The organism is Bacteroidota bacterium, from assembly GCA_035506275.1.
In the GTDB taxonomy this organism is placed as follows: domain Bacteria; phylum Bacteroidota; class Ignavibacteria; order UBA10030; family UBA8401; genus JAGVPT01.
In genome coordinates this window covers 57,672-115,342 of sequence record DATJPT010000002.1, presented here as the reverse complement: position 1 = coordinate 115,342, position 57,671 = coordinate 57,672, and the positions used below count along the sequence as shown (strand labels likewise).

Here is a 57,671-nt window from a genome sequence, read left to right as displayed (position 1 = left end):
AAGCTCGTCTTCAGGTCGTTGTACAGAAGCTCTTCGCGGAGCGATTCGACCGCGCCGAGCATTCGCGCTTTTGCCCAGTAATTGAATTCGATGAGAAGATGGATGTCTTTCAGCGTCATACGGTTCCTTTGAATTTTTCTAAACCCGAACTCCCTTGAAATATATGCAAAATCGGATCAGCAATCCCGACTTTGTTCCATCGCACGTACCTTCATCACCCCGCAGAATTCTCTTTCAGCTTCGCCAAGATCTTCAGCGCTTCAAGCGGTGTCAGGGAGTCGATCTCCAGTTTGTTGAGGGTGGCGCGCAGTTCGTCGTCTTTCATCTCGAACATCGTCAGCTGGAGCTTCTCCCCGCTGTTCTTCGACGCAATTCCTCTTCGCGACCGGGGCTTCTCGCCGGGTTGTTCGCCGTTCTCCTCGGTTCCATGAGGGCGGAGCTGGGTTTCTTCCAGATTGTCCAGGATTTTCTTCGCCCGTTCGGTCAATTCTTCGGGAAGGCCGGCCATTTTTGCTACCTGGATTCCGTAGGAGTGGTCTGCTGTACCCGGAGTGACGGTATGAAGGAAGATGACCTTGTCGCCGTATTCCCGCACATCCACCTTGTAATTTTTGATGCGCGGAAATAATTCAGCCAATTCGTTCAGCTCATGATAGTGCGTTGCGAAGAGCGTCCGCGCGCCGATATGCTCGTGCAGATATTCCGTCAGCGCCCAGGCGATGCTGATGCCGTCGAACGTGCTCGTCCCCCGTCCGACTTCGTCCAGAAGGATAAGGCTTCGCGACGTTGCCCGGTTGACGATGTTCGCGGCTTCGTGCATCTCCACAAGGAATGTGCTTTCGCCGGAAGCAATATTGTCGCTCGCGCCGACTCGGGTAAAGATGTTATCGACCAGCCCGATCGCCGCTTTCTTGGCGGGAACGAAGCTTCCAATCTGAGCGAGGAGAACGATCAGGCCGACCTGGCGGAGATAGGAAGATTTCCCGCTCATGTTCGGGCCGGTGATGATAAGGATCTGATTTTCGGCAGTGTCGAGGGAGACAGAGTTCGAGACGTATTTTTCTCCGACCGGGAGAAGGATCTCAATGACGGGGTGCCGTCCCTCCTCGATGTACAGCCGGGAAGAATCGTTGACCTCCGGCTGCACATAGTTGTTCGCTTCGGCTACCTGCGCGAGCGAGGCAAGGCAATCGGCCACTGCGATCTGCTGCGCATTCTGCTGGATGACCCCTGCGTGGGACGCGACGATCAGGCGGAGTTCGTTGAAGAGTCTCGTTTCCAGTGCGAGGATCTTTTCTTCTGCGTGAAGGATCTTTTCCTCGTACTCTTTTAACTCCGGAGTGATGAACCGTTCCGCATTCGTCATCGTCTGCTTGCGGATGTAATCGGCCGGGATCTTGTCCTTGTGCGTGTGGGTGATCTCGATGTAGTAGCCGAAGACATTGTTGAAGCCGATCTTCAACGAAGAAATTCCGGTCCGCTCCCGCTCCTTCTTCTGCATGTTGGCGACCCACTCTTTCGCGGAATGCGCCAGCGTTGTCAGCTCATCGAGCTCCGTATTGTATCCGCGGCGGATCACGCCGCCGTCGGCCAGACTCATCGGCGGATTATCGGCGATCGCCCGTTCGATAGTGTCGGCAACCGGGTCGAGCGTTTGAAGGGCCGCATTGATCCCGGCCACCGTCGGGGCGGTGATATCCGCGAGAATTTTTTTCAACACGGGGATCCGGCGGAGAATCTGTTTCATGGCGACCATGTCGCGCGGCGTCGCTCTCCCGGTGGCGATCTTTGCGATGAGCCGCTCGACGTCTCCGATCTCGGCAAGTTCTGCGGATAGGTTTTTCCGCGTCGAGCTCTGTTCCACCAGCGAAGAAATGCCGTTTGAACGCCATCGGATCTGTTCGAGGCTTTTCAGCGGATGCGAGATCCATTTTTTTAGAAGCCGGCCCCCCATCGGCGTCATACATCGGTCGAGGACTGAGAAAAGCGTTCCGTCGGAGGTTCCGCCGAAGGAAGACGTGATCTCGAGGTTCCGTTTCGTCGATCCATCGAGAACGATGGTATCCGAGATATCATGCGGGACGATCTTCTGAATGTGAGCGAGGTTCGCTTTCTGGGTCTCGTTCAGATAGTGCATCACCGATCCGGCTGCGGCGATGCCGACCGACATCGTATCGATGCCGAAGCCCTTCAGCGATTGCGTCTGAAAATGGCGGACGAGCGTCTCATAGCCGTAATCAAAATGAAATACCCAATCGTCCATCGTCGTAAAAAGACCGTTGTAGGAGGCCTTCAAGAGCGCTTGCAATGTCTCCTTATCTCTTTTCTGGACAAGGAGTTCAGACGGCATCACGGAGTTGATCTGCTGTTCGAGTTCGCGGAATGGGATCTCCGACGCGGCAAACTCACCGGTAGAAATGTCGACATAGGAAAATCCGATCGTGTCGTCGCCGGTGGCGACCGCAGAAGGAAGCGCGACCGCTGCCAGATAGTTATTCTGCTTCTGATCGAGCACTTTATCGGAGAAAGCAACGCCCGGCGAGACGACTTCGATGACATCCCGCTTCACGATTCCCTTGGCGAATTTCGGGTCCTCCATCTGCTCGCAGACCGCAACGCGGAGCCCGGCTTTGAGAAGCTTCGGGAGGTAGGTATCGAGTGCATGATGAGGGAAGCCGGCAAGCGGAGTTTCGCCGGCGGCGCCGTTGCCGCGGCGGGTAAGCGTGATGCCGAGGACGCGCGACGTGATCTTGGCATCCTCGTCGAACGTCTCAAAAAAATCTCCCATTCGGAAAAGAAGTATCGTCCCCGGATACTTCGCCTTCACTTCGGCGTATTGTTTCATCAGCGGCGTTGACATGGTGAAAAGGTAGGGAAAAAAGGAGGGGAAAACAAGAAGACAGAATGCAGGAGACAGAATACAGAAGTCAGGAGACAGAATACAGAAGACAGAATAAGGCAAGAAACAAAGAACAGGAAGGATGGAATTGGCTTTTGAATTCTGACTTCTGTATTCTGTCTTCTATCTTCTGCCTTCTCTCTTCCGCCTTGTTTCTTCTCCATTATCTCAGTACATTTTACAGCCACGAACATCAATCCCCAATCTGACTCTTATGAATCAACGATTATTACATAAAACAATCGAAAGTTTTGACAGCAGGAAGTTTGAGTCGAGCGAAGACCTTCTCAAACATGTGCTTCATCAGATCGTCCAGAACGACAGGATCGAAATTCAGGGGGGGCGTGTCTGGAAACTGAACGCCAACAAATTCGCGTACGAGTTGGTCGCTCAGGTCGGAGCGATGGAAAAGATCAAGCCGAATTTTCTCGTGAAGATCAACGAGTACCGGATGTTCAAGATGCTTCCGAAACACCGTACGATCGTCGCCAAGGAGACGAATGCATATCTGCGCAGCAAAGGAATCCTCCAGTACTCGGCGACGGGCGTTGGAGAGCTAGTCAAGGTCCGGGATACCGACCTCTACCGCTATGTCATGTCGTTCAACACGGCCCTCACGCACGACCAGGTCGCGCCGACGCTGAATATCATCGGCATCGCCGTCACGTCGATGCTTAAAAGCAGGCATATCGAGCGGAAGAGCGCGCAGCTTGAAAAAGACCTCGACAAGGCTCGCGAGATTCAACGGAGCATTCTTCCCGAGCACGAGCTTCGGTTCCACAATTTTGAGCTGTTCGGCATTTCAGTGGCGGACAGGGTCGTCGGAGGGGACTTTTTCGATTATATCGTCAGCGATGAAAACGACCGGATCGGCATCGTCATCGGCGACGCGGCGAGCAAAGGGATTTCGGCTGCGGTACAGGCCCTGTATGTCTCCGGTGCGCTCCGGATGGGGGCGTCCTATCAGACAAAAATCACTGCGCTGATCCGCAACCTCAACACGCTCGTGCACCGGGCATTCAGCGACGACCGGTTCCTGACCCTCTTCTATGCCGAGCTGATCAACGATAAACAGGGGCTGTGCGTCTACGTGAATGCCGGTCACCCCAACCCCATTCTCTACCGGGCAAAAACGAATTCGACGGAAACCCTCGAGTCGACCGGGAATGTTATCGGTCCCTTTCCCGATCAGGTGTTCAGAAGCGAAGGGGCGATGATCGGCAAAGGGGATGTGCTTCTCCTGTTCACGGACGGAGTGCCGGAAACCATGAACGCGGACGGAAATCAGTACTCCGAAAAACGTTTGACGGACAAGCTGATGGAATTGAAGCATGAAGCGGCAAAGGATATCGCCCGGTTGATCCTGGAGGATGTCCAAAAATTCTCCGCGAAAGGGAAATACTCGGACGACAGGACAATCGTTGTCGTGAAAAGAACCAAGTAGGATGTGGAGCAAATGAAAGATTAAATATTAAGAATTAAAAATGCGACCATGATTCCCCCTTTTTTTATTTTTAGCTATCAATTTCTGGAAGCTATCTCAAAAATTCATCATGACTTCATTCTGAAGGAGCATAGCCAGATCATCGTCATTCAGGACGACGAGAACGGAAGTCGGATCCATGTAATCCAACGTGATGCCTTCGGCTTTCGTCGCTGCGCTCCTCAGGAAATTTGCATGCACATTCTGCGTTGGAACTGTCTTTGAGGCGGCATCTCATGTTCCTTTGCTCTCCATTTTTCATCTTTGCACTTTAATTGTTAATCTTTTCTCTTGTTTCCCGTTGCAAAAATAATTCCCAAGATTGATGCCATTCACGGCGACGTTCGGGTGGATAACTATTTTTGGTTGAGAGATAAAACCAACCCGGACGTCATCGCTTATCTTGAATCGGAGAACCAGTACACCGAATCGGTGATGAAGCCAGCCGAGGGTTTGCACGGTGAACTCTACAAGGAAATTCTCCGCCGCATCAAGCAGACCGACCTGAGTGTACCGTATCAGTACGGCGATTATTGGTATTACACACGCACCGAAGAAGGAAAACAATACCCGATTCATTGCCGCAAACAGGGCACGCTTGAGGAACCGGAAGAGATCACGCTTGACCTGAACGAGCTCGCCCAAGGGCGCCAATTCCTCTCCCTTGGTTTGTACAGAATCAGTGATGACGGAAAGTTGCTGCTGTACTCCCTGGATACGACCGGTTTCCGAGAATACAAAGGATTCGTCAAGGACCTCCAGACGGGGACAAATTTGCCGGATGAACTCGGGCAGGTGAACAGTGCAGAATGGGCATCGGATAACAGAACGATTTTCTACGTGAAAGAGGACGCTGCAAAGCGTCCGTATAGACTGCAGCGGCATGTCCTTGGGAATTCCCGGGATGATGTGTTGTATGAAGAAACGGACGAGCTCTACAGAGCGTGGGTTGGCCGTTCGAACGACCGCAAGTATATTTTTCTCTCTTCAGAAAGTTCGGTCACAAGCGAGGTCCGTTACCTTCCGAGCGGCGAGGTCAACGGCAGGTTTACACTGGTGATGCCGAGAGAAGAGGGGCATGAGTATTCCGTCGAACACCGCGAAGGTCTCTTCTACATCCGGACGAACAAAAATGCAAAGAATTTCCGGCTTGTAGCAACCCCGGTTGAAAACCCCTCCCCGGAACGGTGGACGGAAATCCTTCCGCACCGGAAAGAGGTCAAGCTGGAGGATGCCGCATTGTTTAAGGACCATGCGGTTTTTTACGAACGGGCGAATGCTCTCAACGTCCTGCGCGTCCTGGATTTCCGGACGCATACGATCCGCCAGATCAATTTTCCCGAGCCGGTCTATTCGGCTTTCCCCGGAGCCAACCCCGAATTCAGCACCGCGAAATTCCGCTACAGTTACCAATCGTTCATTACGCCGAGTTCGGTGTTCGAATACAATATGGATTCGGGGGAGATCGTCTTACTGAAGCAGACTGAAGTCCTCGGCGGATACGACCCGTCCCAATTCGTCTCGGAACGGATCTGGGCAAAGGCGTCCGACCGGACGCTGGTGCCGATATCGCTCGTCTATAAAAGAGGAATAAAAAAGGACGGTTCGCATCCGCTGCTGCTCTACGGGTACGGTTCGTACGGCATTTCGATTCCCGTCGATTTCTCGATCCCCCGTCTGAGCCTGCTCGAACGGGGAGTTGTCTTCGCGCTCGCGCATGTCCGGGGGGGCGGAGATATGGGAGAAGAATGGCGCGACGACGGCAAGATGATGAAGAAGAAAAATACGTTCACGGATTTTATCGCGTGCGCCGAGCATGTGGTCGCCGCCGGCTACACATCGCACGACCGGCTTGCCATTCAGGGAGGGAGCGCCGGCGGACTGCTCATCGGCGCCGTGCTGAATATGCGCCCCGACCTTTGCAAAGCGGCTCACCTTGCCGTTCCGTTCGTTGACGTCGTGAACACGATGCTTGACGCGTCGTTGCCGCTGACCGTCGGCGAGTATCTCGAATGGGGGAACCCGAACGTGAAAGAAGAGTATGAGTACATGAAATCGTATTGCCCCTACACCAACATCGAAGCAAAAACGTATCCTGCCATGCTCATCACCTCCTCGCTGAACGACAGCCAGGTCATGTTTTGGGAGCCGGCGAAGTATACGGCCAAAATGCGGGCAATGAGAACAGATTCCAACACGCTCCTTCTAAAAATGAATATGGGAGCGGGGCACGGCGGCGCATCGGGACGCTACGATGCATACAAAGAACAGGCGTTTGTCAACGCTTTCTTGTTGAGGGAATTGGGGATTGCCGGGTGAGCTGCGTTTTAATGTCCAAAACCGTGGAAGCAGGAATCTTTGGGGCAAGATGAGCGGTCGCGGCGGAGTCGAAGAGCAGAGCGTGCCCCGTTCTCTTTACTCCGTTCATCCGTTCAAAGGACCCCGCTTCCGGCACTTTGATTGATTCTCTCTCGCGGAATTTCTATATTCACGCAGCAAAATTTCAAAGAACAATCTTACTCATCGACCATCCGGAGGTTCTATGAAATACAAGGCACTTTCTCTCATTGCGCTTTTCGCTGCATTTGCTTTATCTTCGGCGGGCGCTGATGCACAGCTCAAGAAAAGAATCGCAGTTTCTCGTTTTGACGACCGGTCCGGAAGCGGATACAGCCACGTCGGCATCGGGGTTGCGGATATGCTGACCACGGCCCTGGTAAAATCGGGGAAGTTCATCGTGATCGAGCGGGCGGAATTCGACAAGGTGCTTGAAGAACAAAAACTCGGACAGTCGGGCGTGGTGACGCCCGAGTCGGCCCCTAAAGTCGGAAAGGCGCTCGGCGTCGAACTCCTCGTCATCGGCAGCGTCAGCGAATTCGGGACGAAACAGAATACGGTCGGGGGGGGCGTTTCGATCTTCGGCGGCGGCATCACCAAAAAGACGGCCCATGCGGCAGTCGATATTCGCCTGGTGAATACGACCTCCGGCGAAGTGATCGCGGCGGAAAAAGAAGAGGGGTCGGAATCGACGACCGGCGTCAGCGTCCGGTACGACGATATGGACTTCAGCGATGTCAGCAACTGGAACGACACCGATATCGGCAAGGCGTGCCGCGAAGCGGTCGACAACTGCGTGAAGCTCATCACGGACAATATGGAGAAGGTCCCCTGGTCCGGCAAAGTTCTGAAGGTCAACACCGACGGGACGCTCCTTATGAAACCCGGCTCCGAAGGAAACGTCACGATCGGACAAGAATTCGACATCTATCGCGAGGGGGAAGAGTTGAAAGACCCCGATACCGGCGCATCGCTCGGCTCCGAAGAGACCAAAGTCGGCTCCATCAAAGTCATCGAAGATGCGCTGAAAGGAAAGGCGAGCAAAGCGACGATCACCGACGGGAAGGACATCAAGGCGGGGGATATCGTGAGGGTGAAGAAGTGATTTAGAAGCTAGAATTCAAAAAACAGAATACAGAAGGCAGAATTCAGAATACAGAGCTTAGTCTTCTGACTCCTGTCTTCTTTATTCTGCGTCCGACACACAGAAATGATATCTCGTAACATATGAACACATTCGAATGGACCCCCGAGCTCCGGTTTCTTGTTGCGCTGGCGCTCGGGTTCCTCGTTGGGCTCGAACGGGAAAGCACGAAGCTCGAAGAACAGAAAATGGTGTTTGGGGGAGTGCGGACGCATCCGATCATCAGCATGCTCGGTTTCGGCTGCGCATGGTTCTACAAGATCGGCGCACCACTCATGCTTCCGGTCGGCCTGATCTCCATCGCCGCGCTGACGTCGATCGCGTACATCGCAAAGATCAAAGTTGAACGCTTCGGGTCGACGAGCGAGATCTCAGCGCTGTTAACGTTCGTCACAGGAGCGCTCGCGCTTCTTGTGGACGTCTGGATCGCGATGGCGATCGGCGTCGTCAACACGATCCTTCTCTCCGAAAAAGCCGCGCTCGAATCGTACGTCGAACGGCTTAACAAGGTAGAATTTCTTGCGACGGTCAAGTTCCTCTTGGTCACCGTCATCATCCTCCCGGTGCTTCCGAACGAGGAATACACCAGCTTCAAGCTCAACCCTACCCGCATCTGGCAGATCGTCATTCTCGTCTCCTCGATCGGTTTTGTCGGCTACTTCCTGTCAAAAAAATTTGGACAGAAGGTCGGCATGTGGCTGTCGGGGGCTCTCGGAGGCGCAGTTTCGAGCACGGCGCTGACGATGGCGGTTGGACGCATCGCCCAGAAGAATCCTTCGCGCGCAAACGAAGCGCTTCAGGCGGCGGTCCTTGCGGGAAGTGTCATGTACCTGCGTATTCTGATCCTTATCTGGCTCATCAACGGGTCGATCATTCCGATCCTCGGATGGAGACTCGTCGTTCTTTTTTTTATCGGGGTTGCGTTGTCCGCGAGGATCGCATGGCAGAATTCCAAAGGCGGTGAGAATTCAATTCCGGCACCGCAAAACCCGTTCGAGATCCGGCCGGCAATGGCGTTCGCCGCCTTGTTCGTGATCCTTTCTGTCGTGACCGGGCTTGTCCAAAAGAACATCGGCAACGCGGGAGTCCTCGGGCTTGCGGGGATCGTCGGCGTGACCGATATCGATCCGTTCATTCTCTCGCTCGTCCACGACGCAACCGCCGTTTCGACGATCGTCGTTCCCGCCGTCATCATTGCGATGATGAGCAACACGATCGCGAAAGGGGCATACTTCGCAGTCCTCTCTCCATCAACCAGAAAACAAACGGCGTTGACATACGGGCTGTGGGCGCTCCTCCATGTGCCGCTGATCGTCATCGGTACATAGTGCCCCCTGGCAACATTCCACTTTTAATCCAATCCCCTGATGAGAAAAATTAACTTCGTCATATTCTTTTCCGTAGCGCTGTCGGTTTACGCGCTCATCAACTATTATATTTTCATCAGGGAGTGGGAAGCCGGCGGATTTCAATCAACATGGCGGACGGTCTACATTGCGGCATTTCTCATTCTCTCGGTCTCGTTCATCGCGGGAAGGATGCTCGAGCGGATATCGCTTTCGTGGCTGAGCAGCACGCTGGTCTTGCTCGGGTCGTTCTGGCTCGCCGCAATGGTCTACTTTCTTCTGTTCGCATTCGCGATCGACATCCTGCGGCTGTTGAATTTTATCGTTCCATTTTTTCCCGCGGCGATTACTGCGAACCCAGAGCGAACGAAGGAAGTTACCTCACTGGCCGTCGTCGCCGTCGTCGCCGTTATCGTGCTTGGCGGTTATATCAACGCCCGCTCGCCGCGCATCAAAACTCTGAAGCTCGATATCCCCAAGAACGGGTATGGGATGAAGTCGCTCAACATTGCCGTCGCCTCGGACATCCATCTCGGGACGATCGTCTGCAAATTCAAGCTCGAGAGAATTGTCGAGCGGATCAATTCACTCAAACCCGATCTCGTCCTTCTTCCCGGGGATGTCGTGGATGAGGATATCGGTCCGGTCATCAGAAATAATCTCGGCGAAACGCTCAGAAAGATCCGGTCGACATACGGCGTTATCGCGATCACCGGCAACCATGAGTATATCGGCGGAGTGGAGCCGGCATGCAAGTACCTCGTCGAACACGGCATCACCATGCTGCGGGATGCCTGGGTGAAGGTCGCCGACAGCGTGTATGTGGTCGGAAGGGAAGATATCAGCATCCGCGGTTTCACCGGAAAGACGCGCAAGCCGCTGGCGGAGTTGATGACGGGAGTCGATAAAACCTGCCCCGTCATCCTGATGGACCATCAGCCGTTTCGCCTTGCCGAAGCGGAAGAGAACGGCGCCGATCTGCAGCTTTCCGGGCATACGCATCACGGACAATTGTGGCCGTTCAATTTTATTACGAAGAAAGTCTATGAGCTCAGCTGGGGCTATAAGAAAAAAGGGAACACCCATTATTATGTTTCGTGCGGGGTCGGAACATGGGGACCGCCCATCCGGACGGGGAACAGGCCGGAGATCATCAACATCCAACTTCAGTTCGAGTAACACGCACCCGGGGATTCTCAAACTGCAACGCTGCCAGCCCGTCATCTCGGTAGTAGGTTCTTTTGAATAGATGGACGGATTGAAGGAAACAATCAAGCTGTAGCCCTTCGACTCCGCCGCGACGGCTCATCCTGTCCCTACAGGACCCCTTCGGGGAGCAAGCGGAGCGCGCCGCGGCTCCGCTCAGGGTGAACATTTTCTCTCGTTCCCAATCTCCGATCGGGAACAGAGAGATCTCCTCAGCCGAAAGACGAGTTACCGAAGCCGCTCCCAAACAGAGTTTGGGAGCGAGAGTGGGAATCCTCAATCTGCAACATCACCGGCCCGTCATCTCCCTTGACTTTCATCTCCCTTTCTCACACATTGTCCTGAATTTTTCCCCCCTCCGAAATAGCCGATTACTGTGACTTGAAATTTTCAGACCTCGGGCATCGTGTTCACCCGAGAATTGACCTCTTCATTTTTGTTGAAGGAACTGTCAATGAGGGAAAGCTCATCGACGATGAACCGCACGCCCATGGTTGATTCCCCGGCAACGGTGATCCCGCCGGCCAAACCGCGGCTCGATTCTATCGATTTTCTCCGCGGCCTTGTGATGGTGGTGATGGCGCTCGACCACACCCGCGATTTCTTTTCTTACTACCGGTTCGACCCCCTCGATCTTTCAAAAACTTCTTTATTGCTTTTCCTGACCCGATGGATCACTCACTACTGCGCGCCGGTCTTTGTTTTTCTTGCGGGAACGGGAGCGTTCCTCTCCGGGTCGCGCGGCAAAACAAAGCCGGAACTCTCGAAATTTTTGCTCACACGGGGACTGTGGCTGATCGTCCTCGAATTTACGGTGATCCGTTTCGGCTGGCTTTTTAACGTCGATTATATGCTCTCCTTCGGCCAGGTGATCTGGGTGATCGGTGTTTCGATGATCGTCCTGTCCGGGTTGATCTACCTCCCGACGACGGCGGTCGCTATCTTCGGCGTGGCGATGATCGCGCTCCATAATTTGCTCGACCCGGTCACGCCCGCGCAGATGGGGATCTTCGGCTGGCCGTGGCAGATCATCCACAGCGGCGGGTTTTTCTTCTACCGGCCGAATTACGTCTATATCGCGCTGTATCCCCTCATCCCATGGGTCGGCGTGATGGCGGCGGGATACGGTTTCGGGACGATGATGTTGAAAGAGGAACATCTTCGAAAGAAAATACTCCTGCGTCTCGGGCTTGGAATGATCCTCGCGTTCATCGTCATCCGCGCGACGAATCTTTACGGCGACCCGGTTCCCTGGTCCGCACAGAGGAATTTTGTCTTCACGGTCCTATCGTTCATCAAATGTGAAAAATATCCGCCGTCGCTCCTTTATCTCCTCATGACCCTCGGTCCGGCGATCGCGCTTCTTCCGGTGCTGGAAAAAATGAAAGGACGGCTTGCCGATTTCTTCGTGATCTTCGGCCGCGTTCCGATGTTCTATTATGTCCTTCATATTTATCTCATCCATTGTTTGGCGATCGTTGTCGCCGCGTTCACTGTTCACGATGTCGGCTTTCTTTTTTCAAACCAGCCCCCCGGTTCATGGGAGAACTCCTACGGGTTCGGCCTCGGATTCGTTTACCTCATCTGGGCCGCTGTCGTTGTGACCCTCTATCCTGCATGCCGCTGGTTCGCCGCGGTCAAGAAGCGGAGAAAAGATCCCTGGCTTAGCTATCTCTAGAGCCGGAATTCTCTCTCCGTTTCTTCAACACCTCATTGAATTCGCCGCATAAAAATCGTATTATGGTCATAATTCCGAAGCGTTTGCAATGTCTTCCCACTGCCACATATAAGGAAAATCATTAATGAAGTATACTTTAGTTCTCGCAGCCATCGTCCTCAGCTTCGTTTTCTCCTCATGTCAGAATGCCCAACAACACAGAACAGAATTAAAGACCCTGCAGGACAGTGTAAGCTACGGCATGGGAGTTGATTTTGAGAGGAATTTTTTGAAACCAAGGATGATGGAGCTGAACCCGGACGCGTTCGCCCAGGCGCTCAAAGACATGAACGGCGACGGCAAGTCGATCCTGACCGACGAACAATTCCGGTCGGCAATGATGGATTTTCAAACGGAAATGATGGCAACGCACGCCGAGAAAATGAAAGCGGCCGGAGAGAAAAATAAAAAGGAAGGGGAAGCTTTTCTTGCGGAAAATAAAAAGAAAGAAGGAGTGATAACGCTTCCAAGCGGCCTCCAATATAAAGTCATCACGATGGGAAACGGTGAGAAGCCGAAGTCGCAGGATCAGGTATCGGTCAACTACCGCGGGACGCTGGTCGACGGAACGGAGTTCGACAACTCGGCCAAGACTGGCAAGCCTGGGGTTTTTCCCGTGCACGGGATCATTAAAGGATTATCGGAGGCTTTGCAATTGATGCCGGTTGGGTCGAAATGGGAGGTCTATGTTCCGTCGGACCTGGCTTACGGACCGGATGGGCGCGGAATCCAGATCCTGCCGAACGCCGTGCTGATCTTTGATCTCGAGCTTCTGGGAATAGAAAAAGCTACCGCCGCGGGGCATTCACATTGATATGCCGAAAGAGCCAGGCAAGTATGAACGGATTTGGAGGACGATAAAACAGATTCCGAAAGGAAAAGTCGCGTCATATGCCGACGTCGCAGAGCTGACGGGGCTTCCCGGCCAGCAGCGGCTTGTCGGCTACGCGCTCCATCATCTTCCGCACGGCTCCGGCGTTCCATGGCAGCGGGTCATCAACGCACAGGGAAAAATTTCTTTCCCTCCTAAAACCGCACGACACAACAGGCAAAAAAAGCTGCTCGAAAAAGAGGGGGTGGTCTTTGTAAAGGGGAAAGTCGATCTTGAAAAATTCGGCGTCATGCACTGGCTTGAAAGGATGACAGCATGAAACGCAGCGAAAGCTCCGGCACCATCGAGGCTCTTCTCCAAACGATCGATGAATCGTACAACCAACACGCCTGGCATGGCGTGAATCTTCGCGGATCGATCAGGGGATTGACCGCTCCGCAGGCGGCATGGAGGCCGTCCCCCGCCAGGCACAACATTTGGGAAATTGTCGTTCATTGCGCTTACTGGAAATATGTTGTGCGGCGGAAATTGCTGGTGGAGAAAAAAGGAACGTTCCCCTTAAAAGGGAGCAATTGGTTCAAACGCCCCGTCGACGGCGCAGAAAAGGCATGGCGCACGGACATTGAGCTTCTTGAGCTCACTCATGAGCTTTTGCGTGAAGCGGTCGCCGGCCTCACAGCCTCCGACCTCAAACGACATCCCTCCGGAAGCAAATGGACAACCCTTCAAACGGTGTCCGGCATCGTTTCGCATGACGTGTACCACGCCGGCCAAATTCAATTGCTCAAGCGCCTTCAGAAAAAATAATCATCGCTGCAAAATTCTCATGTGAAAGGAAATTTCATGAAGATCCTCATCCCCCTCCTTGCGGCCGCCATCGTGTTTTCGCCCCCCCTCGCCGGCCAGGACCACTCGAACCTACTTGATAACACAACGCGTGACCTGCTGCATGAATCGCTCAGCGGCGAGCTGGCGAAAGAGCATGTCTACCAGATCACGCGGTGGCATCGGATTCAAGGATCGCGTCAATACAGAGATGCGGCGAACTATGTGCTCGGAAAGCTCCGGAGCTATGGTTTTTCGGAGAAGGACGCATACATTGAAACGTTCAAATCCGACGGCAAGACGACCTACCAAACATGGCAGTCGCCGTCCGGCTGGGATATTTCGTGGGCCGAGCTGCGCATGGTCGAGCCGTACGACGAACGGATCGTCGGCTATCCTGAAATTGCGATGAGCGTCATAACGTACTCGGATCCCGGCGACGTCACCGCCGAGCTTGTCTGGGTCGGCAGCGGCGAGAAGGATGAGGATTATACCGGCAAGGATGTGCGGGGAAAGATCGCGCTCGCGACAGGATACGGGGGCACCGTCCACCGTCTTGCAGTCCTGAAGTACGGCGCGAAGGCGGTCGTCTGTTTTCTTGATGACGACCGGGCAAAAGAACATCCCGACATGCTTCAATATACCGGCATGTGGCCGCGGACGGATGAATTGAGCCGCGTGACGTTCGGCTTCAACCTCACGAACAGGCAGGGGACGAAACTCCGCGACATGCTCCTGGCGGGGAAAAAGGTCGTCGTGCACGGGCAGGTGAAAGGGATAGGCCTCGAACCGTATTTCATGGATGTCGTCGTCGCGCACATTCGGGGGACGGAACATCCTGAAGAAGAAATGGTCTTCAGCGCACACCTCGACCACCCGAAGGAATCTTCCAACGACAACGCGAGCGGCTCGGGGGCGATTCTTGACATCGCGCGGACATTAAAAGAGTTGACCGACAACGGGCGGCTGGCGAAACCGAAGCGATCGTTCCGGTTCATTTGGGTCCCCGAATGGAACGGCACGATGCCGTACATCGACTCGCATCCCGAGCTTGTCGGCCCGGAGCTTGGAGGGAAATTCCTTGCCAATATGAATCTCGATATGGTCGGTGAGAACCTCGACCTTCTCCATTCGGAGATGGGTATAACAAGGACGCCGGATTCGAACCCGTCCGCTCTCAACGATGTCGTAGAGAATATGGCGCACATGGTGGACGGGATGGACATCCGGACGCCGCGCGGCAGCCTGTCGCAATTCAACTACCGCATCACACCGTACGAAGGGGGGAGCGACCACATGATGTTCATCGACAGAAAGATTCCGGGGGTCATGTTCAGCCACTCGGATTATACCCACCATACGTCGGAAGACACGCCGGACAAAGTCGACCCGGTCGAGTTGGAACGCACGGAGATCATTTCAACGAGCACGATGTTGTATCTCGCGAACCTCGGCGATGATCAGGCTGTTGACCTCGTTCACCTGACCTACGCAAACTCTGCAAAGCGCTTGGCGGACGCCGGAAGACGAGCGCTCCAATATATTGTGTCAGCATCGGCACAGAATGTGGGCACCGCATGGAATGATGCGCTCAATCTTGTTGGCCATCGGGCTGGATGGGAGATCCGGACCCTTGAATCGATCTTGACCTTCAACAAAAGCGGCAATGTTGGAAGCGAGATCTCTGCAGCCAGCAATGAGCTCAGGCATCAGGAGGAATATTTTGTCCAGGAGCTTCGGAAAGCCGCATTGCACCGCGGTGCGAACGGGAACTCTGCCGCCGAAAATCCCGACACGCGCATCCCCGTTCGCCTGACAAGAGGTCCACTCGATTTCGGCCTTCCTGCCAGCAAGTTGAAGGGAAGCGATTCGCTCTATTATTCTTCGCCCGACTTCACGCTTGGCGGCGATGAGCGGTTCGAACTCGTGAACTTTATCGACGGAAAGAACAATGTCTCGGAAATCAGGAATGCACTCAGCGCCGAGTACTCGCCGGTGCCGACGAGAGCGGTCGCTCATTATCTGGACGACCTTGTGAAGGTCGGGGTGGTCAAGTGGAAGTGAAAAAATAAGCTTGGTATACCGAATTCGGTATTTTGGCTGTTGAGCGTCCCCGGGATGCATTCATGAAAAAATATCTCGTTTTCTTTTTTCTCTTCTTCATCTCCGCTGCGCCCCCTGCTCATCGCGTGACCGGAATGTACCGGCTCCATGCCGGGATGAGGGAAGGCTTCAACGTATGGATCGTCGACGGCGCCGCCGTCCGGCGGGAAATATATCCCGAGTTTTTATACGGCGGAAATCCGCAGCGGTATCCGTTTATTCCTCAAAAAGAAATCTGGATCGATAATGCGATCAGTTGTGAGGAATACGAATACACCGTTGCTCACGAGCTGCTCGAACGGTCGCTGATGGCGAAGCGGGGGATCTCGTACGATAATGCGCACGGTCAAGCGCTTGAGCTTGAACGGAGCATGCGGCGAGCGGACGATTCGCTCTCCCGGGCACACGAGAAAGAAGTTCCCCGTGTTTCGCCGACCGATTGCGACGGCGTAAAGGAGATCGCATCCCTCCCCGATTCGATAAGCCTTCACAACATCTACAGGGTATTCCTGGGGGAGCGGGATGATATGTCGATCTGGATCGTCGACGGGGCAGCGGTCCGCCGCGACATTTATCCCGATTTTGGTTTGAGCGACAACGATCTGGCTTGCCGCTTCATCCCTCAAAATGAGATCTGGATCGACGGGCAAATATCGTGCGAAGAGACCGAATTTTCCGTCGCGACGGAACTTTACGAGCGAGCGTTGATGGCAAAAGGAGTTTCGTACGATAATGCGTATGAACAGGCTCTCCAAGCGATCGGTGAATCCCGGAAGAAGGCCGTTGACACTGCGCGGCAAAAGCCTCCGCTATCCGTCCCGCTGATCTTGGACCGGGAGAAAGGAACCGGGGATGAAAAATGAGTCCAGGCCGTTTCCCAACTCAAGCATCGGAAAAAGGTGATATCCTATTTTGGCCAGTGATTTTTTTAATTTGGATGGCAGGACTCACACTCCGTTTGTGTCAGAATGATATCCCTGAGGGATTTCACTCTCGCTCCCAAATTGAATTTGGAGGAGAGAATGGAAATTCTCAAACTGTATCACTACCGAAAATCCATTGAATAAATATGATATTTTTGTTACCTATGTACGGAAGTACATCAAAATAAATATTTTTTCTGTCTTGGTAAAAATATTGACCCTCCGAAGATATTTTTCGACATTTATACGTGTCCAACCGTTATGAAGATTGGGTGGAAAGAGATGGGAGGTTAATCATGTTCTCATTCTCATCAATCGTTCGTAACAGAATCCTATCTATGCGGCCCGGCGAACTAACCAATCTCGATCGCGTTACTGCAACGATAGTCAACCGAAAAAGTGGTATTGGACTTTATCACTACAATAAGTTGACCTATCTCGTAGAATTTCTTTTCATCAAGAATTTTGGGAAAAGACTTTCAGGGGAGAAGTTTATCAAATATCCACATGGTCCGGTGATTGCAAATTATCACAAGCAAATAGAGAAACTCTGTGGCCATTCAATTTTTAGCGTGGATCTCAAGGAACTGCGAAAAAAGAGGAGTTTTGAGGATTCAGAAAAGGCAAAAGTATCAATTCAAAAAACCGGCACAACTGAAGAATATCTTTATCCAACCTCAATAGTTCAGGATTTCATTTATGGGGTCGTTGACAAGTATGGTGAGTATTCTACCGATGAATTAGAAAGAATCGTGTATTCGACTGCTCCAGTAATCAACTACAAGAATTCGCTTTTCAAAAAGGTAACGGGAGGATATGTTTTGGTAGGTGATTGCATCACAATGAAAGACTATAAGAATCCAATTACGGAGGGGAGAAAAAGGGCGTTAGAGCATTTAGAAAAATATCCTACGGTGAACTGGAAACAGCAAAAAGAACTAATTAGGGAGTTTGCACCGTTGGAGAATTTGCGCCCTCAGCATGATCCCTAAAATTAGACTACCACAGCCCAGAGAGGTGTGGTCTGCAATTGACAAAGACATCAAGCTTCACGACACCAAGAGAGTTTTTAAGGGGCCGCGCTTTGTTCTTGTTGTCATGTTAAGGGACTTGGTTGAAGACCACGAATCCATTTTCAATATAATTCCTTTGTCTGCTTCTGCTAAACCAGACCGCCTTACATTTCCAATTCATAAGGGGTACGAAGATATCGCCCAGGGCTTTAATCCCAAAGAATCATCATGTGCGGTTGTGAATTTTTATCAACCGTTTGAATTTCCTTCTTTTAAGCACTATAAAGGAAGAATTGATGAGACTACGTACGAGGCAATCAAAACACTTCTTTGCAAAGAAGTAATTGGCTATAATGACCTTGATTATAGCATATAATCCAAATTTTTCTCCTCAAAAATCCCCTCGCCGGCTCTAACCGCTTCGCCCTTCCGAAAAGGCCGAACCACGACCCAAGACTCGCTCTCTCGAATATGCCGCGCATTCGGATTCTCTGCAATTTTGTAAATAGACCACTTGTCCGGTGTTCGCATTGATTTTGCCAGTGCATACGCTTCTTCTCTGGAAAGCCATTTACTAAGGCAAAACATTAGTTGTTTCTCTTTCAGGTTTTTCTCATTACCTTTATTCATACCACTCCAAAAATATTAGGGGAACGCCAAATGGGAAAAAAACACGCAAAGAGAGCCGCAAACAGCCCCAATAAAAAGATAGCCGAAAAACCTGCCAATACCCCTTTTTTGACAGAAGGCGATTCGCCAACAATGACAAGCGAAGACCAAAAGGATGAAAAAGCATATGAGATAAATCACCCTTGGCTGTCTGATTTCAAGAAAAATCGCTCCGCTTATATTTTGGGATTTGTAACCATCTGTCTTGTTATTACCAGTGGCATACAAACATGCATATCTAAAGTTGCTACCGATGCCGAACTTCGAGCTTATGTCGGAGTAAGCCGAATCGATACTCTTTATTTCAAAAAGCCATATGAAATGGCTAAGATTTCTATTACAAATAGTGGTAAGACTCCCGCCAAAAAGGTAACCATCACCTACATATTTGAATACTTGGCGAGAGATACTCTCGCATATATTGATAGTATGTTTCTGGCAGGAGGAATTGATAAAGAAATGTATAGTCTTTCTCCTGGAGAAACTTACGTTCTCCCCGTAAGGCCTACAATGGTCGATCAACCTGACTCCTGTAAGTGGTGGGTTCCAGATACCGCTCATAACGCAAGACAGGTTTACGGGAAGATTGTTTACTTTGACAATCGGGACGTGAAACATCGAACGGTTTTCGCGTTCCAATGGGAGTTCTTGACCAAAAGCTACCGAAGGGTCGGTGGAATGAACTACTTCGACGATGATCAGGAAGATCCACAGGGAGAGAGGTATCCCTTTAAGGATAAAAAATAGGGTATGCCAAATTCCTCTCCCTGAAAATTTGCATCCCGATTCCGTTTCAAATTAAAGGCTCCTCTCAAACTGGAACACCACCGAAAAGCGAGCTCAATTTGAAACCGTCTGATTTTTGCTTACATTCACAACTGTTTTCGTGCTGTCCGGCGGAAATTTGGAATGATGCTAATCTCACGTTCAATTAGAAGAAGGACCAATTCCATGAAACGTTCACTCTTGCTTTGCACAATGCTTGTGCTGTTCGTTCAGCTTGCGCTCTCTGCCGAAGGGGGATACAAAGATCCGCAGACGCCGGTTGAGAAACGGATCGACGATTTGATTTCAAAAATGACGCTTGAAGAAAAGATCGACATGCTGGGAGGAACCGGATTCGGCACGAAACCGAATGCACGCCTCGGCATTCCTGAGCTGAAAATGACCGACGGCCCTGTAGGAGTCCGATGGGGAACCTCCACGGCGTTTCCGGTGGCGGTCATGCTTGCGTCGACGTGGGACACATCGCTGGCGGCAAAATACGGATGGGCGATCTCGCAGGAGGTGAAGGCCAAAGACCGCAACGTCATCCTCGGGCCATGCATCAACATCAATCGCGTCCCTCAAGGGGGAAGAAATTTTGAGAGCTACGGCGAAGATCCGTACCTCACTTCCCGTGTCGCTGTGTCGTATGTCCGGGGAGTCCAGAGCGGCAACGTCGCTGCCACGGTCAAACATTACGCCACGAATAATCAGGAATTTGAGCGTGATATCATCAACAACAAGGTCGGCATGCGTGCGCTGTACGAAATATATCTTCCCGGATTCAAAGCGGCCGTTGAAGAGGGAGGGGCTCTCGCGATCATGGCAGCATACAACAAACTGAACGGATCCTTCTGTGCCGAAAATACATTCCTTCTTCAACAAGCGCTGAAAAAAGAATGGCAGTTCCAGGGGCTCGCGATGTCCGATTGGGGAGCGGTGCACAGCACGCTCGCAACAGCAAATAACGGACTCGACCTTGAAATGCCGACCGGGGACTTCCTCAACAAAGAAAAGCTTATGCCGCTGATCAAGGAAGGCAAAGTCACGGAGGCGACGATCGACGATAAAATCAGACGCATCCTCCGCGTGATGTTCCGCCTCGGACTCTTCGATGCCGTTCCGTCCGAGAAGCCGCAGGCCGACGCCGCTCCGCAGCGTTCCGTTGCATTGGATGTCGCGCGCGGGGGAATCGTCCTGCTCAAGAACGACAATAATGCGCTCCCTCTTTCCATCTCGTCGCTGAAATCGGTTGCGGTTATCGGTCCGAACGCCAACGTCGCCCGCACCGGCGGCGGAGGCAGCTCGATGGTGAATCCATCTCCCGCTGAATCGCCGCTCGCCGCGTTGAGAAGGATGTTCGGAAAAGCTGTGACCTTCAATTATTTGATCGGAGCGGAAATGCCGGGAGCGATCACGCCGATCAGTTCCGATCTGCTCTCACCTCCGAACGAGCCGGGTAAAAAAGGCTTGCTCGGAGAATATTTTAACAATGAAGATCTGCACGGAGAACCGGCGCTCCGCCGTGTTGACTCGACCGTGAATTTCGACTGGGGTGATGGAAGTCCGGCCCCCGGAGTAATCGGCGTCGACAGCTTTTCCGTCCGGTGGACCGGGACGCTCCATGCAGCTGAATCCGGCACGTTCGAATTTTCAGTATCGACCGACGACGGCGTCCGTTTTTATATCAACGATACGCTGTTGATCGACAACTGGAGCCAGCATGCCGAGGAAGCCCGGACCATCAATTACGTGATGGAAGCGGGAAAATCGTACGACATTAAAATGGAATATTATGAAAATCAGGGGGGCGCGGTCGCGCGGCTCGGGCTTGCAAAACCGAGCGAGGATAAAATACCCGGAGTCGTCGCCCTCGCGCAAAAGAGCGATGCGGCGATACTGTTTGTGGGCGATTCGCAGCTGCAGGAATCAGAAGGGTTTGACCGTCCGACGATCGATCTGCCGGCGGCCCAGGTGAATTTGATCAATGCTGTGACAAAAGCGAATCCCCGCACGATCGTCGTGCTCGAAGCCGGGGCGCAGATCGTGATGGAAGACTGGGTTAACCACGTCAGCGCTCTTGTAGAAGCATGGTATCCGGGGCAGGAGGGAGCCCAGGCAATTGCGGAAGTCCTCTCCGGAGCGGTCGATCCGTCGGGCAAACTCCCCGTCACCTTCCCGAAGAAATGGGAAGATTGTTCGGCGTACGGTTCATATCCGGGAGCCAATCACGAGACGGAATACAACGACGGCATCCTTGTCGGCTATCGCCATTTCGACACGAAGAAGATCGATGTCCGATTTCCGTTCGGCTATGGATTATCCTACACAAAATTCTCCATTACCGATCCAAAGGTTGTGCCTGCGGCTAATGGCGCAACTAATGAATACGCCGTGACCGTCAGCGTCGAGAATACCGGAAGTGTGGCCGGGGCGGAAGTTGTGGAGGTGTATGTCCATGACGACGGAGCGAAAGTTCTCCGGCCTGAGAAAGAACTAAAGGCCTTTGCAAAAGTCTTCCTGCAGCCGAAAGAGAAAAAGGAAGTTACGCTCCATCTCGGTAACAGCTCGTTTGCGTATTATGACGATGTGAAAGCCGAATGGGCAACATCGAAAGGTACGTATCAAATCCTGATCGGAACATCGTCGCGAGATCTGCCGTTGAAGGAAACGATACAATTGAAGTAACGGAGGGGCGTGCTTTGCGAGTCTCGCTCCCAATCTCCGATTGGGAGCGCCGCACTCCAGGGATGCGGTATCTCGTTCTGAACGTCCGCGTTGGGAACAAAAGAAACAGGCTCTGAACCATGCCCAAACCCCGCGAAGAAAAACCGCTGACGATACAATGCCCGAATTGTCACCAGACAAACGAGCCCGATTTTAACGAAACGACGAAGCGGTATGTCTGCCCTCTTTGCGCAGCTCCTGTCGATGCCCAGGTGATCATCGAAAAGAAAAAACGGGGAATAAGATAACGATCCCTTTTCATGCCGCTGCGCCTTTGCCCCCCTTTCTTGCTTCTCTCCCCAATAATCGCTACACTTTTGCTGACAACGATTGCTCTTGTGCTGGCGTGATATATTCCCGCTTGTCTCACAATGGTAAGGAGTGTCATCATGGAAAAGCCGATCACACCAATGAAGTGTTGCTCCTTTTTCGTCTCTCTTTTGCTTGCCTTTGCCGGTCTCGGATGTCTTGCAAGTGAAATCACCGAGTACAAAATCACGATGAATGACGACGGAAAAAGCGGAACGATTGTTTCCACAATGCGTAATGTACAATCGGACGAGTCGGATCAGACAAAGCAGTCCAAAGACTTCGACGAAGCGATCCGCTCATGGAAGGGGGACGATTATCTTCTCGAACGGATGCACGACGGGCTGTATGTCAAAGAGCGGAGCCTGGCCATCGAGGACAGCGTCCTTGTCTGGACGGAAAAAGCGATTTTTGCCAATCTTGACGATGTCTTCAAGCACGAATTCCACAACGATACACTCCGGTTTGTGATCAAAGGGGATCAATCTCTCGTGGCGACGAACGGCGTTGTGATTCCGGGAAAAGACAGCACCGTCGTCTACTGGAATACCCTCACGACGAAAGAGATCCTGCTCACCACCAGAGAAAATAATTTTGCGCCGAAGTCCGATTTTGCCGCCCGGTTCAAGGCGTATCTTCATCAGAAGAATTAGAAATATCGTTCGCTGACCGATGTCTCAGACCTTTTCACAGAGCTTTCAAGCCGGCCGCAAAGCGATCCTTTCGCCCGGCACACTGTTCCTTCTGCTGTTTGCCTGCGCGAAATTATTGATTCATCTCTATACGAACGCCTTCGCCGGATACGGCATATTCCGCGATGAGCTCTACTATGCCGCATGCAGCGAGCATCTCAGCGCAGGGTACGTCGATCAGCCTCCTCTTTCCATCTTTATTTTAGTGGTGAACCGGTTTTTGTTCGGCGATTCGATCTTCGCAATCCGTCTGCTTCCCGCCATAGCGGGGGCGGCAACAGTTTTTCTTACCGGCCTTATGGCGCGGGAGCTCGGCGGCGGGAGGTTTGCTCAGGGGATCGCTTCGCTCGCCGCGTTGGTGTCGCTTATTCTTCTTGCGATGGACGGATTTTTTTCAATGAACGCATTCGATCTCCTCTTTTGGGCCTGGTCTGCGTACCTGCTTGTCCGTCTTGTAAACACCGGCGATAAAAAATACTGGCTGCAGCTCGGATTCCTCCTGGGCCTGGGATTGCTGAATAAGATCAGCGTCCTCTGGCTCGGTCTGGGAATTTTGGCGGGCGTTGCCGCAACCTCGGAACGACGCTGGCTGAAGACCGAATATCCGTACATCGCCGGCGGAATCGCCTTCGCGCTGTTTCTTCCTTTTATTCTCTGGAACGCAGCGCACGGCCTGGCACATCTCGAATTCATCGGGAATGCATCGGGCCACAAATATTCCTCGCTCACGCCGATGATCTTTCTCAGCGGGCAGCTGCTTCTGCAAAACCCCGTCACTCTTCCGCTGTGGCTCGCCGGCCTTTTTTGGGTTCTCTTTTCGAGAACGGAAAAACGCTACCGCCTCTTGGGCTTTATCTATCTTACCGCAATGACCGTGCTGCTCGTGAACGGACACAGCAAACCGGAATACCTGTCTCCGGCGTATCCGGCTCTCTTCGCCGCCGGGGGCGTCGCGATTGAAAAGTGGACCTCATCGGGAATAGCGCGCTGGATTCGTCCCGTGTACGGCGTCGTTGTTGCCGCGGGAATTTTTTTAGCTCCGTTGGCTATTCCAATCTTACCAGTCGAGACGTACATCCGCTTCGCCGATCTTCTGGGGATAAAACCTTCAACTCCCGAAGGAAAGAAATTGGACAGTCTTCCTCAATTCTATGCGGACATGTTCGGGTGGGAAGAGAAAGCGGCGGCGGTGGCGAAGGTCTATCATTCGCTTTCTCCGCAGGACCAGGCGGTCTGCGCGATCTTTGGGGATAATTACGGCCGGTGCGGTGCGATCGATTATTATTCCAAGAAGTATGACCTGCCCAAAGCGATCGGTCCGCACAACAATTATTGGCTCTGGGGGCCGCGCAATTATACCGGTGAGCTTGTTATTATTCTCGGCGGAGACTTGAAAGGGAAGACCGATAGATTTGAAAGTGTGACGATCGCGGATACCGTGAGAAGTAAATATGCGATGCCGTATGAAAACAACCTCGCCATCTATGTCTGCCGGAATCTAAAGGTGCCCCTCCGGGAATTGTGGCCGCAATTAAAGCATTATGAATGATCGTCGAACGGCAATTGCCGAATGGCGAATGTCCGCCGTTACCGGCGCCCGGCAATTGTCACGAGTTCACCATGCGTAAGAATCAATCCCCCGATGAACAACATGGTTCTTCAACGTGACCTTCCATGAAAAAATAAAAAGTGCCGGAGTTGTCGGTTGCGGAGGAGCGGGATTTCCCTCGCATGTTAAGGCGGCATCCAACGCCGAATACGTTCTTGCAAATGGCGCGGAATGCGAACCTCTTCTTCATAAGGATCTGGAATTGCTGGTGCGGGAACCCGAGCCCGTTGTCCAGGGGATGGTTCAATTGATGTCATCGACGGGAGCGAAGAAAGGGATCCTGGGCGTCAAGAAAAAATACGAAGAACGGCTCGGCGCTGTGAAATCGTCGCTTGAAAGGACGAACATCGAACTGAGACTGCTTGGAGATTATTATCCGACAGGGGATGAATACATTCTGGTGTATGAGACGACGAAACGGCTCGTTCCGCCGCAGGGCATCCCTGCCGACATCGGCGTCATCGTCAACAATGTCGAGACATTGCGGAACATGTATTATGCGTCCGAAGGAGTTCCGGTCACCGCAAAATGCATTACGGTTGCGGGGGCGGTCAAAGAGCCGTCAACGTTTACCGTTCCCCTTGGGATCAGCTTCGCAGACGTTATTGCGGCGGCGGGGGGAGCAACGGTCACCGACTACGCTGTTTTCGTCAGCGGGATCATGATGGGAAAGCTCGCCACGGATATGTCCCTTCCGGTGACCAAAACTTGCGCCGGCCTGGTCGTTCTGCCTGTTGAACACCGGCTGATGACAAGGAAAAGTTTGCCCGAACAATCGAAGCATCGCATTGGGAAATCGGCGTGCGACCAGTGCAGTTACTGCACGGAGTTTTGCCCCCGGTATCTCTTGGGTTACGATGTGCAGCCGCACAAGGTCATGCGAAGCCTCAGCTTCACGGCATCCGGCCAAGATCTTTGGAACCAATGGGCGCAGCTCTGCTGCTCCTGCGGGCTCTGCACGCTGTACGCTTGTCCTGAAGATCTGTACCCGAAGGAAGCATGCGACAAGGCAAAGGTCGATCTCAAAGCAAAGGGAATAGCATGGAACGGCAGCCGGGACGTGAAACCTCATCCCATCTACGACGGGAGACACGTTCCGTTGAAACAACTTATCGGAAAACTTGGCGTAAAAGATTATGACGTGCCGGCCCATTATCGCGAAAGGAATTTTCGTCCGGAAAGCGTGCGGATACCCTTGTCCCAGCATATCGGAATGCCGGCGACTCCGGTTGTGAGATCCGGAAGCGCTGTGAAGGCAGGGGAAGTCATCGCTGATATTCCGGAAGGGAAACTCGGTGCGCGTATTCATGCCAGCATCCCGGGTATTGTCGCGCTGCGTGAAGGAGAAATTGTCATTGAACAAAAATAGACGCGAGGGAAAATCATGCCAGAAATGAATTCCATCGGCTTGATCGAACTTTCCAGCATTGCCGCCGGATATTTGGTTGGCGATGCGATGCTCAAGGCTGCGGACGTTGAATTGCTTCTCTCCCGCAGCATCTGTTCGGGGAAATACATCGTCATGGTCGGCGGCGACGTTGCTGCCGTTCGCGCGAGCGTCGATGGAGGCACAGTGAGCGGCACGGGTATGGTCATCGATTCATTCGTCATCCCTCACGTTCACAAAGATGTCTTCCCGGCGATTTCCGGAACATCGCAGGTTGAGGTCCTTGAGGCGCTTGGGATAGTCGAAGCCTTCAGCGTTGCTTCGTTGATCGAGGCGGCCGACGCCGCCGTAAAAACCGCGCGCGTCAAGCTCATTGAAATACGTCTCGCAATGGCGCTCGGCGGGAAAGCGTTTGTCACATTGACGGGAGATGTTGCCGCCGTCCGGTCGGCGGTTGATTCGGCAGGAGCAGTATGCGCAGAACGCGGCCTGCTTGTCAACAAAGTGGTCATCCCTAATCCGCGGAAAGAACTTCTGAAAGAAGTCCTTTAACAATTAACGATCAACAATGAGCAATGAACAAGAGTCATTGGGATCGAGTGCCGCTCCTTAATAGTTCATTGTTCATTGTCATTGGTCATTGAATTATGTCTTCTGATATCGTCCTTCGTACGATCAACCTCGGCAAGCGCTATAAGAACCGCTGGGCCGCAGAGGATGTGAACCTCGAGATCCGCCGCGGCGACGTCTTCGGATTTTTGGGCCCGAACGGCGCCGGCAAGAGCACGACCATCCGGATGATCTTTTCGCTCATTCAGCCGACGGCCGGTTCTGTAGAGCTGTTCGGCCATCTCCTCGAAAAAGAAAGGGAACAGGCGCTCGCAAAGGCGGCCGGCATCGTCGAAAAGCCCGATTTCTATCTGTATCTTACCGCGTACCGCAATATGGAGATCGCCGGCTCGCTGACGCTCGGGAAAACTCCCGAAAGAAAAAAGATCATGGAGTCGCTGGCGGCCGTCGGCCTCGATGACCGGCACGGGGACCGGGTGAAGACATTTTCGCACGGCATGAAACAGCGGCTCGGCATTGCGCAGGCGCTGCTCTGCGACCCGGAACTGATCGTGCTCGACGAGCCGACCAACGGCCTCGACCCGCAGGGAATGAAAGAAGTGCGCGAATTGATCGTTCGCCTCTCCAAAGAGAACGGCATGACCGTGTTCCTTTCGTCGCACCTCTTGAACGAAGTCGAACAGGTCGCGACACGCATGGCCATCATCAATAAAGGAAGGCTGGTGGTGCAGGGGAGCGTCGACGAGCTGCTACGCGCCAGCGCACACCGGATCCGGATCGTTGCGGAGCCTCAAAAGAAAGTGATGGGAATTTTGACGAAGTTGAAAAACGTCAGATCGCCGGAGGTGGAATCGCCGGGTATTGTCGCAACGGTCGAAACAAAAGATATTCCATCGGTCGTGGCGAAATTGGTGGCGGCCAAGTGCAAGGTCTTTTCTGTACAGGAGCAGCGGTCGCTGGAAAAATATTTCCTCTCGGTCACTGAAGAAAATGAGAACGATCATCGAACGCAGCTACCATGATTAATCTTCTTTACTACGAATTGTTCAAGACGTACGCAAAGTGGAGGACGTACATCGGGTTCATCGTCGTCGCGGTCATCATTCCCCTGGTGATGTGGGCGATGAAGGCCGAAGGGGGAAGGTTCATCCAGTATCAGATGCGGACGCTGCAGAGCGATTTCTTCATTACCGGCAATCTGTTCAACGGATGGGTCATCGCGCAGTTGATCATGAACAGCTTGTGGGTGCACGTGCCGTTTCTTATCAGCCTCGTCGCGGGCGACCAGCTCGCCGGGGAAGCGACGGCCGGGACCTTCCGCCTGACGCTCATCCGCCCCGTCTCGAGGGACCGCATTCTCAATTCCAAGTACATTACGACGTTGCTCTATACCGCGTCCCTCGTCTGTTCGATCGCTCTGCTCAGCGTCGGACTCGGTCTTGCACTCTTCGGCAGCGGCGACCTTCTCGCCATCGACCGGGACACGCTGACGATCCTGCCGGAATCGCAGATGTGGACGCGGTTTGCCCTCGCGTACGGCCTTGCGATCGTTTCGATGTGGGTCGTAGCGTCGCTGGCCTTTTTGTTCTCGTCGTTCGTCGAAAATGCCATCGGCCCTATCATCGCAACGATGGCGGTGGTGGTGGCGCTTCTTGTCATCTCGAACCTGCCCGTGGAATTGTTCGAGCCGGTCAAGCCGTTCCTTTTCACGACGTACCAAAACGTCTGGCAGCAGGCGTTCAAAAATCCGCTGGACTGGGGGTTGATCGAAAAATCGTGCGCCGTCCTCGCCGCCTATAGCATCGGCTTTTGGGCGATCACGCTTTTTGTTTTCCGGAAGAAAGACATTCTCTCTTAACGGCTCCCATCAACGGACGAAAGAAGATCCATGCAGATTCGCCAAAGCCTTGCTGATTTCAAGAACGGATTCCACCCTACCTTTTGGGTGGCGAACGGAATGGAACTGTTCGAGCGCCTCGCCTATTACGGACAAGCGACGGTCCTGAGCATTTACCTGCGCGATCATCTCCATTTCAACGAGATCGAGGCGGGGCAGATCTCCTCGGTCTTCGGCGGTTTGCTGTGGATGTTTCCTATCATTGCCGGCACGCTCGCCGACAAATTCGGCTTTCGCAAAGCGTTCTCAGTGGCGTTTGCCATGCTCGCGGTCGGCTACTTCCTGATCGGCACCACCGGCATGAGCATGTTCGCAGGACTCTACAGCGGCTTGCCGCTGTATTGGGTTCTTGTCGTGATGTTCATTTTCACGGCCATCGGCGGTGCGTTCATCAAGCCGTCTGTGCTTGGAACCGTTGCCGCGACCTCGAGGACGGAGACGAAATCGCTCGGCTATGCCGTCTACTACTGGCTGGTCAATATCGGAGGAGCGACGGGACCGGCGATCGCCTATTTTGTCCGCGACAGCATTGGGATCGAGTACGTTTATCTTGTATCGTCGCTGAGCTGCGCCGCGATGTTTCTGGTGAACATCCTCTTCTATAAAAATGCCGAATCCGCCGAAACGGTCGTTGTCGAATCTCTTTCGGTGAAATTCCGGAATCTCGTCGTCGTGCTCAGCAACTGGAAGTTCATGGTCTTCCTGATCATCTTCTCGCTCTATTGGATAATGTTCTGGCAGATCTACATCGTCATCCCATACTACATTACCGATTACATTTCCAAAGACGCGCCGTTCGAGATCATTCAATCGACCGGGGCGTGGGGGATCATTCTGCTGCAGCTTGTCGTCAACAGGATGACGAAACACATCCCTACCGGGGCGGCTCTTGTCGTCGGGTTTGCAACATGCACGCTCTCGTGGCTCCTCATCGCGCTCCATCCGAGCATCTGGGTGATCGTCGGCAGCCTGGCGGTCTGGTCGCTCGGCGAGATGACACAGGCGCCGCGCTACTACGAATATATTTCAGGACTTGCTCCGAAAGGACAGCAGGGACTGTTCCAGGGATACGGATTTCTTCCGATCGCCATCGCCTGGCTGGTCGGCGGCCCGTTCGGCGGGTGGCTCTATGTGACGTTCGCAAAGACCTCGCATCCGTCCACCGTTTGGTACTCGATCTTTGCGGTCGGCGTTGTTGCGACGATCCTCATGGCGATCTATAACAGATTCATCGCGATGCATAAGACAATTCAGGAAGCAGCATAACGCTATCAGCGGAGGAATGAGATGATGAAAACAACGATGGTAAAAATTTTTGCCCTGCTTTTTATGGGAACCGGCATTCTGTCTGCTCAGTCAATGACGGCCGATGAGGTTCTACGCAATGTGAAGAAGCAGTTCGATCTGGTGACCGACTACACGGTCGACTTAAAGGTCACGGTGGATATGGAGAAGATGCAGATTCCGGAGATGCTCGTCAAACTCTATTTTAAGAAACCGGATAAGGTCTATGTGGAATCGAAAAGCTTTTCGATGGTCCCTCGCGACGCTGTCGGCATGAACCCTGCGCAGTTCATCGATAAATTCGATGCCACATTAATGGAAACTCAGCAGAAGGACGGCGTGAGCCTCTATAAAATAAAATTGGTCTCCAAACCAGAAAAAGGAAAGCCTGTCCGCGAGAGTTACATCTGGGTCGATGGTGCCCGCTGGGTTGTCACACATTTTGAATCGTCGCCGTCGGAAGTTCGGAAAGTCATCGCCGATCTTGAGTATGAGAAGATAGGGGGGAAATACATTCTCCCGTCTAAGGTGGAGCTTCGAATGGAAACCCAACAGTCGGCCGATTCTACCGCCGAAAAGATGTATCCACCTCAACGGATGCCGAGAAAGGGAAAAACTGTTATCCTCTATTCCGATTACAAAGTGAACACCGGATTATCGGACGACATCTTCCAGAAGAAGGAACAGAACAGCAAACAGTAGGCAGGGTTTTTATTCTGGTGTTACCGAGAGGAACGTCGTCACTGTTTCGAAGAATTTTTCCGGTTCATCCAGCCAGGGGAAATGTCCGCTCCCTTCCATCATCATCAGTTCCGCACGGGGAATTTTTTGCGCCATCAATTCGGACCATGACGGCGAGACGTGAACATCATGCCTTCCTCCGATGATCAGCGTCGGAACGGCAATCTCATTCAGGCGCTGAGTGACGTCATATCTCGCCAGCTCGTTCATCGCAAAATATTGATTCCGCCTCGGATCGAACTCCGCATCCCTGAAGACCCCGTCGACCGTTTTTCTCCCTTCCTCCGTCCGAACATCGAACTGATAGATCGTCCGGTTGAACTGCTTGACCCGTTCTTCCTGCGGCAGCGAACGGATCTCCTTTGAAAGCCGCTGATACTGCGGGTAGAGGGGATGACCGGGGTCGCGGAACGTCCCGGCGTGAAATTGTCCGGTAGGGGACGAGCAAACAACGATCAGCTTCTTCACATGCTCCTGATGGGCCAGCACGTACTCCAGCGCTGCCCATCCAGCTGCCGACTGCCCCATCACATTCCACTTTTCAACGCCGAGGTCGGCGCGTACCTGTTCCATGTCGCTCACAAGAGTCGGAATGCCGTACTCGCTTTTATTGTTCACTGGCCCCGATTTTCCCGTTCCTCTTGGGTCAAGACGGATGAGTGTAAAATCTTTAGCCAGGCGCTCCAGCATCGTCCATCGGTGGCCGTCGATCCCCCATGTGACAGGGCAAATAAAAAGGGGTTCTCCGCCGCCGGCGACGGAATAGTAAAGGTGTGTCGAGCCAACGGAAATCTGAAATTCGCCGGTTTTCATGCCGTAATATACGAAAAAAAGCCCTTCGTACAGCGAAAGCCAGAGTTCTTGGTTGATGTAGAACCGGATTTCATCCGGCCCGATAACTTGGGGAATCCGTTCTGGGCAGCTCTAAGTTTGACAATTTCCTTTCTCGATCCCAAACTCTGTTTGGGAACATCTTCGGCAATATTTCTTTCGGCACAAGTCATCGAGCCCCAGATTCGCTCCGTTCCCAATCTGAGATTGGGATCCCTCGTCCCAGAAGGTTCCAAGCTGAGACGGTAACACTACCACACCCCGCGAGATTTGACTTTTGTTTCTCTAAATATTATTTTAGGTATGACTAAATTTAACCGGCCTAAATATGCCCAGCATCAGCGCAGAGAATTACTTAAAGAATATTTACGAGCTTGAATCGGGGAAGAAGAAGGTCACCACAAGCCGCCTCGCTTCGAAGCTGAAAATTTCCCCCGCATCCGTTACGGACATGGTGAAGAAGCTTTCTGAAAAGGGCTTTCTCCGCCACGAGCCGTATAAAGGAGTGGCCGTGACGGAAAAGGGGAAGCGCTCCGCGCTCCAGATCATTCGCAAACACCGGTTGTGGGAAATGTTCCTCGCGGAGGTGCTTCATTTTTCGTGGGACACGATCCATGAAGAGGCGGAAGAATTTGAGCACATCATGTCCGAGAGGATGGAGGAGAAGATCGACGAGGTGCTCGGGTATCCAAAGGTCGATCCGCACGGCGATCCTATTCCTCAAAAGGATGGGACGATCGCAACGATGAACATTCGTCCCCTCGGCGAGGCCGGAGAGGGAATGACGGTCCGCGTCCTGCGCGTCCATGACGCGAACCCGGAGCTGTTGCAATATGCCTCATCGATCGGGCTCTCGCTCAACAAGCGGATCTTCGTGAAGCAAAAAAATAAATTCGATGATTCCCTGGTCGTAAAGATCGGGACGAGGGAAACCGTCGTCAGTTCTGTGCTGGCAAAAAATATTTTTATCGAAGCGTAAACGGGAACAATGAAAAATTCTCGATCGTCATCGGAGATAGGGCACGTGTCGCTGGAGGGAGTGCACGGCACTGTCGCCGTCCCGAAACACGAGGCCGGTTTCTGGAAGAGTTGGCGGGCGTTTGTCGGGCCTGCAGTCCTCGTCAGCGTCGGGTACATGGACCCCGGCAATTGGGGAACCGATCTGCAGGGGGGCGCCCAGTTCAAGTACGGGCTGCTCTGGGTGGTCGGGATGGCCAGCGTCATGGCGATCTTTCTCCAGGTGATCGCCGCCCGTCTCGGCGTTGTGACCGGAAAAGACCTCGCTCAGTGTCTTCGGGATTGGTATCCGAAATGGACCCGGTGGCCCAACTGGCTGTTTTCGGAAATTGCTATCGGTGCCTGCGACCTGGCTGAAGTTCTCGGCAGCGCCGTCGCCCTCAATTTGTTGTTCCATATTCCGCTGTTGTGGGCTGTCATTATTACGGGCCTCGACGTGATCCTGCTGCTCGGGTTGCAGCGATTCGGGATGCGCACGATTGAAGCGATCGTCCTGCTGCTGGTGGCAACGATGGGCGTCTGTTATTTCATCGAGATATTCATTCTCTCGCAGACTCAGCCGAGTTTTGTCGAAATGGGGACTGCACTGATTTCTCCCAGCTTTCGGCAGGTCGGGATGATCTACGTGGCGATCGGCATTATCGGTGCGACGGTGATGCCGCACAACTTGTATCTCCATTCAGCGCTCGTGCAAAGCCGCAAACTGCAGAAGGACGAAGCATCTATTCGGCAGGCGGTAAAGTTCAATACCATAGATTCCGTGATCGCGTTGAGCATCGCGTTCTTGGTGAACGCTGCGATTCTTGTCCTTGCCGCGATCGTTTTTTTTGGGAAGACGAGCGTTGCAGCCGCCGGCGGACAAATCGTGCAGCTCGCGGCGGAGAGCGATTGGATCCGCGTTGCATACCTTACCCTTGCCCCGCTGCTGGGGACGGTCGTTGCGAGCACCCTCTTCGCCGTTGCGCTTCTCGCAAGCGGTCAAAGCAGCACGATCACCGGCACGCTTGCCGGCCAGGTCGTCATGGAAGGCTTCATGCATTGGAGGATCAAGCCCTGGATTCGGCGCCTCATTACGCGCACGCTTGCGATCCTGCCGGCAATCTTCATCATCGGCCTCCGCGGCGACAGCAGCGTAACGGACCTCCTTACTCTCAGCCAGGTCGTCCTCGCGCTTCAGCTCCCGTTCACGATGTTTCCCCTCCTTCTGTTCACAAGCTCCGGAAAGCGCATGGGGATGTGGAAGAATGGCGTTTTCCTGATGATCACCGGGTGGGGGAGTGCAATTCTGATCACAATTATGGATATTTACGCCCTGCCGGATTCGTTGACAGCGGCATGGCGGGTTATCACCGGCGGATAAAATTCTTCCTTCAGTCCAAAAGGATACTTCGATGTATAAAACGATTCTCGTAACGCTGGATGGGACTCCGACCGACAGGGCGATCATCGAGCACATCAAACAGCTCGCCCACTTCATGAAGAGCAAAGTCGTCTTATTGCACGTTGCCGATGGGTGGGCGGCGCGCACCTTCGGTTCGGATGCGGTCAGCCCGGAGCTCGTTCAGGACAAGAAATATTTGGAAGATGTGACCGCGGAGTTCCGGTCAGGCGGCGTCCCCGCCGAGGCAGAATTGGCGTACGGCGAACCGGCGGAAGAAATTGTCAAATGGATCAAGAAGGGGGGATGCGACCTTCTGGCCATGAGCACCCACGGTCACCGGCTGGTGGCCGACTTGTTTCTCGGTACGACTGTGACGAAAGTCCGGCACGGCGTGAGCGTGCCGGTCCTCCTCCTCAAAGCCAAATAGCGCAAAACAACGAATACGATTGATGCAGACCCGAAGAATTCCTTCCGTCGTGCTTCTATGCCTTTCCCTGGCGAGTTACTCGCGCAGTCATCCGACGCATGCTGCCGACGGCAAAGACGAAACAGATTTGCGAGTATCGGTTTATGACGCAAAGGAAAAAATTCCCATCGGTCTCGCGCGGGTAGTATTGCAGCGCGGAAGTAAATTTATTGCACAGAGCCCGACCAACATGGTAGGTCAGGCTCTGTTTCGTACAATTCAGCCGGGCGCGTACAAGCTGACCGCCTGGTTCATCGGGTATGAAATTTTTGTCGATTCCATCCTCGTAGACTCGGATCACGCAAGCCTCACGATTAATCTCCAGCCGCTGGGAAATCAAACTCAGACTGTTGAAGTTGTCGGTCAGCGCGAGCTTGGCGTCTCGAATATCGACTTGGCGACCGGCAATCAGACCTTCGAGTCGGAAACCTACCATCCGCCGCCGACGAATCAAATGACGAGCTTGATCCAGGAGAATCTTACAGGAGCCGCACGAGCCCCTACCAGCGAGGTTCATATCCGGGGATCGCACGGAGAATTCACGTATTACATTGACGGCATTCCGGTCCCTCTCGGCGTATTCGGCGGATTGAATGAAGTTGTCGATCCGAAAGTCATCGATCGGGCAACATTCATCACGGGAGGTTTTCCGGCCGAATATGGCGGACAGATGTCCGCAATCATTGACCTGAACAATCGCGTTCCAACGGGGAGCTTTCATCTCGATGCGTCGACGTACATCGGGAGTTATCTGGTTTTCAACGGAACGAAACCATTCTCTCCCGGAGCCGAAGTCGCGAGCGGATCGTCATCCGCCGCGCCGGGAGACACTCTCGGCGGCCGGGTCGGCCCGTTTCGGGCATTGAATTCGGACGGGGAGGCTTTGTCGATGAGCGATCACCTTGGCAGCCTGGGGTATTATATTTCCGGGTCGCGCCAGGAAGCGGATCATCGCATCGACACGCCGGTGCCGACGCTGTTTCATGACCACGGGTTCGATTATTTTCTTTACGGCAAGTTCGATTATATCATCAGCGACGTCGATTACATAACGGCAAATCTCAGTTTCGGAAAAACTTCCACGCAAGTTCCCTATGACCCTGCGGTTCAAATTGCATCCGATGTGCAGGAAACGGCCAATTCGTTGCAATCGATATCGTATTTTCGGGCGATGAATTCCCAAAGCGATCGGGAAGAAGACTTCTTCATTGGAGGGTATGCCCGCGAAGGGAGCCTGGATTATACCCCCGGGGCCATTGATCCGCCAACCTTTCAATTTGCCGGAGATACCACGTACGAGAATCTTTTCGAAGACAGAAGCTTCACAACACTCGGAGTCCGCTCAACGTTTGACCAGGGGCTTGCGATGCACGCTATGTATAAGGTAGGATTCAACATCAGCACCACAGGAGGGGTCGAGAATTTCACGTCACGAGATTCTTTGCAAAACCCCGGACCATCGATCCGTACCAGGTTCGCCGGTTCGGATTTCGGCGTGTTCGCCGAAACAGAGTGGCGGCCTCTCGATTGGAGTTCGTTTGACCTCGGGGTCCGCTATGACCAGCACATTGCTCCGGATGTACCGCTTCAGCGGCAGGTGAGCCCGCGCGTCCGGTGGAATTTCCTGATCGATGAAAACAGTTCGGGCTACCTGTATTATGGCAGACTTTTCATGCCTACGAATATCGAAGCGCTGCGCTCGATAGCGCAATATGTGAGCAACTCGGTCTCGCCAACATTTCCGGAACGCGACTCCTACTACGAGGCTGTCTACACCCGCAGCTTTCCGTTCAACGTGCGAATAAAGACGGCGGCCTTCTTCAAGGAGGCGAGCCCGTTTACGGACGACGCGCAAATTGGCAACACGGCAATCAAGACCCCGTTCAATATAGCGGACGTGAAGACCACGGGGATCGAGTGTTCTTTCTCTTACAGCGATCCGGGAACGCCGTTCTCAGGCCACTTGAACTCTTCAATTATTCATGCGATCGGTTCGGGACTCTTGACAGGAGGTTTCTTGCCCCCGAGCAGCGACGGATCTGCAACGGACCTTGACCATGATCAAAGACTCTCGATCGTCGCTGATGTGAATTACCAGCCGCAAGACTGGTATATCAACGCCGAGGCGACATACGGGTCCGGACTTTCAAACGGCCACCCGGAAGACATTTCAATCTACAAAACAGGATTGTTTGATTTTAATCAGGCAGCTCATACGACGCCGTACTGGATATTTAATCTCAGTGGGGGACATACATTCCATCTCGAAGGAGGGGGAGCTTTCGAACCGTCCATCTACATCACCAATTTGCTAGATCATATTCATCTTATCAAAGGGGCATATACAACCGGAGCAAGCTGGGAGGAGCCGCGATGCGTCGTTTTGAAGGCTGGGTTCCGAATTTAGCTGCACAAGGATCAATGAACATTCAACAATAAACAGTAAGCAGTGATCAGTAAAAACGAAGACACCAAAGGGATCTGATCACTGATCACTGTTAACTGAGAAGCCTGCTTCACGCCCGTTCCACCTTCTTCAGCACAATAAGTCCCTCCGCAACAACCTCCTTCAAATGGGGAAGAACTTCTCTGACCTTCTCTTCTTCATCGATGAAGAGGATCATCATCGGTCCTTCCCCGGATGCCCCGATAGTATGCGGATAATGAAGATGCCGCTTTGCGCCGTATCCCCCCATCGCCGAGAACATTGAAGCCCCCTTGATATGCTGATGGAGGAGATACTTCATGATATACTGGTACAACGATTCGTCTTTGATCCTGTCGTCTTCGTCGAGGAAGATCGTCACTTCAAGCATAGCCGCCTCATGATTCGGTTGGAATGGAGTGATTGTTATTTTTTCGTCTCACAAAAACAAGATAGATTGCCGGGAGGATCAGCGGCGTCATAAGAAGAGCCGATGAGAGTCCGCCGACGATCACGGTGGCCAGAGGGCGCTGCACGTCCGAACCGATGCCGGTCGCCCGTGCGGCGGGGATGAGCCCCAGCAGTGCAAGAAGCATGGTCATCAAATTCGGGCGAAGCTGGATGACCGCCGCCTTTTTCACCGCCTCGTAAAGATCCAGATTGAGGTCCTCCATCAATCGGTTCGTCCGTGAGACGAAAAGAACGCCGGCGATGATCGATACGCCGAAGAGCGAAATGAAACCGACGCCGGCTGAAACGTTGAAACTGTATCCGCGGATGAGGAGCGCGGCGATCCCGCCGATCAACGCAAAAGGGATGCTCGACATCGCGACGCCGACATGCCACACGTTCCTGTACATGGTGAAAAGGATAAGAAAGATAATGCCGATTGTCAACGGGATCACCACGGCGAGACGCTTCCCGGCCCGGGAAAGATTTTCGAACTGGCCCCCCCATGACATCGTGTATCCTTTTGGCAGCGTGATCGCAGCGCCGACCCTCGCCTGCGCTTCGGCCACGAATCCCCCCTGGTCGCGCCCGCGGATGTTGGTGCGGACGGAGATCTGCCGCAGCCCGTCCTCGCGCTGAATGATCGTCGGACCGTCGATCAGCTTGATGGCGGCAAGCTGCGACATCGGAATGCGTCCGCCGGTCGGCGAGGGGACCAGCATGTCCCGGACCGATTCGATGGACGCCCGGTACTCGGATGAGTAGCGGACAACGATGTCAAACCGCCGCTCGCCTTCATACAGCTTCCCGACGATTTTCCCGCCGATCGCGGCTTCGATCATCTTCTGGACATCGCTCACGTTGATGCCGTACCGGGCAACAGCCCCCCGGTCGATGTCGACCGTCAGTTGCGCCTGGTCTCCTTCCTGCTCGATGCCGCACTCGCTCGCGCCGGGAATCGTTTTGATGATGGCGAGGATGGAATCGGCTTTCGACCGCATCAATTTCAGGTCGTCGCCGTTGATGAGAATGGCGAGGTCAGCGACGCTTCCGGTGACGGCTTCGGTCACGTTGTCGAGGATCGGCTGGGAGAAGGAGAATTGCGCGCCGGGCACCGCCTCCTCAAGTTCATTCTTGATCTGCGTGAGCAGTTCTTCCTTTGAGATCTGCTTGTTCCAGGTGGAATATTCCTTCAGGCCGACGAGAATTTCGAGCCGGTTCGGTCCATACGGATCGGTCCCGTCATCGTTCCTTCCCAATTGAGTAAGGACAACGTTGACCGGTTTGTGTTTGCTTATGACGCTGCGGATGACGGGGCAGTAGCGTTCCGCCTCCTTCAGCGAAATCCCCACCGGGAAGAAACACCGGATGTTCAACGACCCCTCGTCGAGTTCGGGAAGAAACTCGGTGCCGATCTTTTTCACTCCCACAAAGACAACGGCGATCACGATCAACGCCGACACGATCGTCGCCGCGAGCGAATAGCGGGTGATGTGTTCGATGATCTTTCGGTATTTCTTCTCGATCCATTCGTACACCGGATTATGCCACTCGATGCGTCCGGGGTTATCCGAATCAAAATGCTTCCTGTAGATCATCGTCATAAGCACGGGGATGGCCGTTAACGCGAGGAGCATCGATCCGGTGATGGCGTAGGCAAGCGTGTACGCCATCGGCGAGAACAATTTTCCTTCCACCCTCTGGAAGGAAAAGATCGGCAGATAGGCCAGGATGATGATCGTGATCGAGAAAAATATTTCCCGGCCTACCTCCTGCGCCGATGACAACGTGAAACGAATGATCCCCTGCCGCCGTTCGTCGGGCGTCGCATCGCGGTATCTCCTCATGATATTTTCCACCATGACCACCGCGCCGTCGACGATGATGCCGAAATCGACCGCCCCGAGGGAGAGAAGGTTCGCCGGAATGCCGGTCAGCTTCATCATGCTGAAGGCGAAGAGCATCGAGATCGGGATCGTTGTCGCGACCACGAGCGCCGCACGAACGCTGCCGATAAAGAAAATGAGGACAATGATGACGATCGAAAATCCCTCGAAAAGGGTTTTGGAAACGGTATCGATCGTGTAGTTGACGAGCTCGCTCCGGTCGTACGTGACGCGCAGCCGCACCCCGTCGGGAAGATTATTTTCGTTGATCTCCTGAACCCGTTCCTTCAGGGCATTGACGACGTCGGAAGGATTTTCGCCGCGGCGCATCGCGATCAGCCCCTGAATGCTCGAGTTGACGTCAATGTGCGTCGAATCGTTCGGCTGGAGGGTGTATCCGAGAACCCCGGCGGGGGGGAGCGGATATTCTTCCACGCTCGCCACATCGTGGATGAAGACCGGAACTCCGTTCATCGACGTGACCACGATGTTCTTGATGTCGTTGATCGTGTGGATCGCACCGATACCGCGCACGACGAACCCTTGTCCGCCGCGCTGGATGATGTTCCCCCCCGTGTTGAGGTTATTGGCAGTGATGGCGTCGATGACGTTCTGAACGGAGAGGTTGTAGCGCAGCAGCCGGTCGGGAGAAGTGATGACGTGATACTGCTTCACCAATCCGCCAAAGTTAACGACATCGGCCACTCCGGGGACCTGGAGAAGCCGCGGGGTGACGACCCAGTCCTGCAGCGTTCGCAATTCCATCGGAGTAAACGACTGGTCCGCTTCGATCACATACCGGAAGATCTCGCCGACCGGTCCGGTGAGCGGACCGAGCGACGGACTGACGCCGTCGGGGAGAACCGCATCGTTCAATTTCTCCAGGACCCGCTGCCGCGCAAAATAATCGTCCGTTCCGTCTTCGAACGTCAGCTCGATGACGGAGAGGCCGAAGATCGTTTTCGAACGGCGGCTGATGACGTTCGGCACGGCGTTGAGCGCCCGCTCGATGGGGAGCGTCACCTGCTGCTCGACCTCTTCGGCGGCGCGTCCGGGAAAAAGCGTGATGACAGTGACCTGCGTATCGCCGATGTCCGGATACGCTTCTTTTTTTAATGTCTCCCACGACCAGATGCCGACTCCGATGATCGCGGCCACGAGCGAGAGGGTCGCGAACCGCTGGTTGAGGGCTGAGGCAAGCAGTTTTCGTATCATAGCGTTTTATCGATTTTAGTTTGGGGCACGTAGCCGCCAAGACATGAAGAGAGAAGATTTTGTGCCGTAGTGCACTTGGGTTAATACCCGAAGCTGAGTCCTTTCAAAAGCATGGTTCCCCCTGTGACGATTTTTTCCCCCTCCGAAATTCCGTTAAGGACGACCGCATTTTCATCGCTGGCGTTGGCGATCGTTATTTTCCTCCGCGCAAATTCTCCGTCGGATGTCTGCACAAAGGCATAGTCGGCCGCATCCACGGTGACGATCGCGTTCAGCGGAAGGAGGATGACGCCGCGCTGCGGGTAACTGAAATCGACGCGCGCGAACATTCCGGGAAGGAGTCTCCCGTTCGGGTTTTGCAGGGTTACGCGGACCTTCACCGTTCGCGTGACCGGGTCGACGATATCGCCGATCGCCGCCGCCTTCCCGGAGAACGTTTTATCGGGGAAGGAGGAGAAGACGATCCGAACTTCTTCCCCTTTTTGAACCTCGTGAAGCTCCGTCTCGGGAACATCGGACATCAGCCATGCCGTCTGCGTAGCGACCGATTCGAGCTCGGCGGGGTTGAATCCGTACGCCCGCAGCCGTCCCTCCATTTCATTCATCGAGGCACGCGCGTTCGCGGCGTCGGATTCTGCCTGATTGAGGTCGCGCGCCGTGGCCCCCTGGTTGTTGTACATTTCCCTGACATGGACGAGGTTCTTGGACGTCAGATCAAGGTTGGAACTGCTTTGGCGGTACTGTGAATAGAGCGTCGTGACATCGGGCGATTCGAACAGCACAAGGTTCCTCGAAAGCGTCGACGACGGGGAAATGGTCGCAACGACCCGCGCAGGGGCGATCACGGATACGAGCGCCGTCCCTTTATGTGCTTCGGCGGTCATGATCTGCTGCAGGCCCGCCGTCCCCGACGGAAAGCGGATCACTTTTCCGTCGTCGGAGACGAACGGCTTTTTGGACGCTTGTTCCGTCTGCGAATTTGCGTCGCTCTTCTCCTGGCACCCGGCCGCCGCAAAGATCAAGATTGCCGCCGCGCCGGGGAGAATAAGATTTTTCACAAGTAATTCCATGGTTTTCATATCTCTGATTCCTCTATAAAGTCCGTTGAATCGTGATCGTTTTACGGGTTGATCAAGCTCGTTCCGGCGGCATAGTTCAGTCCCTCAAACGCATCCATCCGGTCGTTTTGAAGCTGGTTCATCTGGAGCATGCTCGTCCTGTATGACTCGTAGAAGTCGGTGAATTCGATGATCGTAATGTTTCGCTTCTGGTAGTCTGCATCCATTCCTTCGACAAGGGTCTTGTACTCCCCCGTGAATTTCTTATCGAACGATCTGAAGAGGCTGTCGGTATCGACAGCTCTTTTGTAAGCGACGGCAACTTCCCGTTCGAGACTCTTGCGGGCGTACTCGCGGAGAAGTTTGTCCGCTTCCAGCATGTTCTCCGAGACTTCGACATTCCCCTGGTTCCGGTTGAAGATCGGAAGGTCGATGGACAGGGTGAGTGCGTAGTAATCGGGAATGTAGCTGCCGGCGCGCGAGTATCTTCCGCCGACGGTCAGGTCGGGAACGCGCATCGCTTTCTGGAGCGAGAGGTTCGTCTCTTCGTACTCGACTTGCGCCCCGGCATTCTTGAAGTCGGGGCGTTTTTCGTACGCCGCCGCAAGAACCTCCTGCAGTGAAAGAGAATCGATGCGCAGGCTGTCGATAGCCTCCGGGTTCAGCCGCGGAACAAAATACGGGCTTGTCTCCGATGAGTCGCGCAAAAGAATGCTCATCCCGTGTTCGATGTCCGAGATGGAGTTCAGCAAACCGAGCCGCTCGTTTTCAAGCGAGAAGAGGAGAGATTTCAGCCGCAAAACCTCGGAGAGAAGAATGGAGCGCTTCTGGTAAATCGCTTCGGTGGAGGCGACGGTTTTCCTCACGCGGGGAATCGTCTCGTCGTAGAACGCGAGTGATTGCTGAAGAAAGTAGAGGTCGAAGAAATCGGTCCGCAGCTCGAACTTCAGCGCCCGGAGGAGATCGTAGAACGTGTTCTCGGCGATTCGCGTATTGATCTCCGCCAGACGGATCTGTTTGTCGCGCTTCCCAGCCAGAAGGATCAATTGCTGGAGCTGAACTTCCGTATTTCCGGTTTTGCTGATGTCGAAATACTTTTTGGTGAACTTGTTGTAGGCATTCTGCTCTATGGCGATATTCGGGTTGCTCCAGATCTCCGCCTGGTATGCCGCCGCTTTCGCCGCGTCGATGTTGAAGCGCGCGGCGAGCAGCTGCAGATTGCCGTTCAAAAAACGGGCCTCGGCCTGTTCGAGCGTAACGGCAACCGTATCGCTCCTGGTTCCGCGTTCTTCGGCGGCGCAGCATACCGCTGCGGCAAAGAGAAGAACGCCGTTGAATATGAATGTTCTCATCATAAATCATCCGGGTCTGTAATGTCCAATGACGGCATCGCGCGAATGACGAATGCGTGAACGCGCGCATCACGGGAGACCATGAATGCAGCGGATTCAACGATCGAATGAATTCACAAACGCCGTACTGAAATACTCGTGAACCGGCACGATGCTTCAGAACGGATATTCGTCGCGCGATCGGGAATTAGCGGTCAATGCAAAAATTGAAAGATTTTTCCATTGACCAACGTGAAAGAGGAGCCGAAACGCTAGATGAGAAATGTGCAGTTGCGGAGGTAGAGCGAATGAGTCGGTATGATGGATTCGATTGAAACCTGGGTTTCCGGGGGAAGCAGCACGAATGCTTCGGATGCGAGGACGGGGTTCGCAGCGAGGGAATCGCTGTCCTGGTCATAGACGATCCGTAGCGGGGGAACCGGCTGGGGAACTTCCTGTTTCGTCTGATGCTGCGGGAGAGACTGGGCATGGACCGGAGCATTGTCGGACACCTGTGCCAAAAGATCCGAATCGGTCTGAGAATCGTTATCCTCGTCCGAGTGGATGACGACCGTCCCGGGGAGCAGATCGTCGAGGTTGGCCCCATCCGCAAAAAGAGCGATGATGAAGAGCCAACTAACGGCGAAGAAGAAGAGCGATTTATTGCTGATGAATCTATTCATCGAAGGAGGAATACGCCAAATATCAATTCAAGGCAAAATGCACAACCACATTGAGAATGCCCATTACCCGGTCGTGCGTCAATATAGACGATCCGGATAACTTATAAGTTCCCTCGCCATCGTGAGGATCTGGGACGACGTCACGGTGAAGATGCTGCCGAAGAGGACCTCGGATATATCCGACTCGCTGTGGGGAGCGATCGCTGTTTTTCCCGAGCCGAACGCGGACCGATTGTCGCCGTGCGGCAACACGACTATCATCAAGCTTGTTGCATACGCTGCAATACAAAGTAGAGTAGTTCTTCGGCGAGTGGACAATGACATTGGTCCTAATGTATTGAAATAGAACGATTTAATCAAATCGCGCCAACAAAGAACTGGTTGTAGGACACGTGTTGACTTTTCCAGCGAATAAACGTACATACGAAGTAATGTAGGGTAAGTATCGTTGCCTCGAATTCCAGTTTGTTGGCAATTAATGGCCGTTGGGCGTAAAGCCTCTCAGGAGATTGCCGGGGGTGTTTTTTAGGCTGTGAGAGAATGGTTCATTCTTTTTCAGCCTAAGAAAGGAGATCATGAAAGCCATTAATTCACGGACCATACCGTGGATGTACATAGCCGTTTTTGTTTTTGCGTCAGCTTCTGTCAGCCTCATTGGACTTCTTTATTATCGTGAACAAAGCGAGTCGATCAAGCAAGAGAAGAAAAAAGAGCTCGCAACGATCGTTGACCTGAAGGTCCAACAGATTGAAGAATGGCGAAAGGAGCGCGCCGCAGATGCTCTCACAATTTCCCGCAACAGGATCATCTCCCGCGCATTCGATCAATGGCTGAAAAGCCCGTCCCCCCGGCCGGTCAACGAAGGTCTCGCCAGTTGGCTTACCACCAGAATAGAATCGCAGCCGTATGACATGGCATCCCTTCTTGATACTGCCGGCAACGTTCTCCTATCCGCCGGACGCAAAAGCGCGGAGATAGGCTTCAATGCTCATCGCGACCTTTCATCGGCATTTAGAACGAGGAACATCGTCTTTGGAGATTTCGAAAAGGAAGCGCCGGACGTCAGCATATACCTCGACATTATCGCCCCCCTCCTGATAGAACGGGGGAAAGACACTGTTTCCGTGGGGGCCGTTTTGCTGCAGTTGAAACCGCTGGATTTTTTCTTTCCCTCGCTCAACTCGTTTCCGTCCAACTATAAAACCTGCGAAACCCTTCTCTTTCGGAAGGAGAGAGATTCGGTCTCTTTCATAAATGAGACAAAAGACCATAAGCACGCGCCGTTGTCGCTTTGTTTTCCACTGACTCAGAGCCAGCTTCCAGCTGTTGAATTTATCAACACTGGCCGGGAAGTTGTTGAAGGGATTGATTATAACGGGATTCCCGTTCTTGCTGCCGCCAGGAATATTCCAGGCACCCCCTGGGGCATTGTCATCGAAGAAAGCACGGATGAAGTATATGCCCCCATCCGGGAATTGAAATCCGCGATGGAACTCAACGCAGGCCTCTTTATCGCGACGGTCGGATCGATCATTGGATTATTCTGGCGGCAAGGGCGTTTAACATATTACAAGAGAGAACTTGCGTTAGAACTCGAACGTAAGGCTCTTGCCGAGCATTACGACTATGCGACGAGGTATGCCAACGATATCATTATTATGGCCGATGAAGCGGGGAACATCATCGATATCAATGAACGGGGAATCCATGCGTACGGTTACTCGCGGAATGAGATGCGCAGACTTACTATTGCCGACATTCGTGAAATGAGCAACATGACGCCGGTGGCAGATGCTCCGGAGAAGTTGGGGGACGAAAAGGGGCTGCTATTCGAAACGAGGCATCGGCGCAAAGACGGCGCGATGTTTCCCGTCGAAGTCAGCGCGCGGACGATGAAAATTGGGGACAGGATTTTTTTTCAGAGCATCGTCAGGGACATCACAGAGCGAAAACAAGCCGAACAAAAGCTGAGGACGCTCAACTCCCTCTATTACATGTTGAGCCAGGTGAATCAAACGATCGTCCGCGCCACAGAACAGTATGCCCTGTTTCAAAAAGTATGCGATATCAGCGTGGAATACGGCTCTTTTCAAATGGCATGGATCGGAATGTTCGACACGGATTCGCATAGATTGAAGCTCGTTTGTCAGCGCGGGCTTGACGACGAATTCTTTTCCCTGATCAACGAAGAAATTCGCCGCATGCCCCCTGACCATCAGATCGTCAAAGCGTTGCAGGCGGGTCAGTCGTATATCTGTAATGACATTGAAAAGGACGTTCAACAATGGCCGTGGCGACGTCAAGCCTCAGTAAGGAGATATCGGTCATTTGCCCTGCTTCCGATCCAATTGCATTCCCGTACCGTGGGCCTCTTCGCCCTGAATGCGTCCTCCGTGGATTTTTTTAGTCAGGATGAGCTGGAACTTTTGAACGAGATCGTCCTCGATGTTTCGTTCGCCATTGAAAATATCGAACGAGAACTGGAACGGGCGCTTGCAGAAGAGGCGTTGAAAGAAAGCACCGAGCTGGTGAGAAATTCTCAGAAAGCCGGCAGGATCGGTTCGTATGCTACGGATTTTACGGCCGGGGTATGGAGGAGTTCTGAAGAGCTGGACGATATCTTCGGCATCGATCAAAATTTTCAGCGCACCGTCGAAGGATGGGGATCCATTGTCCACCCCGATGAACAGGCCGGGATGATCTCATACCTCGACAGCATCATCGCTCAGCGGATGCCGTTCGACAAAGAGTACAGGATCATCCGGGTCAACGACGGTGCGGAGCGGTGGGTCTACGGACGCGGTGAACTAATTTTTGGCGAGGACGGAAGGCTGTTAAAGATGATCGGGACGATCCAGGACATCACCGACCGGAAAAAATCTGAAGAGTTGATCGCGCTGCACAGCCGGGCACTCGAGTCTGCGGCGAATGCAATCGTGATCACTAACCGGGAGGGGATCATAGTTTCCGTCAATCCGGCCTTCAGCCGGTTTACCGGATATGCTGCCGATGAGGTTGTTGGAAAAAATCCGCGGTTTCTTAGTTCCGGGGCGCAGGCCCCGTCATTTTACAAGAGCCTGTGGGAGACGATTCTTTCCGGCCGGGTGTGGCAGGGGGAGATCGTCAATAAACGAAAAGACGGAAGCCTCTATAATGAGGAAATGACGATCACCCCTGTCGCCAACGCGGCGGGGAATATTTCCTTTTTCATTGCCATCAAACAGGATGTGACGGAGAGGAAGAGACTCCAAGCCGAACTCGTTCAGATGCAGAAAATGGAGAGCATCGGAACGCTTGCATCGGGAATTGCGCACGACTTCAACAACATCCTCGGCATTATTGTAGGGTATGCGGCGCTGATCGAGCGCGACCCGCGTACGATCTCCCAGAGCATCCAATCGATCAACGCTGCAGTCAACCGGGGAGCAGGCCTCGTGAAGCAGATCCTCACCTTCGCCCGCAAGTCCGGGGTTGTGGTCGGTCCGCTGGAGGTCAACAGTATGATCAAGGAGATCGCAAAGATGCTGAAGGAGACATTCCCTAAAACGGTTGAAATCTCTCTCAGCCTCGGCAGGACGATCCCCCCGATCAATGCGGATCCGACACAACTTCACCAGGCCGTCCTTAATTTGTGCGTCAATGCCCGCGACGCCATGCCGAACGGCGGGGTCCTGACCTTGCAGACCGATGTCGTGACCAAGGAAAATCTGCGCACACTTTTTCCGGATGTTGCGGCGGCGGAGTACGCACGTCTGAGCGTCATTGATACCGGGGCCGGAATGGACAATAAAACTCTGAATCAGATCTTCGACCCGTTTTTTACGACCAAAGCGGAAGGGAAGGGGACCGGCCTCGGTCTTTCCGTCGTCTATGGGGTTATGAAAGAGCATCACGGCTTCGTCAACGTCGAAAGCACTCCGGGCAAAGGATCGACCTTCAACCTGTATTTCCCGGTCATCAGGGCGGGAGCGAACCCTTCGCCTGCCGCAGCCGGCGAAGAAGAAAAAATTCCGGGGGGAAGCGAAACTCTTCTGATCGTCGAGGACGAAGTGACGCTGCTTGAAATGATGAAAGTCCTGGTCGAAGACAGAGGCTACCGGGTTATCGCCGCGATGAACGGTCTCGAAGCGCTGGACATCTACCGCGCCCGCGGGAATGAGATCGATCTGGTCGTCTCCGACATCGGACTGCCGAAGATGAACGGCAGACAGCTTTTCAAAGAATTGAAAAATATCAACCCTTCGATCAAAGTCATCATCGCCAGCGGATACATCGATGCTGACGAAAAATCCGAGATCTTCAAAGGCGGTGTGGAGGAATTTATTCAAAAACCGTATTTGCCGGATGAAGTGCTGAAAAAAATTCGCAGTGTGTTGGACAAACAATAACGGCCTGCACTTCATCACGCTCCATCCCGCCTCGTTGTTTTTTCTTGATTCTCCCCTTGATTCCCGCTACATTCAGACTGGCACAACCACCGAAGCCGGGAACAATGCACGATGAGTGGAACCGCGCTGCTGCGGTCGGTCGTTTCCAGCCGGTCGTCTCCCGGCCTCCGTCAATTATTTCCAGGCGTACTTACAGCTCGCCCGACGATGAATTCTCTGATTTCAATCCTGATCAAGAAATCCTGTCTTCTCCCCCCGAAGTATGTTCCACTCTCTCCTGTCAGGTTTGGCCTGCCTTGATAAGCGGCTGAGGGCTTCGTCAATGAAATTCAAAGAAAGATTTCTCGGACGGCATGTAATAGGAAGGAGCTTCTATGAAAACTATTATTGCGGCCTCCGTTATAATCATTTTTGTTGCGGCAGAGGGCATTGCCCAAAGCAGCTCCGCTCAGTCTCCCAGGGGAATGGCCCAGCGTGGCGCCGTCACTGGTTTCGTTTCGCTCCCCTCGGGATTTTACCAAGCGGTGTATGACAGCGGGATCTTTCCGATCTCAGGCTCACCGCTTTCGGGACAAATACCCGGAAGCGACAATGTCGTTCTCAGCATTACGTCGAACGGCTCTGGCATCATCGCCGGCATCGATGCGTTGTCCTCGGACAGCGTCAACGTAAACGGAACGGACGGGGGAGTGTGGGAGTACAATGGCTCCTGGTCGAAGATCGGGAACCCGCACAATACGACGGGATCTCTCCCCTCACACTCCATCATCGCGGTTGCCGACGACGGTCCGTACACGTACGCTGCAATGCCCGGGGCGGACACGAAAAGCGAAAGCCCGAGCTTCGGAGGAGTCTGGCGCCTTGGCTCAGGCGGCTCCTGGGATTCATGTTACTCCGGTCCCATGACCGACTCTTCGTTTATCCCTGTTCTGTATGAAGACTGGACGGGGCTTTATGCGGGAGCTTTGTCGAGCGATGTGCCGATCCAACCCGGGACCAAAGGGCCTGGAAGCGGTGGGATCTTTAAGTCGACCGACCATGGGACGACCTGGACCGATATAAGCTATGATCTGCCGAACAGGGATATCGTCGCGATCACACGCATGTACTCTCATCTCTTAGTCAGTACACTCTATAAAGGAGTCTTTTGGAAGGACACCGGCGGAACCAGCTGGACCCAAATTCCTTTTGCCGATTCGACAAATGCTGTCTGGTGTTTCGCTCCCGATACGATTGATTATTATCTCTATGCCGGCACGCTTTGCATCGACAGCCTTCATTTCAAACATGGTCTCTTTCAAATGATCGGCGACGGCGCGGGCTGGGCGCCGGTCGCGGTGACGGGATTATTGGATTCGACCATTATTTCTGCCCTCGGCGTTTACGACGGCACCTTGTACATTGGAACGGGCGGAGTGTTTGGCATGTCGTCGCAGCATTATGGACTGCTGAGCTATTCGATCCCCATAAGCGCAGTTCATTCGCTGAATGCATTGCCGTCGGCATTCGAGCTCAGACAGAATTTCCCCAACCCGTTCAACCCCTCCACAGAAATTCAGTACCAATTGCCTGCGGGAGGTTTTGTGACGCTTAAGGTCTTCGATGTCGTCGGCAGAGAAGTGATGACCGTTGTGAACGAACGCCAGAATGCTGGAGAGCACTCCGCCCTTGTTGACGCCGGCAGCCTCACGAGCGGCGTCTATTTCTACAGGTTGACCGCCGGAATTTTTGTTCAGACGAAAAAGATGATCGTCCTTAAATAACAATTTGTGGTTGCTGGTATGGAAAAGAAACAATTCATGGTGAAATTTTCCCCCCGCCGGCCTGATTTTGTACGGACAATGACCGCGGAAGAAAAAATGATCGTCCAACAGCATCATGCTTATTGGGTGGAACAGATGAAGAAGGGGCGGGCCATTCTCTTCGGTCCCGTGTTCGATCCGAAAGGAACGCATGGGATCTGCATTGTAACCGTTGAGGATGAGGAGGAGGTCAAAGGACTTGTGGAGAGCGACCCTGCCTCGATCATCCACAACTATGAATACTACCCGATGAATGCGACGACTTCGCCCCAGTAAAGCGGAAATGTGTTTGTCGTCGGTATCAACTATTTCAAGGAGAAGAAAGATTTGAAATTATCATCTTATGTTTTTTCCATGACAATGCTTGTCCTTTCCCCCCTCGCGGGCCAGGGGCTCTCTGCATCGGAAACATACCGGACCGACAACGGAGCCGTTACCGCAGGTCCGGCACGGTTCGAATTTCTTACTCCTACGATGGTCCGGATCGAATTTTCTCCGACGTCGCATTTCGTCGATCAGCCGACCGTTGTCGTCCAGTTGCGGCGGAAGGCCGCAATACCGGTCAGCGTGAAAGAAGAGAACGGCTGGGTGGTTGTTTCTTCGACCTCATTGACTCTTCGCTACAAGGCCGGCTCGGGAGCGTTTACCAAAGAAAATCTCAGCGTGGCCTGGAATTTCGCAAATCGAAGCGGGACGTGGTCCCCCGGCGATCCGGACACGCTGAACCTCGGCGGTATTACGACCCTCGACGGCGTCAACGGGGACAGGCTTCCGCCGCCGCAAAAGGGGATCCTGAGCCGGAGCGGATATTTCGTTCTCGACGACAGCGGAAGCCCGGTCATGGATTCAGCGTCGGCGTGGGTCGCCGCGAGGACGGAAGACGGAGATCAGGATTGGTACTTTCTTGCCTACGGCAGCGACTACCGCCACGCTCTGAAGGATTTTTCCCTTCTCTGCGGGCAAATTCCGATGGTGCCGAGGTACAGTCTCGGCATCTGGATGACGGACCTCAACTACGAATATCTGGCGGGGTCCGACATGACGACAAAGTTTCATTTCACTTCGGACGATCTGAAAAAAGAGATCGACAGATTCCGGAGCGAAGGACTTCCGCTCGACGTCCTTGTGCTGGATTTCGGCTGGCATAAATTCGGCTGGCAGGGGGGCTACGATTGGAGCCCGGTTTTTGACAACGCGCGGGATTTTCTTTCGTGGTGCCATGGCGCCGGCCTTCATGTTACCGTCAACGACCATCCGAAAACGCGGGGCGAAACCGCGCTTGCGGATCAGGACAGCCATGCCTCCGTGGCGCGGAGGTTGCTCGGGGAGAACGCCGGCGGGAAGCCGGCCTTCACGTACGAATTTCCCGAAAAGTGGCGGTTCAACATCGACCCGACCGACACCGGAAGGCTTGCATCATGGGGTTCGCCGAATTTCAACGACAGCAGCTGGGGGTATCTTGACGGCGGGAAGACGTGGCAGGAACAAGGGTACCCGGACTACATCGGCGCCGCGTGGTACCGAAAGTGGGTGGAGCTGCCGCCGAACAATGCGAAGCGGCTGTATCTTATCTTCGGAGGAGCGTCGTCGCAGTATGCTCTTTTCGTGAACGGAAAAATGGTGAGCGACCATATCTCCGCCGGGAACAGCACCTATAACACGATGACGTATACCGAGATCACGGATTCGTTCCAGAAAGGAAAACCGAATCTCATCGCGCTCAGGATCAATGCCTGGTCGAATTACGGAGGGTTGAGCGCTTTGCCGGTCGAGATCAGCGACGCGGTTCCTCCGGGGATGCTGGAATTCACGCTGACCGACAAGCGTCAGGCCGGCGCATTCATGAACGCCCTTCATGCGCCGCCGATGAACGAAGGGATCGACTTCTGGTGGATCGACGGAACGGGACCGTGCCTCGTCAAAGGATTGAATGATCAACTCTGGACGAACAAACTCTATTATGATTTTACCCAGGAGCTCACAGGGAAGCGGAGCCTGATCCTGAGCAGATATGCGGGATGGGGGAGTCAGCGCTACCCGGCGTTTCACACCGGCGACACGTACTCGGAATGGCCGATGCTGGCGTTTCAGGTCGGGTTCTCTGCGCGAGGCGGCAACATGCTGATACCGTACGTTTCAAACGATATCGGCGGTTTTCATGCGGATACGTTGGGCGTCGGACTCTATTGCCGGTGGCTGGAATTCGGTGCATTCAGTCCGGTGATGCGTCTGCACGGCGCTTATGAGAATCCTGCCAACGGAAACCTGCGCATGCCCTGGATGTACGGTCAAACGGGAATCGACGTCGCGCAAAGATATTTCAATCTGCGCGAGCAGCTCCTGCCGTACATCTACACGTATGCGAGAGCAGCCCATGACGACGGACTTCCGCTGATGCGTCCCCTCTATCTTGAATATCCGGAAGCGCCGGAAGCGTATCTGCATCCGGATGAATATTTCTTCGGCGATAACTTTCTCGTGTCGCCGGTTGTCGATTCGAACAACATCGCAGCAACCTATCTTCCGCCGGGGAAATGGATCCGGTACTCCGACGGAAGAGAAATCGAGGGAGGAGTGGTCGTCAAACGATCGTATGATGTGAATGAGCTCCCCCTTTTCGTAAAATCAGGCTCGGTCATCCCGATGCAGAAAGAGATGCGCTACGGCGATGAACGGCCGCTGGACACCCTCATCGTTCAAGTCTTCGGTCCGGATTCTGGACACTTCAATTTATATGAAGATGACGGGTTATCTCTTCAATATTTGCAGGGGAGATACTCATGGACCCCGATCTCCAGTTCGGGGAAGGAAGGAGATGGATACCGCATCATCGTCGGGGCGGCTTCGGGGAGCTATGATCGGCAGCCGGCACGAAGGGCGTACATATTCCGGCTTCACGGATTTCCCGAACCGCACGACGTTATCGTTGACGGCCATGCATTGAGGAACAAAGCAAAGACAGAAATGTGGCATCGCGACGTAAGTACCGGTGACATTGAGATAACAGTCCCCCCGAAGGACATACGAAAGAAGTTCGAAGTCGTTCTGCGATAGCGCGAGTCAGGCATCGCGAAGGACTCTCCGAACGCGCCTGGCAATGTCATTCGTTCGGGGGTTCTGCTTGAGGTGAACAAACCACCGGTTCATCCTGAGCGAGCGCCGCAAAGCGGCACGAGACGAAGGACATGGCAGCACGCCTTTCTCCCAAAGGGATAGCTTAGCCAGACACGTTCCACCGACTTTGTCGGTGTTACTTGCTCAGGTCTGCGGCCTCGTAGAGGGTGAACAAGCTGGCGGTTTCCCGAATGGATCCTCCGAAGGGGTCCTTCGGACCTTTGAGACGATTCCGCAAGCTTTCTTTTGCACCAAAGAAAGGACAGGCCTTTAATCTGCCTTAGATAAAACCGTTATTCTTCTGGAGACTTTTCCAATGAAATTCATGCGCCCGTTTCTGATTCTTTTATTTGCAGCCTCCATTGCAACCGGCCAATCCATGCTGGACAATCTCCTTTCACCGTCCCGCCTGCCGTATCTCAAATCGGGAAAACTGATTCAAATTTCGAGCAGCGATACGACCGGGGGAAACGACGATTTCATCACCATTCCCGCAGGAGCAGCGGCAGAGCTTGCAAACATCAAAGGGCCCGGCGTCATCACGATGTTCTGGACGACGATCTCATCCTCCGACAAATATTTTCTGCGTCACATCGTGCTCCGGATGTATTGGGACGGGGAAAAAGATCCGTCGGTCGAAGTGCCGATCGGCGACTTTTTCGGAACCGGATTTCAGTACAAGCAATACCTTACGCCGTTCATCGGAATGTCGAGCGGCGGATACTACTGCTATTTCCCCATGCCGTTCAATGTTTCTGCGCGGGTGGAAGCGGTGAACGAAACAGGACAGGCGATCCCCAATTTTTATTATCACATCGACTACCATCAGTTGTCCGCGCCGCTGGACTCGACGGTCGCCTATTTTCATGCGACGTGGCACCGCGAGATCAGAACGGACCCGTCCCATTATTATACCGTTCTTGAAGCAGAAGGGGAAGGACACCTTGTCGGAATTAACCTGAACATGCAGAGCTACGACGGCGGCCTCAGTTTCCTTGAAGGGGATGAGATGATCTTCGTTGACGGCGAAAAGGAGGCGTCGATCAAGGGGACCGGGACAGAAGATTATTTCAACAGCGGATGGTATTTCAATCAGGGAGAATACAGCGCTCCGTACCATGGATTGATCCTCAAAGACGATTCGCTAGGACGGATCGCCGCGTACCGTTTTCACATTCTCGACTGCATTCCGTTTAAGAAATCGATTCGCGCTCTCATCGAACACGGTACGCAGAACACAGAGATCGCAGATTACAGCAGCACAGCATACTGGTATCAGAAAGAGCCGCATCGGTCTTTTGCGCCGATGCTTTCTGCCGGACTCCGCATACCTCTCAGGGTCCAGGTCCCGAACGGCGCGCTCGAAGCCGAATCGCTGACTCCCCAGCAAACATCGCTGGCTTCTTCCGTCGAGGAGATGTCGGCGTACGGAGCCGATTGGAGCGGGTTCAGACAATTGAAGGTCGAAGGGCATAAGAAAGGGGACAGCTTTACTCTTCGTCTTCCCGCAAAAGAAGGAAGGTATGATGTCGATGTCTATTGCACAAAGGGGCCATCGTATGGCGATGTCGCCCTTTCGTCGGCGGGAGTCGTCAGAACGATCGTGAAAGGATATAATGAGACGATCGTTCCCGGTGGAAAACTTACCCTGAAAAACCTCCGTCCGCTTCGCGGGGAGATCGCCTTGGAGTTCACGCTGAAGGGAAAGGATCCGGCCTCGACGGGATATGCCGTCGGCCTCGATGCTTTCGTCATGAAGCCATATCGAAGTTACGTCCCGGCATGGTATGTGTGCGGACCATTTCCCAATCCGCAGGACTCGCTGCACGGTCGAATCGGGATCGATGTGGTCTATCCGCCTGAACAAGAAATCGATCTGAAAAAAAAGTATCGGGGGGCAAACGGACAGGAAGTTCGTTGGCGCCTGACGAAGTGCGGCAAAAATGGATTGCTGGACTTGAGCACATTCCATCCTTCCGACCTGACGGTCGGCTATGCGCTAACGTATGTTTACTCGCCGCGCGCGCAAACGTTGCCGCTGCTGATAGGGAGCGACGACGGCGTGAAGGTGACCCTCAATGGGGAGCCGATTTACCGGTTCATTAAGAACAGGCCCGCGATCCCTGATCAAGACACGGTAATAGCGCTCTTTGAAAAAGGGTGGAACACGCTTTTGTTGAAGGTCGAGAATAACCTCGGCGGATTTGGCTGCTTCGCCCGCATTGCCGACCCGGAAGACGCAGTTCTCTACAGCACATCGAGGAGGAAGTAAGTTGCCTGAAATCGTTCGCCGATTGTATAATTTTTCATCATTCTTGCCGGGACCGGCGATATCCCGATTCCGCGATGACTCTCCTCTTTGCAGTCCAATCAAAACCATCTCAAATCCTTGACAATCCCCTCCGGAAAGAGTACTTTTGAAATGAGCCGTAACACGATTACGAAGAATGGATCCTCGTAATCGGCTCATCCCATCTTCAGGCAATTGCCGTTCCTTCTGAAAAGAATAAGTTCATCTGCGCGAATAGAAGTTCGCGCAACAATCATATTGCAGAAATTAATTTGACGCGGAAGCTGGAACGTTCTCTCTCCGGCGTTGCATTCCGCCGACGTGATGCGGTAGTAGGTCCGCGTGCAGCAGCCCCCGATAAGTCCAAAGGCATGAATGGCCGCTTTGGAAACCTCTTTGCAGGATTTTTTAAATATTGATTGTCCGCACGAAATTTTCCAATTGCTTCATCTCTAGCGCACAGCGCTTCGCCGGGACGCCGGACGAAATCGCTTTTTTGAGATCACAGGTCATCGTTACCGAAAACCTTCTTCATGGCTGATAAACCGGTTCCCCCTCAATCGGCAGATGTACTGCAGGACGAAGTGCGCCGGCTGCGCCGGGCCGTCGAAGAGCTGTCGATCCTCAACGACATTGCCCGTGCGATCAGCGGCTCGCTGAACGCCGAAGAGATCATGCAGACGCTGATACGGAAATCGCTTCGGGCCGTCAACGCCGAGCAGGGGGTCGTGACGCTTGTGGAGGACGAGCAGAAGTCGATGAAGACGCTGATCCGCACGATGGTCTCGTCCGCGGGAGCTCCGGCGTTCCACATGCACCAGGCATTGATCGGGTGGATGCATCTGAACAAGAAGCCGCTGAGCGTCGACGACCCGGCGAACGATGCCCGGTTCCGCGGAGTGCAGTGGGACGGCAATATCAAAACGCTCCTGTGCGTTCCGCTGATCGTCAAATCCGAACTGCGCGGGGTGCTCACCGTCTATAATAAGAAGGACGGGCAGTCGTTCAACGCCGACGACCAGCGTCTTCTCGCCATCATCGCCGCGCAATCCGCGCAGGTCGTCGAGAACGCGCGGCTCATCGAGGAAGAAAAGCTCTACATAAAAATGCAGCAGGAGGTCGGCCTTGCGGCGAAGATCCAGCGGGACCTTCTTCCGCGGAGCAATCCGGGACTCCACGGCTACGATATTTTTGCGCGCACGATCGCCGCGCAATCGATCGGCGGCGATTATTTCGACTTCATTCCCAAGAGCGACGGACGAACCGCCCTCTGCCTGGGAGACGTTTCCGGAAAGGGATTGCCCGCCTCGCTCCTCATGGCAAACCTTCAGGCGACGCTTCGCGGGCAGACGCTCGTGTCGCAGATTCCGTCGGAATGCCTCCTCCGGTCCAACAAGCTTCTGTTCGAGAGCACGAGCCCCGAAAAATTTGCAACGCTTTTTTACGGCATCATCGACATCCAGCAGCACTACATTCATTATTCGAACGCAGGGCACGACTGGCCGTTTCTGATCAGGAGCGACAATACCATCCAGCGGTTGAAAACGGGGGGCCTCATGATCGGCCTCATTGAACAGGCGGCGTACGAAGATGAGCGCATCGACATGCATGCCGGCGATCTTCTCGTCGTCCAATCGGACGGCGTGAGCGAGGCGATGAACAGCAATCAGGAGCAATTCGGCGAAGAGCGCCTGCAGGCCCTGCTGCTCGAACAGAAGAACAGAACTGCGGAAGAGATCGCCGATGCGGTGGTAAAAGAAGTGCGAAAACATGCCGGCGCTCACCCGCAGTCGGACGATATTACGATCATGGTCATCAAACGGGTGATGTAATTTCATTTCGCATCACGGCAGCTCATCACTTTGCACGGTGCAGCGATGTTTCTGCGAATGGTCACACATATAATCCGCGCTGAAGAATCGGAACGCAATGCACAGGTCTACGCCGACTCGATCCTCTCCGCGCTCCGCTCGACGCCCGGATGCGCGTTCGCGTCGCTCCTCCAGAACACGCAAAATGCGCAGGAGTGTATTTCGTTGACGATCTGGAATTCGCGGAAGGAATCGAACGAGTACGAAGAAAGCGGACTGTACCGGAAGCTGGTCGACGAGCTCCGTCCGTTCTTCGCCGAATCGACCGAGTGGAAACTCGAGCTTTCGGAGAATCTTTCGCTTGAATATACGCCGGTCAAGGTCGAACCGACGGTGGAGCGCTTCGACGATTCGGTCGCCGGCTCCGACAACATCAGCCGGCTGAAAGCGAAGCCGTTCGCCGCGCACATCCTTGAGGTCACGGTCAGGGAAGATCAAAGCAGCGCGTTCGAAACGAAATTCGCGTCGGACATCCACCCGAAGTACGAGGCGCACAAAGGGTTCATCGACCTCGTCCTCGTCCGTGAGCATCATAAATTCCATATCGTTTCGTTCTGGGATGAAACCGTCGACCTCGGGTCGGCGTCGGGAATCACTTCGGTGGATCAATTGCTCGAATCGGTCTATAAGATTTTGCCCTCGTTTGTCCGTCAGCAGATCGCTCACGGAAGCGGCCCCCACACATTGGCTTCCAGCGAAGATGTGAGATCGGCGGCGTACCGTTGTCTCACGGCCGAATGGTTCGTCAAATAACGGGATGACCGGCGCATTTGGGGGTGACCCAGCTTAGAGATCCTACGCGCAGGACTGGCATTCTCGCCTCTCCTCATGATGGGTCAGGCAGGTCACGAAGTGATGCCTTTGGCAAATGTCCGAACTGCGAATGCCGTACGTGAGCCGCTTCGGAACCTTTTCCTCTTTGGAGAAATGAATGATAGGTCAAACAATCTTTCAGTACGAGATCCCTGAGCAGCTGGGTGAAGTT

The 57,671-nt window shown here is 53.6% G+C and carries 45 protein-coding genes (1 of these 45 only partly in view); 35 read left to right on the top strand and 10 right to left on the bottom strand.

The window, feature by feature from the left end:
* A protein-coding gene (locus VMF88_00925; protein ID HTY09608.1) for a DinB family protein crosses the window boundary here: on the bottom strand, positions 1–119 show its 5' portion. Its footprint begins 376 nt before the window's first position; only the first 119 of its 495 coding nucleotides appear in the window; it begins with the start codon at positions 117–119; the stop codon falls past the left edge of the window.
* 95 nt (positions 120–214) lie between these two features.
* Complete coding sequence (gene mutS, locus VMF88_00920; protein ID HTY09607.1) at positions 215–2,860, bottom strand: DNA mismatch repair protein MutS; 2,646 nt, start codon at positions 2,858–2,860, stop codon at positions 215–217.
* A gap of 253 nt (positions 2,861–3,113) precedes the next feature.
* On the opposite strand from mutS, the gene VMF88_00915 reads away from it, so the two are divergent.
* The 13 genes from VMF88_00915 (at position 3,114) to VMF88_00855 (ending at position 18,204) form a co-directional block, all read left to right on the top strand.
* Entirely contained in the window at positions 3,114–4,343 is a 1,230-nt protein-coding gene (locus VMF88_00915; GenBank protein HTY09606.1) for a PP2C family protein-serine/threonine phosphatase, read from the top strand.
* 330 nt (positions 4,344–4,673) lie between these two features.
* Positions 4,674–6,701, top strand: coding sequence for a S9 family peptidase (locus tag VMF88_00910; protein ID HTY09605.1), 2,028 nt, complete (start codon positions 4,674–4,676; stop codon positions 6,699–6,701).
* A 223-nt stretch (positions 6,702–6,924) separates the two neighbouring features.
* A complete protein-coding gene (locus VMF88_00905; protein HTY09604.1) occupies positions 6,925–7,824 on the top strand; it encodes a CsgG/HfaB family protein in 900 nt (299 codons plus the stop codon).
* A 122-nt stretch (positions 7,825–7,946) separates the two neighbouring features.
* A complete protein-coding gene (locus VMF88_00900; protein HTY09603.1) occupies positions 7,947–9,191 on the top strand; it encodes an MgtC/SapB family protein in 1,245 nt (414 codons plus the stop codon).
* Positions 9,192–9,230: 39 nt separating this feature from the next.
* Positions 9,231–10,388, top strand: a complete 1,158-nt coding sequence (locus VMF88_00895; GenBank protein ID HTY09602.1) for a metallophosphoesterase — start codon at positions 9,231–9,233, stop codon at positions 10,386–10,388.
* Positions 10,389–10,869: 481 nt separating this feature from the next.
* Entirely contained in the window at positions 10,870–12,093 is a 1,224-nt protein-coding gene (locus VMF88_00890) for a heparan-alpha-glucosaminide N-acetyltransferase domain-containing protein (protein ID HTY09601.1), read from the top strand.
* Positions 12,094–12,217: 124 nt separating this feature from the next.
* The gene (locus VMF88_00885; protein HTY09600.1) at positions 12,218–12,946 is read left to right on the top strand and encodes an FKBP-type peptidyl-prolyl cis-trans isomerase; all 729 of its coding nucleotides are present in this window, start codon (positions 12,218–12,220) and stop codon (positions 12,944–12,946) included.
* Position 12,947: 1 nt separating this feature from the next.
* Positions 12,948–13,283, top strand: coding sequence for an MGMT family protein (locus tag VMF88_00880; protein HTY09599.1), 336 nt, complete (start codon positions 12,948–12,950; stop codon positions 13,281–13,283).
* Complete coding sequence (locus tag VMF88_00875) at positions 13,280–13,771, top strand: DinB family protein (GenBank protein HTY09598.1); 492 nt, start codon at positions 13,280–13,282, stop codon at positions 13,769–13,771. Before VMF88_00880 ends, VMF88_00875 begins: the two co-directional genes overlap by 4 nt.
* A 36-nt stretch (positions 13,772–13,807) precedes the next feature.
* Positions 13,808–15,853 (top strand): M28 family peptidase, encoded by a 2,046-nt coding sequence (locus VMF88_00870; GenBank protein ID HTY09597.1) that lies wholly within the window; start codon positions 13,808–13,810, stop codon positions 15,851–15,853.
* Positions 15,854–15,915: 62 nt separating this feature from the next.
* Positions 15,916–16,755, top strand: coding sequence for a hypothetical protein (locus VMF88_00865; GenBank protein ID HTY09596.1), 840 nt, complete (start codon positions 15,916–15,918; stop codon positions 16,753–16,755).
* A 398-nt stretch (positions 16,756–17,153) separates the two neighbouring features.
* Positions 17,154–17,807 (top strand): Panacea domain-containing protein, encoded by a 654-nt coding sequence (locus VMF88_00860; protein HTY09595.1) that lies wholly within the window; start codon positions 17,154–17,156, stop codon positions 17,805–17,807.
* Positions 17,797–18,204 carry a hypothetical protein gene (locus VMF88_00855; GenBank protein ID HTY09594.1) on the top strand — a complete coding sequence of 136 codons (408 nt, stop codon included), beginning with the start codon at positions 17,797–17,799 and terminating at the stop codon, positions 18,202–18,204. The genes VMF88_00860 and VMF88_00855 overlap by 11 nt, the downstream gene beginning before the upstream one ends.
* Here the strand turns inward: VMF88_00855 and VMF88_00850 are convergent.
* Positions 18,192–18,458, bottom strand: a complete 267-nt coding sequence (locus VMF88_00850; protein HTY09593.1) for a hypothetical protein — start codon at positions 18,456–18,458, stop codon at positions 18,192–18,194. The genes VMF88_00855 and VMF88_00850 overlap by 13 nt on opposite strands.
* 30 nt (positions 18,459–18,488) lie before the next feature.
* Between VMF88_00850 and VMF88_00845 the strand changes: the two genes are divergently transcribed.
* The 11 genes from VMF88_00845 (at position 18,489) to VMF88_00795 (ending at position 30,439) form a co-directional block, all read left to right on the top strand.
* Positions 18,489–19,244 (top strand): hypothetical protein, encoded by a 756-nt coding sequence (locus VMF88_00845; GenBank protein HTY09592.1) that lies wholly within the window; start codon positions 18,489–18,491, stop codon positions 19,242–19,244.
* A 204-nt stretch (positions 19,245–19,448) separates the two neighbouring features.
* Positions 19,449–21,950 carry a glycoside hydrolase family 3 C-terminal domain-containing protein gene (locus VMF88_00840; protein ID HTY09591.1) on the top strand — a complete coding sequence of 834 codons (2,502 nt, stop codon included), beginning with the start codon at positions 19,449–19,451 and terminating at the stop codon, positions 21,948–21,950.
* 119 nt (positions 21,951–22,069) lie between these two features.
* Entirely contained in the window at positions 22,070–22,237 is a 168-nt protein-coding gene (locus VMF88_00835) for a hypothetical protein (GenBank protein ID HTY09590.1), read from the top strand.
* A gap of 141 nt (positions 22,238–22,378) precedes the next feature.
* A complete protein-coding gene (locus VMF88_00830; GenBank protein ID HTY09589.1) occupies positions 22,379–22,951 on the top strand; it encodes a hypothetical protein in 573 nt (190 codons plus the stop codon).
* A 19-nt stretch (positions 22,952–22,970) separates the two neighbouring features.
* Positions 22,971–24,539 carry a glycosyltransferase family 39 protein gene (locus VMF88_00825; GenBank protein ID HTY09588.1) on the top strand — a complete coding sequence of 523 codons (1,569 nt, stop codon included), beginning with the start codon at positions 22,971–22,973 and terminating at the stop codon, positions 24,537–24,539.
* A 115-nt stretch (positions 24,540–24,654) separates the two neighbouring features.
* A complete protein-coding gene (locus VMF88_00820) occupies positions 24,655–25,968 on the top strand; it encodes a 4Fe-4S dicluster domain-containing protein (GenBank protein ID HTY09587.1) in 1,314 nt (437 codons plus the stop codon).
* A 24-nt stretch (positions 25,969–25,992) separates the two neighbouring features.
* Positions 25,993–26,538 (top strand): BMC domain-containing protein, encoded by a 546-nt coding sequence (locus VMF88_00815; GenBank protein ID HTY09586.1) that lies wholly within the window; start codon positions 25,993–25,995, stop codon positions 26,536–26,538.
* A 95-nt stretch (positions 26,539–26,633) separates the two neighbouring features.
* Positions 26,634–27,578 (top strand): ABC transporter ATP-binding protein, encoded by a 945-nt coding sequence (locus VMF88_00810; GenBank protein HTY09585.1) that lies wholly within the window; start codon positions 26,634–26,636, stop codon positions 27,576–27,578.
* Entirely contained in the window at positions 27,575–28,414 is an 840-nt protein-coding gene (locus VMF88_00805) for an ABC transporter permease subunit (protein ID HTY09584.1), read from the top strand. Before VMF88_00810 ends, VMF88_00805 begins: the two co-directional genes overlap by 4 nt.
* Before the next feature lie 30 nt (positions 28,415–28,444).
* Positions 28,445–29,719: an MFS transporter gene (locus VMF88_00800; GenBank protein ID HTY09583.1), complete on the top strand. Its 1,275-nt coding sequence runs from the start codon at positions 28,445–28,447 to the stop codon at positions 29,717–29,719.
* Between the two features lie 21 nt (positions 29,720–29,740).
* Positions 29,741–30,439, top strand: a complete 699-nt coding sequence (locus tag VMF88_00795) for an outer membrane lipoprotein-sorting protein (GenBank protein ID HTY09582.1) — start codon at positions 29,741–29,743, stop codon at positions 30,437–30,439.
* Between the two features lie 9 nt (positions 30,440–30,448).
* On the opposite strand, the gene VMF88_00790 is transcribed toward VMF88_00795, so the two are convergent.
* The gene (locus VMF88_00790; GenBank protein HTY09581.1) at positions 30,449–31,291 is read right to left on the bottom strand and encodes an alpha/beta hydrolase; all 843 of its coding nucleotides are present in this window, start codon (positions 31,289–31,291) and stop codon (positions 30,449–30,451) included.
* Positions 31,292–31,637: 346 nt separating this feature from the next.
* Between VMF88_00790 and VMF88_00785 the strand changes: the two genes are divergently transcribed.
* Genes VMF88_00785 through VMF88_00770 form a run of 4 tightly spaced genes read left to right on the top strand, consistent with a single transcriptional unit; the run spans position 31,638 to position 36,580 of the window.
* A complete protein-coding gene (locus tag VMF88_00785; GenBank protein ID HTY09580.1) occupies positions 31,638–32,288 on the top strand; it encodes a metal-dependent transcriptional regulator in 651 nt (216 codons plus the stop codon).
* A 9-nt stretch (positions 32,289–32,297) separates the two neighbouring features.
* Positions 32,298–33,686, top strand: a complete 1,389-nt coding sequence (locus tag VMF88_00780; protein ID HTY09579.1) for an Nramp family divalent metal transporter — start codon at positions 32,298–32,300, stop codon at positions 33,684–33,686.
* A 31-nt stretch (positions 33,687–33,717) separates the two neighbouring features.
* Positions 33,718–34,134, top strand: a complete 417-nt coding sequence (locus VMF88_00775) for a universal stress protein (protein ID HTY09578.1) — start codon at positions 33,718–33,720, stop codon at positions 34,132–34,134.
* Positions 34,135–34,156: 22 nt separating this feature from the next.
* A complete protein-coding gene (locus tag VMF88_00770) occupies positions 34,157–36,580 on the top strand; it encodes a TonB-dependent receptor (protein HTY09577.1) in 2,424 nt (807 codons plus the stop codon).
* Between the two features lie 109 nt (positions 36,581–36,689).
* On the opposite strand, the gene VMF88_00765 is transcribed toward VMF88_00770, so the two are convergent.
* The 6 genes from VMF88_00765 to VMF88_00740 form a co-directional block, all read right to left on the bottom strand.
* The gene (locus tag VMF88_00765) at positions 36,690–36,989 is read right to left on the bottom strand and encodes a DUF190 domain-containing protein (GenBank protein HTY09576.1); all 300 of its coding nucleotides are present in this window, start codon (positions 36,987–36,989) and stop codon (positions 36,690–36,692) included.
* Positions 36,990–36,996: 7 nt separating this feature from the next.
* Positions 36,997–40,149 carry a CusA/CzcA family heavy metal efflux RND transporter gene (locus tag VMF88_00760; GenBank protein HTY09575.1) on the bottom strand — a complete coding sequence of 1,051 codons (3,153 nt, stop codon included), beginning with the start codon at positions 40,147–40,149 and terminating at the stop codon, positions 36,997–36,999.
* Between the two features lie 80 nt (positions 40,150–40,229).
* Positions 40,230–41,219 (bottom strand): efflux RND transporter periplasmic adaptor subunit, encoded by a 990-nt coding sequence (locus tag VMF88_00755; protein ID HTY09574.1) that lies wholly within the window; start codon positions 41,217–41,219, stop codon positions 40,230–40,232.
* Between the two features lie 50 nt (positions 41,220–41,269).
* On the bottom strand, positions 41,270–42,562 hold the full coding sequence (locus VMF88_00750; protein HTY09573.1) for a TolC family protein: 1,293 nt from the start codon (positions 42,560–42,562) through the stop codon (positions 41,270–41,272).
* Positions 42,563–42,810: 248 nt separating this feature from the next.
* A complete protein-coding gene (locus tag VMF88_00745; GenBank protein HTY09572.1) occupies positions 42,811–43,221 on the bottom strand; it encodes a hypothetical protein in 411 nt (136 codons plus the stop codon).
* Positions 43,222–43,299: 78 nt separating this feature from the next.
* A complete protein-coding gene (locus tag VMF88_00740; protein HTY09571.1) occupies positions 43,300–43,482 on the bottom strand; it encodes a hypothetical protein in 183 nt (60 codons plus the stop codon).
* A gap of 314 nt (positions 43,483–43,796) precedes the next feature.
* Between VMF88_00740 and VMF88_00735 the strand changes: the two genes are divergently transcribed.
* The 7 genes from VMF88_00735 (at position 43,797) to VMF88_00705 (ending at position 57,439) form a co-directional block, all read left to right on the top strand.
* Positions 43,797–47,609, top strand: coding sequence for a PAS domain S-box protein (locus tag VMF88_00735; GenBank protein HTY09570.1), 3,813 nt, complete (start codon positions 43,797–43,799; stop codon positions 47,607–47,609).
* A gap of 374 nt (positions 47,610–47,983) precedes the next feature.
* A complete protein-coding gene (locus VMF88_00730) occupies positions 47,984–49,372 on the top strand; it encodes a T9SS type A sorting domain-containing protein (GenBank protein ID HTY09569.1) in 1,389 nt (462 codons plus the stop codon).
* An 18-nt stretch (positions 49,373–49,390) separates the two neighbouring features.
* The gene (locus VMF88_00725; protein ID HTY09568.1) at positions 49,391–49,687 is read left to right on the top strand and encodes a YciI family protein; all 297 of its coding nucleotides are present in this window, start codon (positions 49,391–49,393) and stop codon (positions 49,685–49,687) included.
* Positions 49,688–49,738: 51 nt separating this feature from the next.
* Complete coding sequence (locus VMF88_00720) at positions 49,739–52,465, top strand: TIM-barrel domain-containing protein (protein ID HTY09567.1); 2,727 nt, start codon at positions 49,739–49,741, stop codon at positions 52,463–52,465.
* A gap of 376 nt (positions 52,466–52,841) precedes the next feature.
* Positions 52,842–54,797, top strand: a complete 1,956-nt coding sequence (locus tag VMF88_00715; GenBank protein ID HTY09566.1) for a glycoside hydrolase family 172 protein — start codon at positions 52,842–52,844, stop codon at positions 54,795–54,797.
* 551 nt (positions 54,798–55,348) lie between these two features.
* Complete coding sequence (locus VMF88_00710; protein ID HTY09565.1) at positions 55,349–56,647, top strand: GAF domain-containing SpoIIE family protein phosphatase; 1,299 nt, start codon at positions 55,349–55,351, stop codon at positions 56,645–56,647.
* A gap of 57 nt (positions 56,648–56,704) precedes the next feature.
* Complete coding sequence (locus VMF88_00705) at positions 56,705–57,439, top strand: antibiotic biosynthesis monooxygenase (GenBank protein HTY09564.1); 735 nt, start codon at positions 56,705–56,707, stop codon at positions 57,437–57,439.
* Positions 57,440–57,671: the final 232 nt, after the last annotated feature.

What these genes read in the sequence shown, in the direction of transcription:
- VMF88_00870 (HTY09597.1), top strand. Translation starts at nt 13,808, where the DNA reads ATGAAGATCCTCATCCCCCTCCTTGCGGCCGCCATCGTGTTTTCGCCC.
- VMF88_00895 (HTY09602.1), top strand. Translation starts at nt 9,231, where the DNA reads ATGAGAAAAATTAACTTCGTCATATTCTTTTCCGTAGCGCTGTCGGTT.
- VMF88_00715 (HTY09566.1), top strand. Translation starts at nt 52,842, where the DNA reads ATGAAATTCATGCGCCCGTTTCTGATTCTTTTATTTGCAGCCTCCATT.
- VMF88_00785 (HTY09580.1), top strand. Translation starts at nt 31,638, where the DNA reads ATGCCCAGCATCAGCGCAGAGAATTACTTAAAGAATATTTACGAGCTT.
- VMF88_00825 (HTY09588.1), top strand. Translation starts at nt 22,971, where the DNA reads ATGTCTCAGACCTTTTCACAGAGCTTTCAAGCCGGCCGCAAAGCGATC.
- VMF88_00865 (HTY09596.1), top strand. Translation starts at nt 15,916, where the DNA reads ATGAAAAAATATCTCGTTTTCTTTTTTCTCTTCTTCATCTCCGCTGCG.
- VMF88_00890 (HTY09601.1), top strand. Translation starts at nt 10,870, where the DNA reads ATGAGGGAAAGCTCATCGACGATGAACCGCACGCCCATGGTTGATTCC.
- VMF88_00745 (HTY09572.1), bottom strand. Translation starts at nt 43,221, where the DNA reads ATGAATAGATTCATCAGCAATAAATCGCTCTTCTTCTTCGCCGTTAGT.
- VMF88_00810 (HTY09585.1), top strand. Translation starts at nt 26,634, where the DNA reads ATGTCTTCTGATATCGTCCTTCGTACGATCAACCTCGGCAAGCGCTAT.
- VMF88_00880 (HTY09599.1), top strand. Translation starts at nt 12,948, where the DNA reads ATGCCGAAAGAGCCAGGCAAGTATGAACGGATTTGGAGGACGATAAAA.
- VMF88_00780 (HTY09579.1), top strand. Translation starts at nt 32,298, where the DNA reads ATGAAAAATTCTCGATCGTCATCGGAGATAGGGCACGTGTCGCTGGAG.
- VMF88_00775 (HTY09578.1), top strand. Translation starts at nt 33,718, where the DNA reads ATGTATAAAACGATTCTCGTAACGCTGGATGGGACTCCGACCGACAGG.
- VMF88_00790 (HTY09581.1), bottom strand. Translation starts at nt 31,291, where the DNA reads ATGAAAACCGGCGAATTTCAGATTTCCGTTGGCTCGACACACCTTTAC.
- VMF88_00725 (HTY09568.1), top strand. Translation starts at nt 49,391, where the DNA reads ATGGAAAAGAAACAATTCATGGTGAAATTTTCCCCCCGCCGGCCTGAT.
- VMF88_00875 (HTY09598.1), top strand. Translation starts at nt 13,280, where the DNA reads ATGAAACGCAGCGAAAGCTCCGGCACCATCGAGGCTCTTCTCCAAACG.
- VMF88_00770 (HTY09577.1), top strand. Translation starts at nt 34,157, where the DNA reads ATGCAGACCCGAAGAATTCCTTCCGTCGTGCTTCTATGCCTTTCCCTG.
- VMF88_00905 (HTY09604.1), top strand. Translation starts at nt 6,925, where the DNA reads ATGAAATACAAGGCACTTTCTCTCATTGCGCTTTTCGCTGCATTTGCT.
- VMF88_00710 (HTY09565.1), top strand. Translation starts at nt 55,349, where the DNA reads ATGGCTGATAAACCGGTTCCCCCTCAATCGGCAGATGTACTGCAGGAC.
- VMF88_00765 (HTY09576.1), bottom strand. Translation starts at nt 36,989, where the DNA reads ATGCTTGAAGTGACGATCTTCCTCGACGAAGACGACAGGATCAAAGAC.
- VMF88_00850 (HTY09593.1), bottom strand. Translation starts at nt 18,458, where the DNA reads ATGAATAAAGGTAATGAGAAAAACCTGAAAGAGAAACAACTAATGTTT.
- VMF88_00795 (HTY09582.1), top strand. Translation starts at nt 29,741, where the DNA reads ATGATGAAAACAACGATGGTAAAAATTTTTGCCCTGCTTTTTATGGGA.
- VMF88_00845 (HTY09592.1), top strand. Translation starts at nt 18,489, where the DNA reads ATGGGAAAAAAACACGCAAAGAGAGCCGCAAACAGCCCCAATAAAAAG.
- VMF88_00705 (HTY09564.1), top strand. Translation starts at nt 56,705, where the DNA reads ATGGTCACACATATAATCCGCGCTGAAGAATCGGAACGCAATGCACAG.
- VMF88_00730 (HTY09569.1), top strand. Translation starts at nt 47,984, where the DNA reads ATGAAAACTATTATTGCGGCCTCCGTTATAATCATTTTTGTTGCGGCA.
- VMF88_00900 (HTY09603.1), top strand. Translation starts at nt 7,947, where the DNA reads ATGAACACATTCGAATGGACCCCCGAGCTCCGGTTTCTTGTTGCGCTG.
- VMF88_00885 (HTY09600.1), top strand. Translation starts at nt 12,218, where the DNA reads ATGAAGTATACTTTAGTTCTCGCAGCCATCGTCCTCAGCTTCGTTTTC.
- VMF88_00760 (HTY09575.1), bottom strand. Translation starts at nt 40,149, where the DNA reads ATGATACGAAAACTGCTTGCCTCAGCCCTCAACCAGCGGTTCGCGACC.
- VMF88_00915 (HTY09606.1), top strand. Translation starts at nt 3,114, where the DNA reads ATGAATCAACGATTATTACATAAAACAATCGAAAGTTTTGACAGCAGG.
- VMF88_00750 (HTY09573.1), bottom strand. Translation starts at nt 42,562, where the DNA reads ATGATGAGAACATTCATATTCAACGGCGTTCTTCTCTTTGCCGCAGCG.
- VMF88_00830 (HTY09589.1), top strand. Translation starts at nt 22,379, where the DNA reads ATGGAAAAGCCGATCACACCAATGAAGTGTTGCTCCTTTTTCGTCTCT.
- VMF88_00740 (HTY09571.1), bottom strand. Translation starts at nt 43,482, where the DNA reads ATGATAGTCGTGTTGCCGCACGGCGACAATCGGTCCGCGTTCGGCTCG.
- VMF88_00815 (HTY09586.1), top strand. Translation starts at nt 25,993, where the DNA reads ATGAATTCCATCGGCTTGATCGAACTTTCCAGCATTGCCGCCGGATAT.
- VMF88_00860 (HTY09595.1), top strand. Translation starts at nt 17,154, where the DNA reads ATGCGGCCCGGCGAACTAACCAATCTCGATCGCGTTACTGCAACGATA.
- VMF88_00755 (HTY09574.1), bottom strand. Translation starts at nt 41,219, where the DNA reads ATGGAATTACTTGTGAAAAATCTTATTCTCCCCGGCGCGGCGGCAATC.
- VMF88_00805 (HTY09584.1), top strand. Translation starts at nt 27,575, where the DNA reads ATGATTAATCTTCTTTACTACGAATTGTTCAAGACGTACGCAAAGTGG.
- VMF88_00800 (HTY09583.1), top strand. Translation starts at nt 28,445, where the DNA reads ATGCAGATTCGCCAAAGCCTTGCTGATTTCAAGAACGGATTCCACCCT.
- mutS (HTY09607.1), bottom strand. Translation starts at nt 2,860, where the DNA reads ATGTCAACGCCGCTGATGAAACAATACGCCGAAGTGAAGGCGAAGTAT.
- VMF88_00735 (HTY09570.1), top strand. Translation starts at nt 43,797, where the DNA reads ATGAAAGCCATTAATTCACGGACCATACCGTGGATGTACATAGCCGTT.
- VMF88_00855 (HTY09594.1), top strand. Translation starts at nt 17,797, where the DNA reads ATGATCCCTAAAATTAGACTACCACAGCCCAGAGAGGTGTGGTCTGCA.
- VMF88_00840 (HTY09591.1), top strand. Translation starts at nt 19,449, where the DNA reads ATGAAACGTTCACTCTTGCTTTGCACAATGCTTGTGCTGTTCGTTCAG.
- VMF88_00835 (HTY09590.1), top strand. Translation starts at nt 22,070, where the DNA reads ATGCCCAAACCCCGCGAAGAAAAACCGCTGACGATACAATGCCCGAAT.